The organism is Paenibacillus sp. JCM 10914 (genome assembly GCF_001315105.1).
In the GTDB taxonomy this organism is placed as follows: Bacteria; Bacillota; Bacilli; order Paenibacillales; family Paenibacillaceae; genus Paenibacillus_AQ.
This window is the reverse complement of record NZ_BAZR01000020.1, coordinates 57,672-98,130: the sequence shown is the minus strand read 5'-3', so window position 1 is coordinate 98,130 and position 40,459 is coordinate 57,672. Positions and strand designations below refer to the sequence as shown.

At 48.5% G+C, this 40,459-nt stretch carries 30 protein-coding genes, 4 pseudogenes and 1 riboswitch; of the genes and pseudogenes, 4 read left to right on the top strand and 30 right to left on the bottom strand.

Translation table 11 applies throughout. The features are described from left to right. Positions 1-222: 222 nt before the first annotated feature. From JCM10914_RS19610 to JCM10914_RS19505, 23 genes and pseudogenes are all read right to left on the bottom strand, one after another. Positions 223-1,587, bottom strand: a complete 1,365-nt coding sequence (locus JCM10914_RS19610; protein ID WP_023963900.1) for an NCS2 family permease — start codon at positions 1,585-1,587, stop codon at positions 223-225. A 199-nt stretch (positions 1,588-1,786) separates the two neighbouring features. Beyond that, positions 1,787-1,884: riboswitch (purine riboswitch) on the bottom strand. 375 nt (positions 1,885-2,259) lie between these two features. After that, a complete protein-coding gene (locus JCM10914_RS19605; protein ID WP_023963899.1) occupies positions 2,260-3,012 on the bottom strand; it encodes an ABC transporter ATP-binding protein in 753 nt (250 codons plus the stop codon). Further along, on the bottom strand, positions 3,009-4,073 hold the full coding sequence (locus JCM10914_RS19600; protein WP_023963898.1) for an iron chelate uptake ABC transporter family permease subunit: 1,065 nt from the start codon (positions 4,071-4,073) through the stop codon (positions 3,009-3,011). Before JCM10914_RS19600 ends, JCM10914_RS19605 begins: the two co-directional genes overlap by 4 nt. Continuing rightward, complete coding sequence (locus tag JCM10914_RS19595; protein ID WP_023963897.1) at positions 4,070-5,086, bottom strand: ABC transporter permease; 1,017 nt, start codon at positions 5,084-5,086, stop codon at positions 4,070-4,072. The genes JCM10914_RS19600 and JCM10914_RS19595 overlap by 4 nt, the downstream gene beginning before the upstream one ends. A 19-nt stretch (positions 5,087-5,105) precedes the next feature. Then, positions 5,106-6,152 (bottom strand): siderophore ABC transporter substrate-binding protein, encoded by a 1,047-nt coding sequence (locus tag JCM10914_RS19590; RefSeq protein ID WP_023963896.1) that lies wholly within the window; start codon positions 6,150-6,152, stop codon positions 5,106-5,108. Positions 6,153-6,353: 201 nt separating this feature from the next. Then, positions 6,354-7,031, bottom strand: coding sequence for a response regulator transcription factor (locus tag JCM10914_RS19585; protein WP_036719145.1), 678 nt, complete (start codon positions 7,029-7,031; stop codon positions 6,354-6,356). Positions 7,032-7,245: 214 nt separating this feature from the next. Then, entirely contained in the window at positions 7,246-8,784 is a 1,539-nt protein-coding gene (gene guaA, locus JCM10914_RS19580) for a glutamine-hydrolyzing GMP synthase (protein WP_023963894.1), read from the bottom strand. 78 nt (positions 8,785-8,862) lie between these two features. After that, a complete protein-coding gene (locus tag JCM10914_RS19575; protein ID WP_023963893.1) occupies positions 8,863-11,199 on the bottom strand; it encodes a transglutaminase domain-containing protein in 2,337 nt (778 codons plus the stop codon). After that, the gene (locus JCM10914_RS19570; protein ID WP_023963891.1) at positions 11,168-12,490 is read right to left on the bottom strand and encodes a DUF58 domain-containing protein; all 1,323 of its coding nucleotides are present in this window, start codon (positions 12,488-12,490) and stop codon (positions 11,168-11,170) included. The genes JCM10914_RS19575 and JCM10914_RS19570 overlap by 32 nt, the downstream gene beginning before the upstream one ends. After that, positions 12,490-13,488 (bottom strand): MoxR family ATPase, encoded by a 999-nt coding sequence (locus tag JCM10914_RS19565; RefSeq protein ID WP_023963889.1) that lies wholly within the window; start codon positions 13,486-13,488, stop codon positions 12,490-12,492. Before JCM10914_RS19565 ends, JCM10914_RS19570 begins: the two co-directional genes overlap by 1 nt. Positions 13,489-13,715: 227 nt before the next feature. After that, positions 13,716-14,675, bottom strand: a complete 960-nt coding sequence (locus JCM10914_RS19560; RefSeq protein ID WP_023963887.1) for a carbohydrate ABC transporter permease — start codon at positions 14,673-14,675, stop codon at positions 13,716-13,718. Between the two features lies 1 nt (position 14,676). Next, positions 14,677-15,642, bottom strand: a complete 966-nt coding sequence (locus JCM10914_RS19555) for a sugar ABC transporter permease (RefSeq protein ID WP_023963885.1) — start codon at positions 15,640-15,642, stop codon at positions 14,677-14,679. An 81-nt stretch (positions 15,643-15,723) separates the two neighbouring features. Continuing rightward, positions 15,724-17,423 (bottom strand): annotated as a pseudogene (locus JCM10914_RS19550) (extracellular solute-binding protein). A 121-nt stretch (positions 17,424-17,544) separates the two neighbouring features. Next, on the bottom strand, positions 17,545-19,074 hold the full coding sequence (locus JCM10914_RS19545; protein ID WP_023963879.1) for a response regulator: 1,530 nt from the start codon (positions 19,072-19,074) through the stop codon (positions 17,545-17,547). Continuing rightward, positions 19,071-20,887, bottom strand: a pseudogene (locus JCM10914_RS19540) (sensor histidine kinase). The gene JCM10914_RS19545 and the pseudogene JCM10914_RS19540 overlap by 4 nt, the downstream one beginning before the upstream one ends. Before the next feature lie 29 nt (positions 20,888-20,916). Beyond that, positions 20,917-21,630: an AraC family transcriptional regulator gene (locus JCM10914_RS30700; RefSeq protein ID WP_023963873.1), complete on the bottom strand. Its 714-nt coding sequence runs from the start codon at positions 21,628-21,630 to the stop codon at positions 20,917-20,919. Further along, a complete protein-coding gene (locus JCM10914_RS30695; protein WP_023963871.1) occupies positions 21,627-22,442 on the bottom strand; it encodes a response regulator in 816 nt (271 codons plus the stop codon). The genes JCM10914_RS30700 and JCM10914_RS30695 overlap by 4 nt, the downstream gene beginning before the upstream one ends. 166 nt (positions 22,443-22,608) lie before the next feature. Beyond that, positions 22,609-23,442, bottom strand: a complete 834-nt coding sequence (locus JCM10914_RS19530; protein WP_023963869.1) for a carbohydrate ABC transporter permease — start codon at positions 23,440-23,442, stop codon at positions 22,609-22,611. 30 nt (positions 23,443-23,472) lie between these two features. Beyond that, positions 23,473-24,426: a carbohydrate ABC transporter permease gene (locus tag JCM10914_RS19525; RefSeq protein WP_023963867.1), complete on the bottom strand. Its 954-nt coding sequence runs from the start codon at positions 24,424-24,426 to the stop codon at positions 23,473-23,475. Positions 24,427-24,459: 33 nt separating this feature from the next. Continuing rightward, positions 24,460-25,782 (bottom strand): sugar ABC transporter substrate-binding protein, encoded by a 1,323-nt coding sequence (locus JCM10914_RS19520; protein ID WP_023963865.1) that lies wholly within the window; start codon positions 25,780-25,782, stop codon positions 24,460-24,462. A 126-nt stretch (positions 25,783-25,908) separates the two neighbouring features. After that, positions 25,909-26,271 (bottom strand): AraC family transcriptional regulator, encoded by a 363-nt coding sequence (locus JCM10914_RS30690; RefSeq protein WP_023963863.1) that lies wholly within the window; start codon positions 26,269-26,271, stop codon positions 25,909-25,911. A 23-nt stretch (positions 26,272-26,294) separates the two neighbouring features. After that, positions 26,295-26,768: a response regulator gene (locus JCM10914_RS30685; protein ID WP_023963861.1), complete on the bottom strand. Its 474-nt coding sequence runs from the start codon at positions 26,766-26,768 to the stop codon at positions 26,295-26,297. After that, positions 26,743-28,539, bottom strand: a complete 1,797-nt coding sequence (locus tag JCM10914_RS19505; protein ID WP_023963859.1) for a sensor histidine kinase — start codon at positions 28,537-28,539, stop codon at positions 26,743-26,745. The genes JCM10914_RS30685 and JCM10914_RS19505 overlap by 26 nt, the downstream gene beginning before the upstream one ends. Positions 28,540-28,799: 260 nt before the next feature. Here JCM10914_RS19505 and JCM10914_RS19500 point away from each other — a divergent pair, with 260 nt between their 5' ends. Further along, positions 28,800-29,207, top strand: a complete 408-nt coding sequence (locus JCM10914_RS19500; protein WP_023963857.1) for an SRPBCC domain-containing protein — start codon at positions 28,800-28,802, stop codon at positions 29,205-29,207. A 119-nt stretch (positions 29,208-29,326) separates the two neighbouring features. Here JCM10914_RS19500 and JCM10914_RS19495 read toward each other — a convergent pair. From JCM10914_RS19495 to bcp, 4 genes and pseudogenes are all read right to left on the bottom strand, one after another. Continuing rightward, positions 29,327-30,504, bottom strand: a pseudogene (locus JCM10914_RS19495) (NAD(P)/FAD-dependent oxidoreductase). A 33-nt stretch (positions 30,505-30,537) separates the two neighbouring features. Continuing rightward, a complete protein-coding gene (locus JCM10914_RS19490) occupies positions 30,538-30,990 on the bottom strand; it encodes a DUF1641 domain-containing protein (protein ID WP_023963851.1) in 453 nt (150 codons plus the stop codon). Positions 30,991-31,257: 267 nt separating this feature from the next. Next, complete coding sequence (locus JCM10914_RS19485; protein ID WP_023963849.1) at positions 31,258-32,583, bottom strand: polysaccharide deacetylase; 1,326 nt, start codon at positions 32,581-32,583, stop codon at positions 31,258-31,260. A 234-nt stretch (positions 32,584-32,817) separates the two neighbouring features. Further along, a complete protein-coding gene (bcp, locus tag JCM10914_RS19480; protein ID WP_023963847.1) occupies positions 32,818-33,288 on the bottom strand; it encodes a thioredoxin-dependent thiol peroxidase in 471 nt (156 codons plus the stop codon). Between the two features lie 143 nt (positions 33,289-33,431). Here bcp and JCM10914_RS19475 point away from each other — a divergent pair, with 143 nt between their 5' ends. The 3 genes from JCM10914_RS19475 (at position 33,432) to JCM10914_RS19465 (ending at position 36,934) form a co-directional block, all read left to right on the top strand. Next, positions 33,432-34,505, top strand: coding sequence for an LCP family protein (locus tag JCM10914_RS19475; protein WP_023963845.1), 1,074 nt, complete (start codon positions 33,432-33,434; stop codon positions 34,503-34,505). A gap of 77 nt (positions 34,506-34,582) precedes the next feature. After that, positions 34,583-35,899 carry a glutamate-1-semialdehyde 2,1-aminomutase gene (locus tag JCM10914_RS19470; protein WP_023963843.1) on the top strand — a complete coding sequence of 439 codons (1,317 nt, stop codon included), beginning with the start codon at positions 34,583-34,585 and terminating at the stop codon, positions 35,897-35,899. Between the two features lie 162 nt (positions 35,900-36,061). Further along, the gene (locus tag JCM10914_RS19465; RefSeq protein ID WP_036719110.1) at positions 36,062-36,934 is read left to right on the top strand and encodes an aminoglycoside 6-adenylyltransferase; all 873 of its coding nucleotides are present in this window, start codon (positions 36,062-36,064) and stop codon (positions 36,932-36,934) included. 109 nt (positions 36,935-37,043) lie between these two features. On the opposite strand, the pseudogene JCM10914_RS19460 reads toward JCM10914_RS19465, so the two are convergent. The 3 genes and pseudogenes from JCM10914_RS19460 to JCM10914_RS19450 form a co-directional block, all read right to left on the bottom strand. Continuing rightward, positions 37,044-38,494: pseudogene (locus JCM10914_RS19460) on the bottom strand (ABC transporter substrate-binding protein). A gap of 128 nt (positions 38,495-38,622) precedes the next feature. Beyond that, a complete protein-coding gene (locus tag JCM10914_RS19455) occupies positions 38,623-39,489 on the bottom strand; it encodes a carbohydrate ABC transporter permease (protein WP_023963835.1) in 867 nt (288 codons plus the stop codon). A 1-nt stretch (position 39,490) separates the two neighbouring features. Beyond that, complete coding sequence (locus JCM10914_RS19450) at positions 39,491-40,426, bottom strand: carbohydrate ABC transporter permease (RefSeq protein WP_023963833.1); 936 nt, start codon at positions 40,424-40,426, stop codon at positions 39,491-39,493. Positions 40,427-40,459: the final 33 nt, after the last annotated feature.

Genomic DNA, 40,459 nt, shown 5'->3' with positions numbered 1-40,459 from the left:
CTGTCGAACTTTGCAAGACTTAATTTTCAATTACTTTCGTTCATCTTGCTAGCTATTTGTCGAATGTTACCGGCGTTTTCTCGGCCGGAATTAGAATATATCACACATCTATTTGTTAATGCAAGCTTTTTTCAATAAAAAATATCGCACTATATCATATATATAGTAAAACAAAAAAACGGCCGTCCTCAAGGACAGCCGTTCTACTATTCTATAAGTTCGTCATTCCGCTCCCATGAAAGCGTACCGGATGACAACGATGATAAATATAATCCACATCAGCCAGTGAATCTTCGTATCGCGACCTACCAGTTTACCGAAGAGAGCCAGTATAACGAAGGAAATGATACCAGCCGAGATACCGTGAGCAATTCCGCCAGTGAAAGGCATAATTACAATAGTAAGGAACGCTGGGAACGCCTGCAGGAAATCATCCCATTCGATATCACGTACTTGGCTCATCATAAGCACCCCAACGATAATGAGTGCCGGAGCTGTTGCAGCAGAAGGAACAACCAGAGCCAGTGGTGCCAGGAACAATGCCAGAATAAACAGTACGCCAGTAGTTACAGCAGTCAAACCGGTACGTCCACCCTCAGCTACACCAGCAGTACTCTCAACATAAGCGGTAATCGTACTTGTTCCGAGGAATGCACCGGCACTAACGCCGCCCGCATCAACAAGCATCGCTTTACCAAGCTTCTTCTCGCCGTCCTTCTTCTTGAGAAGACCCGCGCGGCCAGCTGTACCTACCAGTGTTCCGAACGTATCAAACAATTCAACGAACGTGAAGATAAAGATAACTTCGAGCAGGCCGATACCGATTGCACCCTTCAGATCCAACTGGCCCACAGCCAGATTATCGAATGAAGGAATCCAGCTCGCGCCGCTCAGACCCGACAGATCCGTAACGCCCATCGGAATACCAATCAGGGTAGTCAGTACGATACCGATCAGCAACGCGCCTTTCAGTTTGAGCACCATTAGAATCGCGATGATGAACAGTCCGATCAGAGCGAGCAGTGCATCACGATGCTCTACGAAATTACCCATGCCCAGATTAAACGCTCCGCCTGCGACAGGCTGACTAACATCTACGCCTGGGTTAATCGATACGTTCACCAAATTACCCAGTTTAAAACCGATGATGGCAATAAACAAACCGATACCTACGGTAATTCCGATTTTTAAATTGTTAGGCACCGCAGTCAGCAACATTTGTCGAACCTTGGTAACCGTTAGAATGATAAATACGATACCGGAAAGGAATACTGCCCCGAGAGCAGCCTGCCATGTAATCGCACCATTCGAACTCAATACAACGGTCATGAAATACGCATTCAGACCCATACCAGGTGCTAATGCAACCGGAATGTTAACGAAGAATCCCATTGCCATTGTAACCAGACCCGCACCGACCGCTGTTGCGAAGAACACACCTTCTTGCGGAATGCCCGCGCCGTCCGGACCCAAGAACAGGTTGTTGACGAACAGGATGTACGCCATCGTCATAAAGGTCGTCAAACCTGCGATGATCTCGGTTCTTACGTTTGTTCCGTGTTCCTTTAGTTTAAAGAAACGCTCCATTGTAGAGATATCCCCCTTAAAATTAGTGACGCTGACAACAGACAAAAACCCTGAGGATAGATCCCCAGGGCCGATCGCTTGGAAAAAAGAGCCGCAAAACAATAAACCTCCGCAATAACACCCCGCAACAACGTTCAGACAAGAGAACGAAATATTCCCATGTATCCGAACGCTAAAGCTTGGCTTGTCTGCGTTATTATATTGCCGCTCTTCTCTTCGTAGCGAGATCATTAAGGTGACCTGTAGAGACTCCCGGGCCCATTCCCGGATTATACGAAAAAGCTCGTTATTTGTTGTTGTCATGTCAGTTTCTACACATATTCTAGGACGAGATGCCCAAGCTTGTCAATAACAAAAACGAATGTTAAATACAAATTTCCAAAAGAACGTTCGGAATTAATGCCAAACCTCAGCTTGTTAATAGTAACAAAGGCCTAGATAAGACAAGAACATCTCCGAAACGAGCGATAATGTGCGCAATGTCACGGAGGTCTTGCTGCTATTATATTCGAGGGGCAGGAATTCACTCAACCTCTATGTCATTTGAAAAAAGCTGCCGCCTGTAAAATACAGACAGCAACTTCAACTAGAGCTGTTATGATCTGTGCAAGCTGCAGGAAATGATTGGGGCAGGCTAATTTTATTGATATCTTCTTTTTTGGAATTTGGTATCTAATACACAGCGATCGGCCCATAAGGACCGTCGATAATTTCTATTTTTGTTTCAAAAATATCTGTCAAAACTTTCGGGTCCATCACCTCTTCTACTGTTCCAAAAGCGGCAATTTGTCCATCTTTCATTGCACAAATCCGATCAGAATATTTGGCTGCAAAATTGATATCGTGCAAAACAGTCAAAATCGTTCTGCCAAATTCATTAGCCGCGCGTCTCAAGTGCTCCATCATTTGGACAGAACGAGCCACATCCAGGTTGTTCAAAGGCTCGTCCAAAAGTACATATTCCGTCTCTTGGCATAATACCATCGCTACATAGGCCCTTTGTCTTTGACCACCAGAAAGTTCATCTAAATATCTATTTTCTAAATCAGTCAAATCTAAAAAATCGATATATTTAGAAATAATGACCTCATCCTCTTTCGTTAGCCGTCCCTTTGAATACGGAAAGCGTCCAAAGCCAACGAGTTGTCTAATCGTAAGCCTGGTTACAAAATGATTTTCTTGCCGCAATATCGTCAAGATTTTGGCTAAGTCCTTGGACTTGGATTTAGAAACATCCATATTGGCCACCTGAATTTGACCTTTCTCCATATCCAAAAGCCTTCCGATCATCAAGAGTGTCGTAGACTTGCCAGCGCCATTGGGTCCGATTAAAGAAGTAACACCTGCTTTGGGTATCTCAATATTCAATGGCCCTATTTTGACTTCTTCTGTATAGGACTTTTTAACATTATCAATTTTTATCATAAGGCCCTCTTCCTTAGAACTACAATTAAGAATATGATTCCACCAAATAATTCGATAATCACGGAAACGACACCTTGCGCATGAAATACATGATACATCAAAAAGTATGCACTCGTGATGATCAAAAATCCGATAGTAAGAGCCATTGGAAACATGTATCGGTGATCATAAGTTGACGCCGCCTGATAGCTCAAAGTGGCTACTAAAAATCCATAGAACGTAAGTGGTCCAATTAAAGCTGTTGAGATGGACATCAAAATAGCGACTAATATCAGCGTATAAATAACACTAAATTGATATTTCACGCCAACCGAAGTAGAAACATCCTTTCCAAGTGACAGTATATTCAGTTTCTTAGAATGAGCGAGAAGTAATAGTGCCACAATGATGACCATAGGAATTACAATAGGAAAATATGCCGGATCCGCATTATTAACAGAACCAAACAATCTGGCCTGTAAAATATCAAATTCAGATGGCGCAAGTAGTCTTCTCATGAAAGTGGACACAGAATTCAGCCCCGTGCCAATAATAATTCCAATCAACAGCATAAGCTGTAGATTCCCGTATTTACCGGAAAGTAACCATCCATAAAGGATCAGACTCATTAGAACCATAACGATAACTTGAAATAAAAATGATCCAACCCCACTGAAATTGATCAAGGCTCCGGCACCAAAGAAAAATATTGTACTGGTATGAATGGTGGAGTACAGTGATTCGAAACCTAACAGCGAAGGCGTGATAATTCTGTTATTCGTAATCGATTGGAAAGCAACCGTCGACAAGCTCTGACAAACTGCAGCAATAATCATGGCAACAAGCGCTACGATCCTTCTCATCACAACGGGGATAAAAGAAGGGGAATCTGGCGGAACCGGATTGTTATAAACTAAAAGTCCGTATGAAGCAAGGACGCCCAAAGCGATCAATGTTATCAGCAGAATCCAATAACGTCTTTCTTCCTTCGTAGAACGGAAAGCCCTGGCTGATCTATTCGCATGATGAAGGCCAGAATCGATTTTAACATTTTCTATATTTCTATATTCCAATGTGTTCATCGCAGCCTCCGTGGTTTTCGTTGTCTCAATAAAATAGTAATAAATATGACGGATCCTAAAGTTCCAAGGACTAAAGAAACAGGCACTTCAAAAGGCATGATTATGGTCCGAGAAATGATGTCACAGGCCGTTATAGTCCCCATTCCAATCACACAGACCCAAGGTAAATTGCTCCTAAGATCATCGCCTCTAAACATGGATACAATGTTCGGGACAATTAAACCCAAGAAAGGCAGGTTTCCAATAACAGCTGCGACAATTCCAACAGCAATAGAAATAAGAGCTGTCCCGAAAAGAACAATTCGATTGTAATTAACGCCGAGACTTGTTGCGACATCTTCTCCTAGTCCAGCTAAAGTCAATCTATTAGCATACAGAAAAATAAGCAAAGTAACGATAACGATGATCCATAAATATTCATATCTTCCCACCTGAACGGCCGCAAAAGAACCTACAAACCAACTTTCAATACTTTGCGTCATTTGAAACAGGAGTCCCGTAAAAGTGGACACTGCCGAAATGACGGCTCCAAGCATCAATCCAATAATCGGCACAATCAATGACGAACGAAGTTTAACTCTTCTTAAAAACAAAAAGAAAATCATAGTTCCTATAAAAGAAAAAATGATGGCACCACTCATTCTTAGCGCTAAAGTCGGGGCGGGAAATAATAAATAAACAAGAAGCAGCCCCAGACCTGACCATTCCATCGTCCCTGTTGTAGTAGGTTCGACAAAGCGATTCTGTGTTATGAGTTGCATGACGAGTCCAGCCATGGCCATCGCAGCTCCAGTAAGCATTAACGCAAAGGTTCTCGGAACGCGAGTGATGAAAAACATCTCCATTCCATCTGCTTGTCCACGTATATCATAGACTCCCGTAAACAGTGATATCATGCCTAAAGTAAAAACAGCTATAACCGCTAATATGAAAGATTTGGTCCATATTTTATTGTGTTTATAAAACTGGGGTTGAGAAAAATTCTCAACCCTAGAAATTGTATTTCTTGGCACTATTTCAAACCCCTTTACACTACTTAGCTAAAGTATTTGCAAGATTTTCAAATAACTCTATATAAGTCTGAATGGATTCATTGGTGTAAGTATCGGCTGGTGCATAAACGATCTGTCCTTTAGAAACAGAAGTTGTATTTTGAAGAGCAGGCGAATGATCAATCACATCCTGTGCAGGAACGGAATCAGTTGCAGAAGATGTTGCAGCATCACGATCTAGTACGAAAAGCCAATCAGGATTACTTTGTGCAATAGCTTCAACAGAAACTTCATCACCTTGATGATCTGAAGTAGCATCGGCAACTTCTAATGCCGGAACCCAACCGAAAATTTCATACATCGGTCCCCAAACACGTCCAGAATGAGGTGCAGAAAAACCAATATTCCCACCCGCAACGATAACGCTCATAATAGTATCTGTTCCGTTATAAGCAGATTTAGCATTTTCGATTACTTTATCAAAATCAGCTACCAGTTGGTTAGCTTCTTCATTTTTATCAAAAATTTGTCCTAGCGCAATGGTAGAATTCTTGAGTCCGTTGGTTAAGTTTTCCCCAGGCGTGGCAGCTTCCTCAGAAACATCAACATTAAGATCAATAACCGCTGCATTTGGCACTATTTTTTTGATATCTTCGTAATAGCCAGCAAATCTTTGACCGATAATGACAAGTTCAGGGTTGGCGGCAGCTATAATTTCAAGATTTGGTTCGCGGTGGTTTCCGACATTTTGAACTGAATCGTCCTTCACATAAGGTGAATCTGACGGCATGACATCCTTGGGAACAGCAACTAAGTCAATGTTCCAATCCGCTAAAGTTTCGAATGTTCGATTATCCAAAGCAACGACATTCTTCGGGTTTACCGGAACAGTAACCGTCCCATGGGCATCCGTGATTTCAACCGTAGTCTTAGCAGCCTCTTCACTAGCATTCGTTTCAGTAGACTTTGACTCCTGGCTAGCTTCATTGCTTTCCTTGACTTCATTATTTGGATCTGAACAAGCTACTAACATCAAAGTCAAAACTGCCAGAATACCAACTAACTTTAAAAACATGGATTTTTTCATACCTATACCCCTTACTATGTGATTTGTTTCGAAAATGATAATCATTTTCATTTGAGCGTTCTGTGGAACAGTATAGTCATTAATTATGTGAAAATCTTGTGAGGGATTGGGAATATAGAACAAAAAAAACACGAGCAAACCGGGTTGGACTGGTTTTACTCGTGTTTTTTTGCTTGTTTTTTTACCTATCTTTAATGGCTACTATTCAATCATTGAATAGCCCCTGCCATGGGTTGTTTGAATAAATCGGTCATTCTTCTCGCACTTTAGCTTTTTTCTTAAATACCCAATATATAAATCCACTACATTTGGATTGACTGCTACGTCATATCCCCAAACCTGATTCAGAAGCATTTCACGGCTCAATATTTTATTTTTATTCTTGATTAAAAATAAAAGTAAGTCATACTCGCGCTTCGTAAGCGGGAGATTCTCGCCACCTTTTGTCACCATGTTGCGAGATGCATCCACGAAGAGATCTTTAAACCGAAAAAAGCAAGTCTCGTTTGGCTGGATACCATCCGCTCTTCTTAGAATAACTTTTATCCTTGCTACTAATTCTTCCTTCACAAATGGTTTCCTTATATAATCATCTGCTCCAGCTTGTAATCCTGCTATGCAGTCCTTGCTGGACACATTGTCGGTCACTATGATGATCGGTGTCGTTTTAACAGCCCGTATTTGTCTGCAGATTTCCGGTCCCGATATACTTAAAGAATCCCAATCCAATACGATAATATCCCAATCTTGCTCGTATACTATATTTAAACCTTTGTTTTCATTGTGCAGTGTTAAGATGAAATAGCCTTCTTGCTTTAAACCGCTTACGATTTTCTTTGCAAAAGACCGTTCATTCTTAATTACCAACACCTGCTTCACCAATGATTCACCTCTACTTCACTACATAAAATGAATTAGTTCCTTGATCTTAGCCATAAAAAATACTCCCCTCTATTTGCTAAACAAAGCAGATAAAAGAGAGTAATTTTTTGCATTCTACAATTGCAGGTGAAATGGAAATGCCATTACCAGCGATACTTAAAAGCCCTTATACCAGAACTTTAAGCATCGGCCAGTAAAATTGATTTCCAACTTACTCCCACTCGATCGTTGCCGGCGGCTTAGACGTGACGTCGTAGACGATACGGTTCACGTTATCGACTTCGTTGACGATCCGGACAGAGATTTTCTCCAGCACATCCCATGGAATGCGCGCCCAATCCGCGGTCATGCCGTCGATGGAGGTTACGGCGCGGATCCCTACGGTGTAGGAATACGTGCGAGCATCGCCCATTACACCAACACTCTTCATGTTAGGCAGCGCTGTGAAATATTGCCAGATCTCGCGATCCAGACCTGCCTTTGCAATCTCTTCACGCAGAATGTAGTCAGAGTCGCGGACGATCTGCAGCTTGTCCTCTGTCACTTCGCCAAGCACACGAATTGCCAGGCCCGGTCCAGGGAAAGGTTGGCGGTGTACGATCTCATCCGGCAAGCCGAGCTCCTCGCCCACTTTGCGAACTTCATCCTTAAAGAGCGCCTTCAGCGGCTCAATAAGCGTGAATTTCATATCTTCGGGTAATCCGCCGACATTATGATGCGATTTAATCGTTTGTGCGGTTTCCGTTCCGCTTTCAACGATATCCGTGTAGAGCGTACCTTGGGCCAAGAAGGCGAAATCATCGAATTTGCTTGACTCTTCATCAAATACGTAGATAAATTCATTACCGATGATTTTCCGTTTTTTCTCCGGATCGTCCACACCCGCAAGCTTGGACATGAATCGTTCCTGAGCATCAATCTTAACCACTTTCATATCGAACTTGCCGACAAAGGTCTCCATTACGCTCTCAGCCTCGCCTTTACGCAGCAGACCGTGGTCGATGAACATACACGTGAGCTGATCGCCGATGGCTTTGTGAATCAGCATGGCGACTACGGAGGAATCAACGCCGCCGCTCAGTGCGCATAGCACTTTTTGCTCGCCGACCACTTCACGAATTTCGCGAATCTGATCCTCGATGAAAGTCTCCATGCTCCAGTTGCCTTCACAACCGCATACCTCGTACAAGAAATTCTTGATCATCTCATTCCCTTGCACGGAGTGACGTACTTCCGGGTGGAATTGAACGGCATACAGCTTCTTCTCTTCATGACTCATAGCGGCAATCGGGGCGGATTCCGTGCCTGCATCCAGCTTAAAGCCGGAAGGCAGCGTGACGACATGGTCCCCATGGCTCATCCAGACGGTCTGCTTCGCTTCCAGACCCTTGACGAGTGTCGTGCCAGGAGCAAATTCCAATTCAGCTTTACCATACTCGCGCTTGGAGGCGCGTTCTACCTTACCCTCGAGCTGTTGCGCCATCAACTGCATGCCGTAGCAAATACCGAAGATAGGCAATCCCAGATCATAGATGGCCGGATCCACATGCGGTGCATTCTCCGAATACACACTTGAAGGACCTCCTGAGAATACAATGCCGCGCGGGGAAAGAGCTTGAATCTTCTCGACAGGCGTGTTGTATGGCAGCAGCTCGCTATAAACACCAAGATCGCGAATGCGTCGTGCTATAAGTTGATTGTATTGTCCACCGAAGTCCAAGACGACGATGATTTCATTAGGCTTGTTCATTACCGGGCCTCCCTTGATTAATGAAATTAATTATACGCAACTCCAATTCATACCGTCAAGAAAGAGGCCCCCACGATTTCATGCCAGTTTTTTGACAATTGATATACATTGACGTAAAAAGAGGACTTTTTCCGTTCTCGACCACACTTGATTGTGATATGCTGCTCGCTCCCATTCCTGTGCAAACGATAGAATATCACGCCTCAATGCCTCATCGCTAATCGTCAAAGAGCCAATGTATTGCCGGACGGTCTGTCCCTCTTCCAGCCTGCCATACCTGCGCTCCAACTTATCCCAGACGATACTTGACGCAGATACCAGAGCCTCTCTCGGCCCCACAGCTATATTTCTTGCCATTCTACGAAAGTGCATACGCCTTAGGTAAGGAGGCATCAAATATAGGATAAAGGCAGTGATCGGAATGATGAGCAGTATGCCGCCCGTAAATAACATAGGTCCTATCGCCGCAATTAGCAGCAGCACCCTCACGATAAGATTGATCCAGGCAGACATCCAGTCGCTTAGATGAGATTGCGAAGCATTCGCCTGAGGGTTCTCCATGCTTACCGGAGGTACGGTTGACTCATCGAACACGCGGTAACCTGGAGTCGGGTCAAACCGCACCCATCCTTGCTCTGCAAAATAAACCTCCACCCAGGCATGAGCATCCTTCAGCGCAATCTCATACGTATCAATTTTGCCGACACTTCGCTCACCTGGTGCGAACCCCGTAACATATCTTGCAGGGATCCCTTCTGCTCTGAGCAATACCGTCATGGCCGTTGCAAAATGAACACAGTATCCTTCGCCCGTATCAAATAAGAAGTCATCGACAAAATCCTGGCCTTCCGGTGGCACTGCCGTTTGCAGCGAATACGTATAATTCTGCTTCAGAAAGTTCTCGATCGCCAACGCTGCATCATAGCGATTCGACGTCCCCTTCGTTATTTCCTGAGCCAGATCGCGCACTCTCTCTGGTAATGAGACGGGAAGCTGCAGGTAGCTCGTGCGCAAGTCGTGCGGATCCGTACCTATCGCTGTCCGAAGCAGCTCCACTTGAGGTGCGATGTATACCGATTCCACTGTATAACCGGCTATAGGAACATCCCCTTGAATCGAGACCGTCTCCGACAGACGATTCGCAGTCATCCTGGGCATGCCCCGCTCATCCGAGTAGCGAATATTTTGCACACGGGTAATCAAGCCTCCAGCGAGCAGAGAACGCGCCGGAGTATCTTGATAGAACGTCAGCGTCTGCACCAACGTCTCGCCCTCAGCGTGCTGCCAGTATGGAAGAACACCGCCAAGATCCTCATTCATACGGATCGGTCTGCTCGCGTTATGGTCTTCGTCCCATCTGCGGCCGTCATAATAACGATATGTGTCCCCGCGCCAATATGTGGGTACTGACGACTGCGCAGTGAAATACAACTCATCGCTTAACGTCAAGGGCCCACCCATGTCCTTATCCGGGGATGAATAACCGGTTATTTGAGCTGCCGGTATCGATGCTTCTGCTCCTTTATGCCCTGCCTGTATCCAATCCCCCAATTGCGCTGCCATCTCAGTCACCGTCATGCCCATTCCCTCTGACGGCTCACTGACCATCCCCCATATCCGCGTTGCGCCGGTAATCAGCAGTGAGAACAGCAGCACGATTAGACTCCAGCGCAGCATTGGCACACGTACGCTTCGACTCATGGGGGATGGAGCGGACCCCGACTGCCGGGATATGAATGGCAGATCTGAATCCGATATGGTTTCTTGCCTCAACGCCAGAATCAGCATCACGCCCTGAGCAAGAAGTATAAACGCAACCGCCCGGCTCATTCCCATGAGCACACTATCACCAAGTGCAGCTTCCAATGCAGCCAAATACACCAGCGTCGAGCCACCGAACAACCACACGGTACGGCGATACAAAGCCAGCATATGAACGGCAGACACCATGATTCCCCACCCGGCGAATAAGATTACCGTACGGGTCTCCTGCGTTAGTGCGGAGAATGACCATTCGGTCTGAAATGCGGCAACGTCCTCAGGCAAAATATGCAGCGCGTACTGGATAACCCATTCAACCGGATTCGAGTAATCAAACAACCGGGAGCATAACCATACCATCAGAATGACGTTAAGCGGAAACCAGACAAAGCCACGGATCGTAAACAATCCCTGCAGCACTAGAGACACTGCCCATATCGACAGCGCCGCCAGCACCGAGTCTGCGTTCGCATCCCCCGTGTTGCGTAGCGGCATGAGCCATTGGAAGAGCAATCCGGCGACCGGAAGTGTAACGATGAGTCGATGCAGTATGGAATCATGCGATATTCTCGTCAGTATCTTACGTTCATCATGTCCCCCGGGAATACGGCCCGAGATGGTGCTAGCTCTCGTATGCGATGGATTGAGCTTCATAACGCACCCCTTTCGCACGCACGGCCAACTCGCGACTCAGAGGTTCATGATGCACATAAACGAGTTGCCCGCCCCTGCGAATAAAATCACCCGCTGTATCATGCTGGCTTGGATGTTGATTGCGATACGGCGAGGTAAATGCCTCTTTCGCGACATGCTCTATTTCCTGAACCGGCTGTGTACAATAGATGGTTACATGGCGGCTGCCGGCGTTTAAACGTTGGAGGCCGATCATCGCAGCTCGTTCTTGATAATCACCCGAGACGATGGCCCATTCAAGCTCACCTTCCAGCATGTCAGCAGCGTCCTCCGCATGCAGCTCCTTATCGGAAATTGCGCTCAATTGAACCGAAGCCAGCGGCATGAACAGACGGTTGGCATATCTCGAATCAGAAGCGCCCGTGTATTCGATTAGCGGCTCTGTTATGCCAGTACCCACTACCCACAAGGTAAACGGTGTCCGCTGTCGGACCAAATCATGCACAAACCCTGTCACGGCTGACACAGCCGATTCGAAGGCGTCCTCAGGTTCTTTTCCTCGCTCCTTCCGATAACTCTCTACGTGAGTATCCAATATAATTCCCTGCCTGCGTCCATGATCTTCCCGAGACGTTAAGGTCTGCAGCCGACCGAGCTTGGCAGAGTTCTTCCAATGAATCCGATTCATTGGATCACCGGGTGTATAGTCACGAACGCCCGGCCCCCTCCATTCAGCCGCGGTTCTTTCATTTAAGCGTTCTGCTTCCACAGACTGACCCTGCAGAAGATCGCCTGAACCTAGCATTGATGGTGTGTAAAGCCATCGCACGGGTCTGGGAAGCACAGTTAATCCATTACCATGACTCCTAACGTTGCGCGATGCCCTGAACCAGCCAAACAGATCTCCCCACTCCACCTTACATTCAACCGCAGGCCAGATCCCCCGCGTCATTGAGTTGAATTCATAGCTGTATTCCAGCGTCCGTCGCCACCCAGGGAACAACAACTTGCGAGATTGTCGGTCGCCTATTTGATCGGTAATGAGCAGCCATGGCAACGGTAAGATCGAACGAAGCTTTACCTGAACCGTAATTTGGACAGCGTCACCAGCTTCTAGATATTCCGGGGATGTCAGATGAACGACAGAGAGCCGGGTAGGCGGTAACAAACGCTGCAGGCCCCCGGCAATGAGAAGGATCGTGCAGGCCACCCATACCAATTGCAGCGAACCCCCGCCCAGCCACTGATAGAGGCCAAAAGAAACAGCCCACACGGATCCGCCTCGCAGCCACTCGGTCAGTCCGCGACTCATCACGCGCCTCCCTTCCGGCTGCGCTGGCGTGGAAGCTCAAATCGTGTCAGTAAAGATTCTACCAGCTCTTGCTGCGTCAATCCCGCTGCCCGGGCCTCATGTCCAAGGTGGATTCGATGGGCAAGCACAGACACCGCCACACGCAGGCAATCATCAGGGATAACGTACATCCGACCCGACAGAAATGCCCCTGCTTGTGCAGCACGAAGCCACGCCAGCGTTCCCCTCGGGCTGATTCCGAGTGAGACCCCCTTCTGTCTTCTTGATGCGTCAACGACGTTGACCATATAACGTTTGATCGTATCATCCACAAAGACGCGAGAGACCATACGCTGCATGGAGATTAGCTCCGTCCCGAGCATAAGCGGCTTAAGCTCCTCCAGTGTTGCCGCTCCCGTTCCGCGTTCCAGCAGCTCAATTTCACCATCCATCGTGGGGTAACCGAGTGACATTCTCATCAAGAACCGATCAAGCTGTGCTTCGGGTAAGCGGCTTGTACCTTCATATTCATACGGATTTTGAGTCGCCATAAGAAAAAATGGGGCAGGTAGCGCATAGGTTTGCCCGTCCACCGTAACGCGCCCCTCCTCCATCGCCTCCAACAGCGCAGACTGCGCTCTTGGTGAGGCGCGATTGATCTCATCGGCCAGCACGATGTTCGCCATGACCGGTCCTGGGCGAAAGACGAATTCGCCCGTATGCGGATAATAGACCGATGCCCCTGTAATATCGCCCGGCATCAGGTCATAGGTGAACTGAATCCGGCTGAAATCACTGCCGATCAGCGAGGCTACGGATTTAACCAGCATCGTCTTGCCCACGCCAGGCACGTCCTCAAGCAATACGTGCCCGCCGGCTAGCAGCGCGATGATTGTGAGCTCTATCTGTTCAACGTGTCCAACGATGACACTGCCTATCTTCTTGATCACTCTTCCGAGAAGCTCCGGGGCCCACTCCGGCAGCTCCGATTCCTCTGCGTGAATTGATGAATGGAACATCGTGCACCAACCTCCAGCCTATTTATCATAGAATCCATAATTCAAGTAGAATCCCTTATTCGAATCTATGAATAGGTTCTCCATTTTGGAGTAGAAATAGACGTTAGTTTTGATAGAAAAATAGAGAGGGTGCACCGTAACCAGCAAAAGCCAGGCAGGAATCACCTCTGCCCGGCTTCTTCTATACACTTCACTTGATAGATTCAACGCTAGTAATGGATCTTTAGTTACTCCTTTACGCTACCTACATTCAATCCGACTACAAAATACTTTTGCAAGAATGGATAGACTACGAGAATTGGCACGGATGCCACCACCGTGATCGCAGCACGAATCGACAGCGGCGTTACCATTGCTTTGGCCGAATCCTGCGTCATCCCTGCACCGGCGGCCACATTCGGATTGCTGTTGGAATTCATGCTGGATGAAAGCAGCTTCATCAGTTCATACTGCAGCGTACTGAGCTTCTGGGTGGATGATGTGTAGAGAAAGGCATCAAACCACGTATTCCACGCACCTACTGCTACGAACAACGCGATGGTTGCCAATACCGGCTTACATAGCGGGAAAATAATCTGCATGAAAATTTTGAAATCGCCAGCACCATCAATTCTGGCCGATTCAACCAAACTTTCCGGCAGCGTGCCGATGTAGGTCCGAATCACGATCAGATTAAAGGCGCCTACCATCGATGGCAGGATGTACACCCAGAAGCTGTTCAGCAAATTCAGGTCCTTGATCAGGAAATAGTTCGGGATCAAGCCTGCGTTGAAATACATTGTCAATACAAATACAAGCGTAATCGGTTTACGAAATGCATACTCCCGCCGGCTAAGCGTATACGCCAGCATCGTGGTCAAGAAGATGTTCAGCACCGTCGAGATCACGGTTCGGGCTACAGTGATTCCGAAGGCATTATAGATCGTGCCCGAAGCAAATACCGCCTTATAGTTCTGCAGGGTCCATTCTCGCGGCAGCAGATAAATTCCGCCACGAATCGTGTCATTCCCCGCATTGAAGGAAACCGCGATCGTATTCAGAAACGGATACAGCGTAATCACAACCAGGAAAATCATAAAAGCGGTATTCAATGTATTAAATAAAACAGGCTCGACGCGAGTTCGCACGATGTCCTTCTTCACAGACGGTTTAGCCGTATTCTGCGGGCTGAGCTGTTGATTTGCCATCCTATAACAACCTCTCTTCCCCAAGCCGCTTCGCGGTCCAATTTGCAATCAGCAGCATCGTCACGCTGACCACGGTCTTGAATATGCCGCCTGCAGTTGCCAATGAATAGTTGCCTTGAGCGAGCCCATATTTGAGAACAAAAATATCGATGGTTTCTGCCCAGTCTACGATAAGTCCATTACCCAACAGGTACTGCACTTCAAATCCAGCCTCGAGGATATGACCGATGGACATAATGAGCAGGATCACAATCGTTGCTTTTATCCCCGGCAAGGTCACATGATACATCTTCCGATATCGGCTGGCGCCATCGATCTCGGCCGCTTCATAGAGTGCTGGATCGATGGAGGCAATGGCTGCGAGGTAGATGATCGTATTCCAACCGACCTCTTTCCAGACATGGGACGCACCGACGATGCCCCAGAAGTATTTTCCCTCACTAAGCCACAGTATCGGCTCTTTAATGATATGAAGCTTCATTAACATGTCGTTAATGATACCGTCAGAGGCAAGCGATGTGGCCACGATGCCGGTCACGATGATCCAGGACAAGAAATGCGGTAAATATGAGATCGTCTGAACGGTCCGCTTCCACAGTACCTTCTTGATTTCGTTCAGCAACAGCGCCAGCACAATTGCCGTGACAAAGCCCAGAATCAGATTAATGACGCTCATTGCTATCGTATTGCGCAAAACGCGCAGGAACGTGTCGTCAGTAAACAAGAACTTGAAATGCTTCAGCCCGACCCAAGCTTGGTCGGTAAACGCTTTGGCTGGCTTATAATCCTGAAAAGCCATCGTCCAGCCCCAGATCGGGACATAGGCGAACAGAATGATATACAACATCAACGGGACGGACATCATGATCAATTGCTTCTGATTCTTGATGAGAGTCCAGGTAATCGGCTGCTTCTTTCCCTGTTTGGGATGTCGGACGGCTCGCTTCTTTCTTAAGATCTCACCCATAACAAGTTGCTCTCCCCACATGCCTTAATTTTAGAAGGTGGAAGGCATCGTGAACGCCCCCCACCTTCTGTTACCAGCTTTTTATTTACTCCAATTGTCGATTCTCCACTGGATTTGCTCGTTGATGCGATCTTCGTAAGCCTTGACATCCACCTTATCGATCTCGGCTGTGTATTCGTTCCATGCCGCTTCAAAATCAGCCGGCTTCGCAAGAATGGCCTTCGGCAAGTATTTCGTGGACAGGTCATTCAATTTCGTATTGACTACCTTGCTTCTGATCCTTCCACCAGATCAATGGTCCAAGCCGGATAGGCCACTTCATTCTCAGGCGGCTCGCTGAAAAAGTCTACGTAGCTGTCAAAGCCATAGGCTTCGAGGAATTTCTTGTCGTATTCCTTCAGTCCTGCCTTGTATTCCTCTGGTTGAGCAGCGGCATCCGTCGCGTTACCGTCGCTGAAGCTTCCTTCGATCTTCGGAGCGAATTTGAAGTAAGCATCGGCCTTATTGGCTAATTTCCATGTACCATCGGTGAAAGCGTCACGTTGCTCTTGATTTTTCATGAATCGGCCTTGCTCGTTTACGATATAGTCCTCGCCTTCGATACCCCAGCTAAGCGTCTTCTGCCAATCCTCGGTAATCAAGGCATCAAGCAGCTTAAGGATCTTCTCAGGGTCCTTGGCGTTAACGCTGATACCAAAACCGTTATTCAGGTTGAGTGGCGCACGATCGCGGTAGTGATCCGTGATGCTCTCATCATAGACGAGCGGAACTCCCACATAGGTTCTTTCGTCTTTGCCTTGCGTGATCAGGGAGTCTTCCGCGCTTTGGAAGTTCCAATGCTGGTCGAACATGCCGAGCACTGTACCGCTGGACAGTTTCGCCAGATACTGGTCAAAGTTCTGTACGAAGGTCTCTTTGTCCACCAAGCCTTGCGCATTGGCTTCGTTCAGCTTCTGGTAGTATGTCTTGGCATAGTCTTTATTAGCGAATACTTCCGCCTTGCCATCCTTCACCACCACGCCACCATCATTCGGATGACCGATCAGATGCTGCGGCGCATTGAACAATCCCCAGTTTCTCCAGTCGTGGTTAAGAATCTCGAAGCCGATCGTCGGGCTGCCGTCAATCGTTGGATACTTCTCTTTGTACTTGCCGATCAGATCAAAATATTCATCGAGCGTCTTGACCTTCGGATATCCGAACTCTGCAAGCACAGCTTTCTGAATCCAGAAGGCAGGTCCGGAGTACCACGTGCTGCTGAGCTTGCCGTTAAATACGCCGTAGTTCGGCAAAATGTAAATATGTCCGTCATTCGGATCTTTCATCATGTTCCAGTAGTCTTCATAATGCTTCTTCAAGTTGGGCGCATGCTCTTCGATCAGATCTTCGAGCGGAATATAGGCGCCGGCTGCGGTAAGCTTCGTGTTGCCCGTCATCATGTCCGGATAATCAGACCCTGCGATCATGACGCCAAGCTTCTGGTTAATATCCCCGGCCAGGAATTCGAAGTTGAACGTCGCTCCGAGCTCATCCTTGATTTTTTTATAAATTTTGTTGTCCGGTGTCGGCTGCTGACCAGCTTCTCCGATGAATACGCTGATTTCGAATGGTTCCACCTTGGTGTTATCTGTTCCAGCTGGTTGTTGTACCGCATCCTTCTTCTCTGGGCTTGCGGCACCGTTACTATTCCCGCCTCCGCTATTACAGCCTGCAAGAACTATGCTAAATGACAATAGCAGAACCGAGCTTAGCCGCAGCCAGGATTTTGTTCTTCCCCCCATAAAAGCACCTCCGAAATAATGTCGCTACATCCAAGCAAACACTTACATGTAACATATCTTTATATTAAAAGCGCTTACAAAGGCGGGCTATACAACAATTAAAGCATTAACCCTGAAAAGTTTAGATCCTCCTGCTTTTGTACTCGTTCGGCGACATTTCCATCCGCTTCTCAAAATGTTTGAGGAACTGATTATAGTTACTGTAGCCCACCCTTTCCGCTATCTCTCCGTTCTTCAGCTTGTTCTGGGCGAGGAGCAGCACCGCTTCTTCAATTCTCAGATTGTGGACGAATTCATTAACGCTGATTCCATTCTTGCGCAGGAACAGTTGTCCCAGGTAGACCGGATGTATAAAGAACAGCTCCGCCAAACGTTTAATCGTTAAATTCTCGCGATAATGAGCTTGTATATACGCGTTAATATCCTGCACGACGCCTTGCGAACGATTCATTTGCTGTACAAGCAACAGATCGATGCATTCCTCTCCGGCTGCAATCAAATCTGTCATCATTGCTCCCAAACTCACCACGTGATCGTTTACGCCCGGTATCTCATACTTCTCCATCATGCGTCTGGATTGCTGCTCATCCAATTCCTCCACCATACCAAGCAGGCTGTAGAACACATGGACCATCATCTTCTTGACGATCTGGGGATCTACGAGCATTTCTCGGAAGGTGGACGATGCTGCCGTCACCGCTTCCCGAAACCCGGACTTATCCAGCAGCTCTGCAGTCCGGATCATGTTATCGAGCAAATAGGTCGGGTAATGATGCTGAAAGGGCCGCGTACGAAAATTCTCATACGATACGAGATGGGTATAATCTGCGTCATAAAACATAAGCTGCATCGCCGTTCTAGCCGTACGGTAGCCATGTGCAAGATCGAGCAAAGATGCCTGGCTCTTCCCTAAAGCCATCAGAACAGGAAGGCTGCTATACTCGCGGGAGAGCGCAAGAAGCTTGGCGAATTCCAATTCGCTATCATCTTGCGCTTCGCGGTACACAGCACCCAAACGACCCTGTCCCAAATCCACGACATACGTGCACACCTCCTGGGCTAAGAATTGTTCCATTCTTCTCCTGACATTCATCAAGAGGAGCGCCTCGCTCTGAATCATGAGCACATTCCATCTCGTATCGTGATTCGACATGGCCCGCAGCTTTGCTCTCCCTGCTTCGTCAATGGGAATGTCCAAGAGTACATTCCGGATCAAAGAAGCGGTTTCCTCCCGTTCCGCCTCGAGAGCCAACCGCCGCTGTTTCTGTGCCTGCTGGAGATCCGCATGAATCTTCTCCAATACTTCTTCCGCCTCTTCCTGCATAATCGGCTTCAGCATGTAATGCTCGATACCGAATCGCAGCGCCTTGCGCGCATACTCAAATTCGTTATATCCGCTCATAATGGCAAACTTTACGTCATTCAATCGTTCTTCGTAACACTGCTCTATCATTTGCAACCCATCCATCAATGGCATATTCACGTCCGTGATCACCAGATCCGGATGAAGCTCCCTGATCATCTGCAGGCCATCCACACCGTTGCTGCAAAGCCCGCATATTTCGTACCCGAGACGTTCCCAGTCCACCCATAACTGAAGTCCTTCCAACGCCCCGGGCTCATCGTCAATTAAGAGCACTTTATAAGTCATGAACTCAACTCCCTGCTCTCTCCGCCCTGAATCTCAAGGAGCTTGATCGGAATCTCAAACGACACGACCGTTCCTTGATTCGGGCTACTGCTGATATTGAATTTGACAAGGTCGTTATAATACAGCTCCAGTCTGCGGTAAACGTTGCGAATACCAAAGCTATTCCCTTCGAACTGCTCATTACGCACGGACAATATGATCTCTCTGAGTTTCTCCGGCTCGATCCCTTTGCCGTTATCCGTAACTACGATGCAAAGACACTCATCTTGATGGAGGCGTTAACGTGCACCAAACCCGCTCCATCCACGGCTTGCAGACCATATTTGCACGCATTCTCAACCAACGGCTGAATGCTCATCTTCGGAATTTTATAGTTAAGGGCCTCCGCATCAATCTCGAATTGATATTCGAATTTATCGCGGAAGCGAAACTTCTCGATCTTCAAATACATTTCGATAAAGCGAATTTCTTCCTCCAGGGAGACTAAATCTTCCCTCCAACTGAGCAATCTTCGCAAGAGCTTGGACAAGCTCTTGATAATATCGGTCACATCATTGTATTGATTCTTGGTGCACACCACGAGAATCGCGTTAAGCGTGTTAAACAGGAAATGGGGATTCATCTGGCTCTGCAGGAAATTGAGCTCGGCCCGAACCCGTTCCATCTCCAGGTCCTTCTTCTGGATCTCCAACTTATACACGTTGTTGATCAACGAGTTTATTCTGGACGTCATCTGGTTGAAATTTCGAATCAGGCCGCCGATTTCGTCACGTCCTTCATCCATTTCGATCAGCTCAAACTTCTCGTGCGTCACCTTCTGCATATGGCGGGATAAACGCTTTACCCGATGATTATAAGACCGGAGCATAACGGTGATAAAAACCGCCGTGATCAATGTAACGACTGCTGCCAGCAACACCGTAAATACCTGCATATCCCGCATCGCCTTCGTAATCCGGTTGCCTTGCGTTACCCCGATCAACTTCCACCCCTTCACATATCTGGCAGTGCCAATCGAGATGACGTGACGATCCTCCTCGTTGTATTGATCCAGATGGAACAAAGGATATGCGCTTTGATTGCCTCGTTCAAAACCGCTGTTAGCCGACATGATAATCTGATTGTGCTCATTGACTAAATACATATCCAGATAGTCCCGCTCGCGAACGATGACGTCATAAATCTTGCTCAGATCGATATCGATTCGCAGCAGCTTCTCATATGTATTGTAGGAATCATAATAATCCATCTTCTCAATCACGCTTAAATAAGGGGCCATGGAGGCCCAGTCATTGACCTCAGTTGCTCGATACGCGGCGACCAGGACCGAATGATTCGATTCGCTCCACAGTCGATACCAGTCACTCTCCTTCGTCTTGTCGTCGACAACATGGTAATTTCCGCCAGATACAATAGATGCGTTCTCGGTAAAAATATTGATCCGCTGAATCTGATTATTGACCGGAATGTAGCTCGTTAGTCGATTGCGCAGCTGCTCATCAAACGTGTCATAGAAATCAAGCTGCGATGCATACTCGCGATCTAGCATTTCGTAAAGCGTCTTATCCGTACTTAATGCATGGCTGACGGCAACACCGCCATCAATGAAATTGTGAATATCCTTCCGCGCCCGCTCCATCGAGATATCAAGGTTCTGTTCTTCCCGCTCCCGGATCAGGTCCGACATTCGATCCGAGAACAAGATGTTGATAACGAGTATCGGAAGCAGCACACCCACAACGAATATGAGAAAAAACTTGTACTTTAATGGAATATCGTTAACAAAATTACCCTGCTTCCAGATTCTCTTCATGAGAATCCCCTCCTTGACAGTGCTTGCCCTTACTCTGCTTGATTCTTGAACACCGAGGGCAGGACGCCGGTCGTTGTCTTGAATTTGTGAATGAAATAGTCCGAATTCGGGAATCCAACATGAAGGGCAATGTCCGATACCTTCATCCCGCTCCGCTTAAGGAGGAGCTTGGCTTCTTCAATACGCTTGTCATTAAGGTATTCCTTGAAGGGTTTGCCTGCATGTTTCTTAAAGAGCTGCCCCAAATACGTAGAGTTCATATGGAAGTGCTGAGCCAAATCCTGCAATTGCAGCTTGCTCCGGAATTCCCGGTCTACATACTGAGTCACTTGATAGATCGTGTTGAATTCATTCTGCTTCTCCATAGCCGCAAAGAAGGCCATCGCCTCCGCGGCGAGATGGCTCATATACTTATGGAGATAACCATAGTCCTGAATATCGCCAAGCTGTCCGAAGTCCTCTTGAAGTCCGTGCATAAAATCATCCGCATCGCCATCTATCTCCGTGATCTTCCTGCATAACATCAACTCCAGATCGGCTACATCACTTCGTATCAGCGACAGATCGATTAAAGCATCGGAAGCGGCAGAGAAGTACCACATCACGTTTGAATGTACATCCGCCGTATGACCTGACAGAATACCGGCATAAATCGCCGCAATCCGCCGGTGACGAAGCCCTCGACCAGGGATGGCGCCATCTCGGTCCGAAACCTGAAATACCCCACTCTTGCCTTGATTCATCTTATAGGCTGCGACAGCTCCGCATGTCTGTACCGTTCACCGAGCGCATGCATCCCCTGTGCCCCGACACTTATCGTAATAATGGCCGCCTCTTCGCCAGCGCGGCTTAACTCGTGCTGCAGCCGGTTAGCTGCTTCCAGCAGTTCTTCCTGGTTGCTCGGATCGTAACGAAGAACCGCAGCCATCTCTCCCCGGTTGTCCTGGAAGCAGCAGATGAATTCAGGGAACTGATATCGGAGCTGTTCCACAAGATGCTCTTGCATCAAAACTCCTCGTACCAGCACGCACTGGAGTTTCTCTTCCGGTTGTATATTCAGCGCTTTACAAGCCTGCTCTGTCACATCGGTCCTGTCTCCCCCCTGAAGAAGAAGATTCATCATATAATTAGCCGCAATCTGATGCCTCTTCCGCGACGTCAGTTCAGCGGCATGTTCATCTCGAATGACGCTGCTGAGCTTGGACAGCATATCTTCAATTTCCTCGTCATCAATCGGCTTAAGTAAATATTCAGTTACTCGCTGACGCATGGCTTCATGTGCATAGCCAAAATCATCGTATCCGCTCAGCACAACGAATTTAGGTGGCTTTCGAAGCATTCGATTGCTTCGCTCGATCAGTTCCAGTCCGTTCAAGACGGGCATATGAATATCAGTCATCACCAGTTCCGGCCGAAGTTCCTCAATTAACCGCAACGCCTCAGGAGCACTTAATGCCTCTCCGCATATTTGGAATCCGTAACGGTTCCAATTCACCATGGTCTTAAGTCCCTCGAGTACCCACGGTTCATCATCCACCAAAAGTACATTGAACATTCCCATCGTCTCCTTCAGTGAAGCGTCGTTATGAAAGCGCAATCATTTTACCTTATACTACCATACTAGTATACTTGTGAGAATAGAAAAAACTGCCGGTGGATGATTTAAATGTAGCATCCGCACAGCTGTCTTGAATAGGGCGATGACTATGAAAATTTCCAGTTTATCCCTTAATTCCGGAGAGTGTAACTCCCTCGATAATATATTTTTGCCCGATCATATATACGATAAGTACAGGAATCAATGCGATCGAAGCGCCTGCCATCATGAGCGTCCAGTCCGTCGAGTACATGCCCCGGTACAGGTTGAGCATCATCGGTACGGTAAACTTCTCCGTACTGCTGAGGAAGATCAGCGGATTGAAGAAGCTGTTCCACATCCCGAGAAACGTAAATATGCCAAGCGCCGATAAGGCAGGTTTAATGAGAGGCAGCATAATTCGAACATAGATCGTCCAACGGTTAGCGCCATCTACTATGGCCGCCTCCTCCATCTCCTTCGGGATACCCCTGAAGAATTGCCGGAGCAGAAACACGCCGAAGGCGTTAAGCAGCGCAGAAGGAACGATGATCGCCAGATGCGTATCCAGCCATCCGATGTTTTTCATAATCAGATATAACGGAATGATCGTGACTTGTCCGGGAACCATCATCGTTGCCAAGAAGAGAATGAACAGCGGCTCTCGAAATCGAAAGGTAATCTTGGCAAACGCATAGGCAGCCATGGAGCAGGTTACCAACTGTGCTATGACCACGATGATATTAATATAGAAGCTGTTGAAGTAGGCACGTCCAAACGGCAGCGCCGTCAAAGAATCCTTGTAATTGGACCACACGAACGGGTCCGGTATCCACTTGGGCGGCACGATAAAGACTTGAGACAAGTCTTTAAGCGAGCTTAGCACCATCCATATGAACGGCAACGCCATCACGCCCGCACCGATGATCAAGACCACGTGCAGCAAGACGGTAGATATCTTCAATCCCCGATGCACCATACGCATCCTCCTCCATTCAGTGTATGTCCATCAGTCCTCATAATGTACCCAGCGCTTGGACATCTTCATCTGGAACAAGGTAAGCGATAAGATCATCGCGAACAGGATCACCGCCGATGCCGTGCTCTTCCCGAAGGTGAAGTCCGCAAATGCCGTCTCATAGATATGGTAGACCAGCGTATAACTCGCCTTGGCCGGTCCGCCGGAGGTCATGACAAACGACTGATCGAACACTTGAAAGGAACCGATGATTGACATGATCGTAACAAAGAACGTCGTTGGCGAGAGCAGCGGGATCGTAATATGAAGAAGCTGCTGCCATTTGCCTGCGCCGTCGATCTCTGCGGCCTCATAATAACTTCGCGATATGCCCTGAAGTCCCGCCAGAAACAACACCATATTGCCACCAAGCCCCATCCATACGCTAAGCAGCGCAATCGAGGGCATGACGTACCTGGAATCCGTCAGCCAGGAAGGTCCGGTAATCCCGAACCATTCCTTCAAGTACATGTTGATCAGTCCGAAATCTGCGTTAAAGAGCCACATGAATACGACAGCGACAGCGACGGACATCGTGATGTTCGGCATGAAATAGATGAGCCTGTACAGGATTTTGCCTCTGACCCGGTTGAGTCCTACCGCCACCAGCATCGCCAGAACGATGCCTGTCGGTACGGATAGAATCGTATAGTAGACCGTGTTCACAAGGGCGATATGGAACTCCTCGTCCTGAAGCTGGGAGATAAAGTTCTGTAACCCGACGAACTCTTTGACCCCCATCCCGTCCCACTTCATCATGCTAATGACAAAAGCCGAGATGAGCGGGATCAAGGAGAACGTAATCAAGCCGATGAACTGAGGCAAGATAAACAATGCGCCCCATAATTCATCCGTGGTCTTGCTGCTCAGAGTGGACGCCGGTCCCTCCGGTCGCAGCTCCGGTTTAAGACTTTTGCCCGTACTGCCAGCAGGCTGTGTCAACATCTTCGTCTCACCATCCTCTCAAAAAGAGCGAGCCTAGTTCTTGCCACTCTTGTAGTCCTGGATTTTCTTGTTGGCCATACTCTGGATGTCCATCATCGAGCTCTCCAAATCCTGATCCTTCAGCCATAACGCCTCAAACTTCGATGTGATATCCTGGCTGAGTCCAGGAATGCCCGCTTCAAACGGCGTTAAAGAATAGCCAATCTCGCGCGCATCCAGAAACAGTTGCGCGTGCTCGGGCAGATTGCCTTCCAACACCACATCGTCGGTGCCTTGCACGGACGGTACGGCATTGCCGCCACCTTGCAGGCGGTAACGTTGACCTTCTTTATTCACATACTCGGAGAAGAAGGTATACGCTGCTTCCTTGTTCTTCGAGGCTTTATTCATCACCAGAAATGCCGTTGGAATACCCGCAGGCTCAATCTTGTTGCCCGTGTTAGTTGGCCAAGTGACCACATCATATTCAAGCCCCTGATTCTTCTTGAACAGCGGCAGGTACCACCGACCGGCAGCAACGAATCCAACCTGGTTGGACATAAACATCGCATCTCCACCTTGCCCTTTAGGCAAGGTGCCGGAGAACGTTATATTTTTGGACTTCACATTGTCATACAGGAATTGAAACGCTTCCATCGCTTTCGGGTCCGTAGCCGCTACGAAATTCCCCTCATCATCGTACACTTGTCCGCCGTTGGAGGTGACCCAGCTATGATAGCTGTTCCAGGAATTATCCAGCACATAACCGTATTTCTGGCTGTCCCGGATCTTGTCGGACATCTCCTTGAACGCATCCCACGTCCATTGCCCGTTCGCCTGCAGCTCGGCTGGCATCTCCGTTATTCCGGCTTCGCGCAGCACCTGCTTGTTGTACCAGAGCACCATCGGATTGCAATCGACCGTTACGCCATAGGTCTGGCCATCCCGCACGGCCGCTCCCCAGAGACCTTCGAAGTAATCCTCTTTCTTAATCAAGCTGTCCGGAGCCTCCATATAAGGAGTCAGATTCTCAATGCTTTGATTCTCAATCAATTTGACGATCAAACCATCGCCTGCATAAAAGATATCCGGTGCCGTCCCCCCCGTTAACTGGGTTAATATCTTCTGATCGTACTCACCCGGAATCGGAATGAATTCCGCTTCGATATCGGCATGCTTCTGATTGAAATCCTTCGTTAACTCCTGATATCGGCTCAACTCGCCGGGATTTCCCCAACTCGCCCATTTAATCTTGACCTTCTCGCCGCTTCCCGGATTGCCGCCTTCTGATGTTCCGCCTCCCCCGCACGCTTGAAGCAGTGCGGATAGCAGAAGAATGATGGCTAATAATGACCCCTTTACTTGTTTGCTTGTCATTTCCTTTCCTCCATTCAATCCAGATTTGAAGTAGCTGGCCAGCTATTTGTAAACGCTTTAATTATAAAATTTTGGTAAAACCCTTTGAACGGATTATGTTCCGAAAGGGTGGATTCTTTTCCGATTCTATTCGGGTTCATTCGGTAGCGGCTGCGATTTTTGTCCCTGAAACTCCGCTGGCGTCATTCCCACGACCCTCTTGAACAGTTTGCTGAAATATTTAACGTCATTAAATCCGCATTGATCCGCCACCTCGTAAATTCGGAGCGAGGTTGTAGCAAGCAGTTCTTTCGCCCGCTTCACACGAAGTTCGATCACATACTCGATGAAATTCTGTCCCGTTACCCGTTTGAACAACTCACTGAAATAATTGCGGCTCACCGACACTTGATCAGCCACCTCTTGTAAAGAGATAGATTCTGTGTAACGAGCATTAATGTATTGAATCGCCTGCAAAACAATCCGCTCATGCAAAGCGGAGCCTTCCATAGCGACCATGGCCTCCTCTTGTTCTATCGGCGCCTCAGCGGATGTGTTCCCTGCAGCTTCCGCTTATTCAGCGCTTGCAGCTGTCTATGTTCGTCCAAGATCTTCTGCGTCTCCCGCTCTTCCTCCAGACGCTGTCGCATCTGATCCAGAACGTGCCTCAGCGCATCCGAGTCCAGGGTAGGCTTGAGGATATAATCGGATGCACCCAGCCGTATACCTTCGCGAACGAATTCGAAATCACTGTGACAACTAAGCAGCAGCACCTTTACCCATGGGCATAACTCCTTTGTCCGTCTGGTCAGCTCCAAGCCATTCATCACCGGCATGGCGATGTCGGTAATCAGGATATCTACCTCACCGCTTATGATCCACTTCATCGCCTTGCTGCCATTAGATGCTTCCCCCACTAGCCGATATCCGTGCTTCTCCCAGTCGAACGTTTCGCGAAGTCCTGTCCGCGCCATCGATTCATCATCCACGAGCAGCACTCTGTACATAAATTTCTTCCCCCCTCTGCTTGGCAAACGATATACTCACTCTCGTCCCACCGTCTTCCGGACTTTCAACCGTGACTCCATACCTGCCTCCGTAATACAGTTGAATCGTCTGATGGACATGCCGTAGACCGATGTGCGTCATACCATGCTTGGACTGCTCCTGCCCATCGTTCAGCAGGCTCTGAATCCGATCTGCTACGATCCCCACTCCATTGTCCTCGATCTGCACGAGCACCTCTTGCTGTTGCGTACTAACCCGAAGGTAAATCAGACCTCGATCATCAAGCGGTGCGATACCGTGGAAGATGGCGTTCTCCACGATGGGTTGCAGCAGCATTCTTGGAATCAGTACGTCCTGCTGCTCTTCCGGACATTCGATTTGCAGCTCGATCTGCTGTTCGTACCGATAGTTCTGGATCACCATGTACTTGCGAAGCAGTTCCAGCTCCTCGCCAAGCGTAATGAACACACCGTTGCGTTCCAGACTGCCCTCCAGCAGTTGCACCAGCGCGGTTACCGATCGATCCACGTCATTCGTACGGTTCAATTTGGCCATCCAGCGGATTGAGTTCAGTGTGTTGTAGAGAAAATGGGGGTTAATCTGATAGCGCAGCGCTCGGATCTCCGCCTTCTTCTTCTCCGCTTCCTCGGCGGCAATCCGCTGGATCAGAAGATCGATCTGCCCGATCATCTTGTTGAAGCTTCGTCCCAACTGACCGATCTCGCTTGGACCGACATTCGCGCTGCGCACACTCAAATCCCCGGCCTCGCTTCGACGCATAAGGCGGCTTAGATGAACGAGGGGATTACCGATTCTTCTCGTCATGAAATACCCGATGCCGATGGCAGCAAGGATCGACCCGAATACAATCCATAAGGTAAAGCTGCGAATGCTGGCCGAATCAGCCGTCAACTCTTTCAGAGGTACTACACCCACCACATGCCAGCCGTTATTCAGTCGAGACGGAATCATCAGCGTCTTGTTATGATGGAGATTGTATTCGATTATCCCCTGAGGCAGCTCAAATTCCGATTCGCTGCCATACCTCGTCGGATCAGGATGATAGAAATAGCGATTCTCGTCGTTGGCCACGTACATGTAACCCGTATCACCGAACTGAACAACATTTAATTCGTCGATCAGAGCATCTCCTATGACCTCGATGAACATCACGCCTACAACCTCCCCGGTATCCCAGCTCCGAATCGCCCTTCCCAAACCGAAGACGGGAAACCCCATGCTCGTCTGCTTCAGATAGGAGGTATCCGATAAACCAAACCACACGGTCTGACCGTTGGCCTCCAGTATCTGTTGAAACCAGGCTGAATCCCACTGATCAGGAATGGACATCATCGAATCGGCGCTGAGCACGGAATTGTTGCGTTTGATATCAAATACGTACACATCCAGAATTTCCGGTGAATTGATCATGATCGAAGTCAGCAGGTCTTTGGCTTCCTTAACTTTCTGATTCAATTCATACTGTCTGATATGCTGTTCCTCCAGAATGCTGCGCACCATTTTACTGTTCAGCACCATCATCGACGAGTCATCTAGCTTTTTGAAAAACATATTCAGCTTGTCACTGACTTGGGTAATCGTCAGCGTAGCCACCTTACTTACCTGCTCTTCGACGATGGACGCAGATTTGTTGTACGACAAGAAACCCATAATTAAGACCGGCAGTGTCGTTCCAATGAAGAAGAACAGAAACAATTGACTCACGATAGAATGAAGACGACGGTATCCCCGCAATACATGAACCTCCATTTCGATATGATTTCCCCTCTCGGGTGCTCCTATCGTAATATGATTCAAATGGCTTGTCCCTAAGTCCATCACCTTATATTTCATGCAGTCCGTTACAATGGCAAAGACACCTCCGACACAAAACCATGGTAACCACGGGTGTTGTCGGAGGTGCTGAGTAATTCCATATTGGCACAATTTGAGCAAGCTATAAGAAAAATGCCCTAGCCCATTTTGCTACAATAAATGGTATACCTGAAAAAAGCGAGGAGGAGAGCAACATGAATATTGAACACTTGCAAACGGTAAAGGCTCCCATATCGGAAGTGTATAACACCCTCACCACAGAGAAGGGACTTGCGGCGATATGGACACGTGATCTGCGCGTCAGCGAGCAAGTCGGCGGCATCAGCGAATTCCGATTCGGCCCCGGTGATAAAGCCGACATGCATATCGTCCAATTGGAGTCGAACCGGAGAATTGTTTGGTCCTGTACCGATTCTCACCCAGAATGGATCGGCACCACGATATCTTTCGATCTGGAAGATAAGTCTGGAGTGACCGCTATTACCCTGCGGCAAATGGACTGGAGAGAGGTAACAGATTATTACCGAACCTGCAATTATCATTGGGCTATGTTTCTACTGCGTTTGAAACGGTACTGCGAAGAAGGCATTGCTTCGTTCTAGTCGTCTCTGTCCTTATTGCTTTCTGAGCAAACATAAAAAAGAGGCTGTTCCCCGTAGAAATTATCTACCTCGGGAACAGCCTCTATTGTTTAAATCACAGGGCACACTGCCTTCTTCACTTAGTAAGCCAGCGTGAACAAGCCATTGATGTGCGACAAGTAACGCATGTTACTCGCTTCTTTCATGAGCGTTGCAGGCATGCCTTTCAATTGCGTCTTGTTGGCACCAATCGTACCGATCGCATCCTTGCGGCCCAAGCTGCCCAGTGTTCCGGAGAAGACCGGTGCGAACGAAGCTGGTGCTCCGCCGTTCAGTTGAGCGAATATGTTGTAGCCAATCAGCTCACCCATCTGCCAAGCCAACTGTGCGTTGGTGGGAATGGACGACCTTCTGGTCCCATAACGACTGCACTGTCACCAGCGATATATACGTCAGGATGGGAAGCGGATTGCAGGAATTCGTTAACAACCGCACGTCCGCGGTTCACTTCGATGCCGCAATTGGCCACAACGGAGTTACCTTGAACCCCGCCTGTCCATACCAAAGTGCTAGTTTCGAATGTGCTTCCGTCTTTCAACTCAACTGTCGTGCCATCCATCTTGGTGATTGGCAATCCGGTCAAGAAGTTAACGCCGCGTTTTTGCAAGCTTGTTGTTGCACGATCAACCAGTTCCGCTGGGAAACCTGGCAGAATGGAAGGTGCTGCTTCAACACAATAGAGTGTGATTTCCTGTGGATCGATACCGTACTTGCGTGCAAGCTCGCTACGCATATCCGCATACTCACCAACCAGTTCAACACCTGTCAGACCGCCGCCGCCAACCACGATGGTTGCATCGGCTTTGTTCTTGGTCTTGCTGTACTCCGCAATGCGGGACTCAACATGAGCACGCAGACGATTCGCATCGTTAACGGACTTCAGAATGAAGCTGTTCTCTTGCAGTCCTGGAATACCGAAGAATGCTGTTTCGCTGCCGAGAGCGACCACAAGCACATCATAAGTAAAGTTTCCGCCATCGTCGAGGGAAACGGACTTCTCGTCTGGCTTGATTTCTTTCACATTACCGATACGCAGATCAACCTTGGCATTGCGCAGAAGTTTGTCCAGCGGCAAAGCCACAGCCTTCTCTGCGATGTTGCCTGCTGCCAGGCGATGCAATTCCGTAATGATCTGGTGAGTTGGGAAACGGTTGATCAGCGTGATCTTGGCATCATCTGCACCGAAATGCTCACGTGCCGAAAGTGCGCTCAGCAAACCACCGTAGCCTCCGCCCAAAATTAAGATATGTTTAGACATGACCATCCTCCGTTCTTCGTATGATTTATGAGATTAACGCTTGTTTTGTTGTTCGCGCTCGTTCAGAACGTCCAGATAAGCCTGTGCAAAGCGAAGACCCTTTTGAACCTGTGGATCCTTCAGCATTTTCATCAGACCAAATACGCCGATCTGGGCTTGCTCGCCTTGAGCGTGGATGCGATCACCAGCTTCGATAGCTGCAGACGCAACGCCTTTAGCTGTCTCGGTAACAGGCTTCGTGAATCCGCTCAGGGATGCGAGTGTATCTTCCGCAAGCACAGGATCGGTTGCAACCGACTTACCGAAGTCATAAGCTTTGGTCATGAATGCGAGCATTTCCGTAAGTTTAGGAAGGTTGTCCACAAGCGTAGTCAAAGACTCCTGAACCTCAGGCTTTAGCAGTTGTTCGAGCAGCACATCAGGACGGCTTGCCGCAGCAGCAGCTTCCTGGTTACCTGCCACGTGGTCTTGAGATGTTTCTGACATAAGAATTGCCTCCTTTTCTCTAAGTAAGCTCCCAAGATGAACTTGGCGACGATCGAACCGGCTAACTCTTAATTTTGGGATAACCAGGATCTATTATGCATCACGTACAAAAGTGCGAACACTAACGGTGAGTCACTCGCGCCAAAATAAAGCAGGGGGATCTCGCCCCCTCCTTTAAACATGGATTCTCAGGGATTGTGATTATTATCTCTAAGTACAGTCTATAACTTGTTCCGCATAATTACAAACACAAAATACAAAATTCGACTACAAAGTTTGAACACGATACTCGCTTGTATCATATGTCACTCTTGTTACAGGATGACCGGACAAACGCAGGGCGTCCCGCAGCGGAATCCAGGCCGTGCCGCCAATCAAATGGACATCGGAGGCCAGCGGTGCCTGGCCCGGCTGCGCGGACAGCAGCAGTCCGCGCAGCGGATCGGCTTCCCAGCGATTCCCACCCAAGCTCACCTGCACCGATTTGCGATCCTGATTCCAGGATACCTCTCCGCCCAATCGCTCGGTTAGCGCCCGCAACGGAACCAGCAGCCTCCCATCCTCCAACTTGTATTCGCCCGCAGCGAATGCCGTCTCCAGCCCGCCAAACTCGATCGCAAGCGTCCGGCCCGATTCGAACAAGGACGCATTCGCCAGCACATGGTCGTTAATCCATTGCTTTGAAGGCTGGGAAGCCTTGCGCGCAGATTGCTGGGATCGGAATTGGACAGGCTGAACCTCGGGGGACAGGACATCAAACACATACCCGTGTTTTTTATAATAAGCGATGATCTCCGGCAAGGCCGTTACGCTCTCCGCATGTCCTTTGCCGTCATGAAGCAGGACGATCGCCTCGTTGCCGTTGACCTTGGTCGTCGCTCCTCGAACAATATCCTTAACCGGAACCCCGCGGTACCTGGAATCCCCGCTATCCACGTTCCAATCGAATACATGATATCCGCCCTGCTTCATTAAGTCGAAATACGCCTGATCAAAGTGCCCGGCCGTCCCCCCCGGCGCCCGCACAAGCTGCGGACGCTCCCCTGTTATCAATCGAATAATCTCCTCCGTCTGTTTGATTTGGTTCCAGAAACCTTGGAATTGCCCGTAGAGCTGTTCATAACGATGGTTATATGTATGATTGCCGATCACATGGCCTTCTTCATAGATACGGTTGATGATTTCCGGTCGCGCTTGCGCCTCCTGGCCCAATACAAAGAATGTACCTTTAATCCCTTCCTTATTCAGAATATCCAGCACTTTGAGCGTCAGGTCGGACGGGCCATCATCGAAGGTAAGATAGACCGTTTTGTCGCTTGCCTTCTTATATGTTATCGGTGCGGGTGCAAATGTCGGTACGGACTGGTTAACAGGCTCCTTGCTTGCTGCTGCAGCTAATAACGGTTGCGCCTTCTGCTCTATTACAGGAGTATCTACCGTCTTGGTTACAGAAGCGACAACTGTCGCTGCTTGCTCTGCATATCTATTTAAATCGGCAGGATGCCCGGATTCAAACCCGAGCCATGCCGTTAACCATACCGCCAATACGCCGAAGAACAATGCAATTGAAGCAACCCGCACCATATTTTTCATTATCCATTCTACCTCCATCGTTTCTATGAATTCGGCTTTCTGATAGATTATATGGAGGTCCGTTCGAAAAAAGACTAGAATTCAGCGTGAATTCTAACATGATAAATTGCGCGGATTAGTTGTCGCACTTAGCTTGCCATTCATTGAATCCGAAGCCGGGTGGTGGAAACGCAAAAACAGCTCCAACCGCCCTTGTCCAGGCATGCTTCGGAGCTGATTTTCATATCATTAATGTTATGACTTGATCGCTTCCAGCACCGCTTCCACGTGGCCCTTCACTTTCACTTTGCGCCATTCGCGGACCAGTGTTCCTTCCTCGTCAATCAGGAAGGTTGAACGTACAATGCCCATGTATTCGCGGCCAAACATCTTCTTCATCTGCCAGACGCCGAATATTTCACTAAGCCGATGCTCCTCATCAGACAAAAGCAAATAGGGCAGGCTATACTTATCGGTGAATTTGGTGTGGGATTTCAGGGGATCCGGGCTAATTCCCAGCACCACCGCGCCGGCTTCCTGGAGCTCGCCATAATAATCGCGGAAACTGCAAGCTTCTTCGGTGCACGTAGGGGTCATGTTTTTGGGATAAAAGAACAGTACGACTTTACGGCCTTGATAATCGCTTAAAGATACGGGTTTACCATTGGATGCCGGCAAGGATATATCCGGTACTTGATCTCCAATGCTGATCTGTGGTGGATTCATGTTAGGGCTCAACTCCTGGTGTACGGGTCTGAAATCCCGTAAAATTGATTGTTTTTTCGAATAAAATTATAATAGAATGAATGTCGAATATTCAAATGTAATAGCGAAATTATTCATCTGCGTAATCCGAAAGGAAGAACACAATGACCAAGAAAACTAAGAAAACGATAATATGGAGTGTGAGTATCTTGTTAGCCGCCGTTTTAGGTTACGGCGTGTATTATGCAACATCTATTTATACAGGCCTGCAAGGTCTGCAAAAGTCGGGAGAAACCTCCCCCTTCCGTGAAGTTGAGAAGGTCGATGCTAAAGTGCCTGCACCACCTGAATGGGTTGGGACCGAGCCCGTGAACATCCTGATGATGGGTGTGGATGCCCGCGGTTTTGAAGAGGGTGAAATTCCACGCTCAGACAGCATGATGGTGGCCTCCATCGACCCTGCTCAGAAGAAGATGCACTTATTCTCTATTCTGCGCGATACTTACGTAGACATACCCGGATATGACCGAAATCGCATCAACACCGCAATCACACATGGCCCGAACACGGCGATGAAATCAGTCAGTGATCTGCTGGGTATACCGGTCCAATACTATGTCTACACGGACTTTCAGGGATTCATGAAGCTGGTGGATTCCGTTGGCGGTGTTGATTTTTATGTAGAAAAAGATATGAGCTATTCCAGTAAAGCCGACAAGAACGAGTATGACATCGACCTGAAGGAAGGCATGCAGCATCTGGACGGCGATGCCGCTCTGCAATATGTCCGGTTCCGTTATGATAAAATGGGCGACTTTACCCGTACCGAGCGGCAGAGAGAATTGATTAAGGCTGTAGCGAAGAAGATGCAAACGACGACCTCCATCATGAAGTTGCCGGATATTTTGAAATCGGTTAGCCCTTATATTGATACCAATCTTGAGATTGATGATATGTGGAAGCTCGCAAACGTCGCTTACAAGAGCAAAATGAACGGCAGCGAGCAGATCCCTCCAATGAAACTGCTCAAAGAAGAAACTATCGGCGGAGCGGCCGTTCTAACGGTCGGCAATCCGGATAGTCTGAAGGAATATATTCAAGAGGTCATGAATCCGCCCGTGCCTGATCCGGCCGAATCCCAGACGGAAGGCGACGGAACAGACGGCAAGCCGGCTGCAGGCCGTAACGAAAGTACAGATACATCGACCACGCCATCCCAAACTAACAGTCGCAATTAATATCCTATAACGTTATCAGGACAGGCAGCTCATGAGAAGGCTGCCTGTCCTGATTCATGAAGAAAGGAAGCTTACTTATGCCAACATCTAGAAATCGTTCTGAATCCTTATATCAAGAAGCTTTGCAGCATATTGTCGGAGGCGTTAACAGCCCTTCCCGTTCATTCAAGGCGGTGGGAGGCGGTGCGCCCGTCTTCATGAAGCGCGCAAGCGGTGCCTACTTTTGGGATGAGGACGACAATCGCTATATCGATTATTTGGCAGCATACGGCCCCATCATTACCGGACATGCCCATCCCCATATAACGGCGGCTATTACGAAGGCTGCTCAGAATGGCACATTGTATGGCACACCGACGGAGCTTGAAATTACGCTTGCCAAGATGCTGAAACAAGCCATCCCTTCGATGGACAAAGTACGCTTCGTTAACTCCGGTACAGAGGCTGTCATGACAACGATTCGGGTCGCCCGCGCGTATACGAAACGCAATAAGATCATCAAGTTCGCCGGCTGCTACCATGGCCACTCCGATCTTGTGCTCGTAGCCGCCGGCTCTGGTCCCTCTACCCTTGGCATCCCGGACAGTGCCGGAATACCAACCAGCATTGCCCAAGAAGTCATTACGGTGCCGTTCAATGATCTGGACAGCCTTCAAGCCGCTCTCGAAAAATGGGGGGATGACGTGGCCGCCGTGATGGTTGAACCGATCGTCGGCAACTTTGGCATGGTGATGCCCAAACCAGGATTTCTTGAGGGATTATGCCAATTGACACGCGATAACGGATCACTTGTGATCTACGATGAAGTAATCAGCGCCTTCCGCTTCCACTACGGATCAACCCAAACCTATGCGCGGCTTGCGAATCACGAGGCCATTCAACCGGATCTAACGGCGCTCGGCAAAATCATTGGCGGAGGCCTCCCGATCGGAGCCTATGGCGGGAGTAAGCACGTGATGGAACAAGTCGCCCCGCTCGGTCCTGCCTATCAAGCCGGTACCATGGCAGGCAATCCCGCCTCCATCGCGGCCGGAATCGCTTGTCTAGAGATTCTGCAAGGCGAAGGTGTCTACGAGGGGATGGAACGTCTGACGATCAAGTTGACCGAAGGCCTGCAGACGTTGGCAGACCTACATGGCGTTCCTCTGACCATCAACCGCATCCGCGGGTCCTTCTCCACCCATTTCTGCGATCATCCGGTTACGAATTACGATGAAGCACAAGATACGGATGGTGAAGCTTTCGCACGCTTCTTCCGACTCATGCTGGACCGCGGGATTAATCTGGCTCCATCTAAATACGAGGCCTGGTTTATGACGATTGCCCATACAGAAGCTGATATCGATGTTACATTAGAAGCAGCCGATGCTTCATTTAAGGATATGAAACATTAAGGTTACGATCTGAGAAAGGAGATACAGCCATGAAAAAACGATTGAACAAGTTATAACAGGGTCATGGTCAGACCCGTATTCACGCCAATCGAATCAGGGGACCACCGATTTCTAAGCGTTTCGGTAAACAAAACTGGATGATGAATACGGAGGTTAGTGATGATGAGAACCGAACAGGACATGATGGAACTGGTACTCCGGGTTGCGACTCAAGACGACCGAATTCGCGCAGTAACCTTGGAAGGTTCCAGAACGAATCCAAATGTACCGAGAGATCTATTTCAAGATTATGATATCAGCTATCATGTAACGGAGATGGACAGCTACAAGTCAGACCCTCACTGGATCGACGTCTTCGGTGAGCGGATGATTCTACAGACGCCTGAAGATATGGCGATGTTCCCGCCAGAGCTTGGGGACCGCTTCTCGTATCTGATGTTGTTTACAGACGGCAACCGGATCGACCTGACCTTAATCTCGATTCATGAGAAGGATCAATATTGTGCTGAGGACAAACTGATGCAGATTCTGCTCGACAAGGACGGCGTCTTCCCGCAAGTCCCTGCTTCTACGGACGAAGATTACTGGGTTAAGCAGCCTTCAGCGGATTTCTACGCGGATTGCTGCAACGAGTTCTGGTGGGTATGTACGTACGTTGCCAAAGGGTTATGGAGGGAGGAGATTCTCTATGCCCAGGATCATCTGCAGCAGATCGTACGACCGATGCTGATGAAGATACTGGAATGGCATGTAGGTACTCAGACCGACTTCTCGCTCAGTATCGGCAAGAACGGTAAATACTTGAAACGCTATATATCAGAAGAACGCTGGGAAGAACTGATGTCCACCTATCCGGGTGGAAGTTATGAAGAGGTGTGGGCTTCATTATTTGCCATGGGGAGACTGTTTCGCAGTACGGCACTTGATGTCGCAGAGAGTCTGCTGTTTGATTATGATATGGGTCAAGATCAGCGCGTAACTGCCTTCCTTACGCATATATACGAATTGCCCCGGGATGCAAAGCAAATATACTAAACGATACCGGTTGAGCGGGATCGTGATCATGAATACCAAGAACCACCCAAGCAGTCGCTGGGTGGTTCTTGGTAACCTTATGTTTAATCGACCATCTCTGGCCCCTCTCCTACTCCTGTACGATCTTGTCGAAGAAGTTCTCCTGCACATATTTAGCTGCATCATCTAGCTGCTTCTTGGAATCCGTGCCTTTCTTCGAGAACGATTCCTGCACGACATTGGACATTGCGGCGTAATAATCCTGCGTACCAAATTGAGCTTCCGTTTTACCCTCTAAAAGGCTAAAGAGCTGCGGGTCATACACATATACATTGTCATATTTCTCATAGATGGCCTTTACTTTCGCAGCATAATCGGACTCACCGCTGAAATATTCCAGTGGCGTCGGGATGTAATATTTGCCTTCCGCTTTACGTGCGTTAATCGTATCTTCCACAGACTTGAGTGCATCGTCCGTAAAGTAGTCAAATGTGATGTATCGGAAAGCGATCTCCTGTTCATCCTTGGTTGCATTCGGATTGATAACCAGATAATTTCCCCCGAGAATACCATGATGCTTGCCGCCTTTCTCCATGGCAGGCATCGGATAAGCGATTACATCTTCCGGCTTCATGCCTCCCTCATTAAGCGCAGGTTGAATGACATCGAATGCACCCGCGATTACCATCGCTGTACGTCCCTGCTGGAAGGAATTTATGGCATCACTCCAACCAAGCGCCCAGTCCTGCGGAATGGCCTCGCCTTCCCATCTCAGTTTCTTATAAAATCGAGGGCTTTAACTCCAGCTTCAGAGTTGAATACGGCTTTCACTTTGCCATCTTCATTCACTTCGATATCTCCACCAGCTTCAAACAGGAAGTTCGTCCAGTTCCATCCGGCTTCATTCCCTTTGCCCATCGGCGCAATACCGGCGATGCCTGCCTTCGGATCTGCTACCCCCTTCGCCGTGTTGTACATATCATCCCACGTCCAATCCATCGGAGGCAAAGCTACACCTTTTGAATCCAGCAGCTTCTTATTCACAACGGTTGACGTAATGTAACCATTCTGGGTTACCCCGTACACCTTGCCATTCACGATGAATTGTTCCTGCAATACCGGGTTCATGTCGTCCTTGTACTCCCAGTTGTTCCAGAACTCTGTAATGTCAGCCACCCAACCGCGCTCCACGAGCAGTTGCGCTTCGGTTGCCCACGTATTATAAAACGTCGGTGCTTCGTTGGAAGCCATCTTAACCCCAATTTCATTAACACTGTACTGCCAGTCATCCTTAACAATCGTTACATTCGGATACTTCTCCTGGAAGCGGGCAATCTTGTCATCCTCCTGCGCCCGCAGCGTTGTATCGTCAGGCAATGGATAGTGAATCTTGATAGTTACCTTCTTATCTGCAATATCTTCCTTCACGGGCGGATCTTCCTGCTTGTTATCCGTGCCTCCCGTATTCGTCGTGCCCCCATTATTCGGAGCCTCCGGTGTTGCCGTGCCTCCGCCGCTGCACGCTGCCAGCAATGAACCGAACAGCATCAAACAGATGAGTAGTGCCGAGAACTTGCGCATTGTTACTCCCCTTTTCATTTTGAAATAATATGTGCCGCTACTTCTCCATCATAAAAGCGAACGTTCAAAAGAACGATGTGCATTCATATGACGATCATGTGCAAGGCTACGATGATGATAACGCTTCCCTATCCCTTCACCGCCCCGAGACTGACACTGCGCATGATAAATTTCTGGAACACCAGGAATACAAAGATGGGCGGGATCATGACCATGAACAAGATCGTAAAGCGAGTGCTGCCATCCAGGTTCCTTGCATTGATCACATACTTGTAAATGGCGGTCGCGAGCGTGTATTTATCCTGTGTCTGCATGACCAACGAAGGCCAGAACCAGTCGTTCCACGCTGTTGAAAATATAAAGATAGCTAATGTCGCGAAGATCGGAATCGACAACGGAATCGCGATACGTGTATAGCTGCTCAATTCCGATGCACCGTCGATACGCGCTGCCTCGAAGATCTCAGGATGAATGCCGTCAAAAAAGTTCTTGATCAACAGGAAGAAGTAAGCGTTCGCGCCGGCCGGCAGCCAGAAAGCCCAGTAGGTATTCAATAACCCGAGTTCCTTCAGGTTAACGAAGCTCGGAATCATGTAACTGGAAGCCGGAATGAACAAAGTCATAAGAATAAAGAAATAGATGGCGCGGTGAAACGGTACCTTGATGCGCGAGATGCTGAAAGCGGCCAGGCCCAGCACCATAATGGTCACTACCAAATTACCGGCAAAAATCATCAGCGTATTTTTCAGAAACAACGGGAGATCGATATAATTCCAACCCTTCGGGAAGTTGTCCCAGTGCCATTCCGTAGGAAAAAATCGCGGCGGGAATGAATTAATCTCCTGCGTACTCTTCAAGCCGTTGAACATCGTCATCGCGATCGGATACAGCATGGTAAAAGCCATGACGGCAATGCATAATACCATGAAGGCATAGACGATCTTGTTCAGCGGCTTCTGCAAATCCGAAGCGGATAGGATCCCTCTGTCTCTCATATCAATATTCCTCCCTGTTCAACTTGAATTGCAGGACGCCGAGTATGCTCAGCACGAGGAACATAAGAACGCCAAGCGCGGTGCCCGCCCCGTAATCCAGCTGGTTGAAGGCATATTTCACCGTTAGCAAGGCATACGTCAGCGTTGCCTTGTTCGGTCCGCCGTCCAGCATCGCCAACTGGGATTGATAGGCTTGCGAGGTGCCGATCAATTGCAGGATCAGCATCAGCATGATCAGATTCCGCATCGAAGGGAGCGTAATATGCTTGATGCGTGCCCATACACCCGCCCCGTCAATCTCCGCCGCTTCGTACCAATCCTTCGGAATGCTAAGCACTCCCGCAAGATAGATCAGCATGGCAGATCCGAATTGCTGCCAGGTCTCCATGACGACCAGCGCGACCATGGAGAAGCGGCTATCCGAGATGAACGACACGGAATCCGCACCGAAGAAGCCGGTAATCGCATTGATGGGACCGACCGGATCGTACATCCAGCGCCACATTCCGTACAGCACGACCCCAGGCACAACAAACGGAAGGTAAGCCGAGATTCGTGCAAAGCCTTGGAACCATCTTAGCTCCGAGATGGCAATAGAAGCCGCAATCGGCACCCAGAAGCCAATCACGAAGGTTAACAGCATGAAATACAGCGTGTTTTTTATGGAGAGCAGCAGATCCGGGTTAGCCAGGACCTTTGCATAATTATCTAAACCGACAAAGGTGTTTCCTTGGACAAAGTCGATATAGAACAAGCTGTAATACATTCCCTTAAATATCGGCAGCCATAAAAAAACGATAAAAATCGCGATGGCCGGAACGAGGAATAAATATCCCCATAGATGTTTCTTCCAGCGCGGGGCGCGCTTCGGTTCCCTCCAAATCTGATAAGCCGGCTCCTTTAGAGCCTGGCCTTGTGACATGACCGTTTCTTCCATCAGACTCCCTCATTCCTTTTGTATAATGTCTAG

What these genes read in the sequence shown, in the direction of transcription:
- JCM10914_RS19610 (WP_023963900.1), bottom strand. Translation starts at nt 1,587, where the DNA reads ATGGAGCGTTTCTTTAAACTAAAGGAACACGGAACAAACGTAAGAACC.
- JCM10914_RS19605 (WP_023963899.1), bottom strand. Translation starts at nt 3,012, where the DNA reads ATGATAAAAATTGATAATGTTAAAAAGTCCTATACAGAAGAAGTCAAA.
- JCM10914_RS19600 (WP_023963898.1), bottom strand. Translation starts at nt 4,073, where the DNA reads ATGAACACATTGGAATATAGAAATATAGAAAATGTTAAAATCGATTCT.
- JCM10914_RS19590 (WP_023963896.1), bottom strand. Translation starts at nt 6,152, where the DNA reads ATGAAAAAATCCATGTTTTTAAAGTTAGTTGGTATTCTGGCAGTTTTG.
- guaA (WP_023963894.1), bottom strand. Translation starts at nt 8,784, where the DNA reads ATGAACAAGCCTAATGAAATCATCGTCGTCTTGGACTTCGGTGGACAA.
- JCM10914_RS19575 (WP_023963893.1), bottom strand. Translation starts at nt 11,199, where the DNA reads ATGAAGCTCAATCCATCGCATACGAGAGCTAGCACCATCTCGGGCCGT.
- JCM10914_RS19570 (WP_023963891.1), bottom strand. Translation starts at nt 12,490, where the DNA reads ATGAGTCGCGGACTGACCGAGTGGCTGCGAGGCGGATCCGTGTGGGCT.
- JCM10914_RS19565 (WP_023963889.1), bottom strand. Translation starts at nt 13,488, where the DNA reads ATGTTCCATTCATCAATTCACGCAGAGGAATCGGAGCTGCCGGAGTGG.
- JCM10914_RS19560 (WP_023963887.1), bottom strand. Translation starts at nt 14,675, where the DNA reads ATGGCAAATCAACAGCTCAGCCCGCAGAATACGGCTAAACCGTCTGTG.
- JCM10914_RS19555 (WP_023963885.1), bottom strand. Translation starts at nt 15,642, where the DNA reads ATGGGTGAGATCTTAAGAAAGAAGCGAGCCGTCCGACATCCCAAACAG.
- JCM10914_RS19545 (WP_023963879.1), bottom strand. Translation starts at nt 19,074, where the DNA reads ATGACTTATAAAGTGCTCTTAATTGACGATGAGCCCGGGGCGTTGGAA.
- JCM10914_RS30700 (WP_023963873.1), bottom strand. Translation starts at nt 21,630, where the DNA reads ATGAATCAAGGCAAGAGTGGGGTATTTCAGGTTTCGGACCGAGATGGC.
- JCM10914_RS30695 (WP_023963871.1), bottom strand. Translation starts at nt 22,442, where the DNA reads ATGTTCAATGTACTTTTGGTGGATGATGAACCGTGGGTACTCGAGGGA.
- JCM10914_RS19530 (WP_023963869.1), bottom strand. Translation starts at nt 23,442, where the DNA reads ATGGTGCATCGGGGATTGAAGATATCTACCGTCTTGCTGCACGTGGTC.
- JCM10914_RS19525 (WP_023963867.1), bottom strand. Translation starts at nt 24,426, where the DNA reads ATGTTGACACAGCCTGCTGGCAGTACGGGCAAAAGTCTTAAACCGGAG.
- JCM10914_RS19520 (WP_023963865.1), bottom strand. Translation starts at nt 25,782, where the DNA reads ATGACAAGCAAACAAGTAAAGGGGTCATTATTAGCCATCATTCTTCTG.
- JCM10914_RS30690 (WP_023963863.1), bottom strand. Translation starts at nt 26,271, where the DNA reads ATGGAAGGCTCCGCTTTGCATGAGCGGATTGTTTTGCAGGCGATTCAA.
- JCM10914_RS30685 (WP_023963861.1), bottom strand. Translation starts at nt 26,768, where the DNA reads ATGTACAGAGTGCTGCTCGTGGATGATGAATCGATGGCGCGGACAGGA.
- JCM10914_RS19505 (WP_023963859.1), bottom strand. Translation starts at nt 28,539, where the DNA reads ATGGAGGTTCATGTATTGCGGGGATACCGTCGTCTTCATTCTATCGTG.
- JCM10914_RS19500 (WP_023963857.1), top strand. Translation starts at nt 28,800, where the DNA reads ATGAATATTGAACACTTGCAAACGGTAAAGGCTCCCATATCGGAAGTG.
- JCM10914_RS19490 (WP_023963851.1), bottom strand. Translation starts at nt 30,990, where the DNA reads ATGTCAGAAACATCTCAAGACCACGTGGCAGGTAACCAGGAAGCTGCT.
- JCM10914_RS19485 (WP_023963849.1), bottom strand. Translation starts at nt 32,583, where the DNA reads ATGAAAAATATGGTGCGGGTTGCTTCAATTGCATTGTTCTTCGGCGTA.
- bcp (WP_023963847.1), bottom strand. Translation starts at nt 33,288, where the DNA reads ATGAATCCACCACAGATCAGCATTGGAGATCAAGTACCGGATATATCC.
- JCM10914_RS19475 (WP_023963845.1), top strand. Translation starts at nt 33,432, where the DNA reads ATGACCAAGAAAACTAAGAAAACGATAATATGGAGTGTGAGTATCTTG.
- JCM10914_RS19470 (WP_023963843.1), top strand. Translation starts at nt 34,583, where the DNA reads ATGCCAACATCTAGAAATCGTTCTGAATCCTTATATCAAGAAGCTTTG.
- JCM10914_RS19465 (WP_036719110.1), top strand. Translation starts at nt 36,062, where the DNA reads ATGAGAACCGAACAGGACATGATGGAACTGGTACTCCGGGTTGCGACT.
- JCM10914_RS19455 (WP_023963835.1), bottom strand. Translation starts at nt 39,489, where the DNA reads ATGAGAGACAGAGGGATCCTATCCGCTTCGGATTTGCAGAAGCCGCTG.
- JCM10914_RS19450 (WP_023963833.1), bottom strand. Translation starts at nt 40,426, where the DNA reads ATGGAAGAAACGGTCATGTCACAAGGCCAGGCTCTAAAGGAGCCGGCT.